A 57,671-nucleotide genomic window follows, 5' to 3' on the forward strand; every position below is an offset into this window, starting at 1 on the left:
TCTGCGGCACGTTCATACCGAATAATTGGGCGGCTTGCGATGGCGCGACATTGCAGATACAACAAAATACCACGCTGTATTCGGTCATCGGCACCCAGTATGGCGGCAATGGCAGCACCACGTTCATGTTGCCAAATTTAAAAGGCATGGCGCCGCTACACCAGGGTACGGGTCCCGGACTGACGGCCAGAGCGCTGGCGGCAACGGCAGGCGTTGCCAGCGTCACGCTGACCGAGAGTACGATGCCCGCCCACACACATGGCGCGATGGCGCTGGACGCGGCTGGCGACGTGACGAACCCCAGCAATGCGGTATGGGCACAAAACGTCAGCGGCGGCCGCAATCCCGTGCCGCAGCCGCAATATGTCGCGGCCGTCAATACGGTCATGAATGCGGCCCTGCTGGCGCCTGCCGGAGGGGGCGCGCCGCACAACAATATGCAACCCTACTTGCCGCTGCAATTCATGATTTGCCTGTACGGCGAATACCCGAGCAGACCCTGAGCGGCCAGAGCCTGTTTCTGCGGGCGCATGGCGGCGGATGGCGGCTCCGGCCTCATCCGCCGTCTTTCATTCCCATCGACTTACAAGCCGCTTTCGCGTATCAGCACGCCGGCGACCTTGCGCGCGGCGCGCCACAGCATGCTGCTGCGCTCGCCGTCGATATGCGCGACCATGGGCGCCATACTGTCCACGCCGGCGCCGTCCAGTTGCAGCGTGACGCGATACAGGGCTTCATTGGCCAGCGACTCGCCATGCGGACCGCCGCGCGCGGCGATCGGTCCGCCATGCAGGGACGATAGCATTGCCTCCGGCAAGAGCCGGCTGGCGGTGCTGTCGATGCGCGTCACGGTGGCCGCCCGCGCCGCGGCGTCGGCGCGGCGCGGTATCAGCCGCGCGCGCGCGCCCAGCTTGACCCTGCCGATATCCGATTCATGCACGAAGACCTGCGCCTGCCCCGCCCCGTTTCCCACCACGCGGCCCAGGACATGGCTGGTGCCGACCCATGCTCCCGGGAACAAGCCCGGATCGAGGTCGCGCACCACGCCCGCATGCGGCGCCGCCACGGTCAGCCGCCCCAGTTCGGCGCGTTGCAGCGCATATTCGGCCCTGGCCGCCGCCAGTTCCTGGTCCAGCACGCGGGCGCGCTCATTCAAGCCGGCGTTGTCGATGGCGCCATTGATCTGGCGCTCCAGCCCGGCGATCCGGCTTTGCAACTGCTGCAACTGGCTTGTCACCGCTGGCGCGGCCAGCAGGAACAGGGCGTCGCCACCGCGTACCGCCTGCCCCTCCTTCACCAGCACCTTTTCCAGGCGTGCCGGCATCGGCGCAAAGAGCTGGCTGTGCAGGTCCGCCTGCCAGTAACCATCGGCGACCACATCCGCGCGCCACGGCACCACCAGGATGACCAGCAGGACCAGCAAGGCCAGGCCGCTGCGCGCCGCATTGCGCGACCAGCGCGCGCGCAAATCGCGCCAGGCGCGCAGCTCATTCCAGATGGGACGCAAGACAAACCAGCTTATTTCCACGGCAAACAAAATCACCCCCAGGGCCTTGAAGAAGAAAAAATACACGGCGGCCGCGATGCCGGTGAACATGATGAGCCGATACAGCCAGGTGGCGTAGGCGTACAAGGCGAGCCAGCGGGCCCGCGCCCGCAGTTGCGGCTCGGGAAACGGCGCGGCGATGCCCAGCACCACTTTGCGCAGTTGCCATCGCGCAATCGCAAAACTGCGTTCGGACAAGTTCGGCACATCGAGCAAATCCATCAGCAGGTAATAACCGTCGAAGCGCATGAAGGGATTCAGGTTGATCGCCAGCGTGCTGACCCAGGTGACGGCGGCCAGGATATACAAGGCGCTCTTGAAACCGCCGTCCGGCGCCAGGCTCCACAGCAGTGCCGCCAGGCCCGCCAGCAATAGTTCGGCCACCACGCCGGCGCCACCGATGGCCAGGCGGGCGCGGCGCGAGGTCAGTTTCCACGCCTCCGAGGTATCGGTGTACAGCAGGGGCCACATCATCATCAGCGCCACACCCATGGCCGGCACGCGCACGCCGTAATGCTTGCAGGTGTAGGCGTGCGCCAGTTCATGCAAGATCTTGGCCAGCGCCAGCGCCAGGCCGTAGTACAGCGCGCCCTGCCACGAGAAAAAATACAGGAAGGTACTGGAAAAGGCGGGCCACTGATCCAGCACGCGCCATACGCCCACCAGTGACAGCAGGGTGCAGGCGATGAAAAAGCCGGGCCGGAACAGCGGCTCCACATAGGCCAGGGTGCGGTTCAGGAAGGCATCGGGGCGCACCAGGGGAATGCGGAAAAACAGGTAATGGTGCAACAGCCATTGCAGCAGCGTGGGCTTGCGTCCCGCCGCCACCTTCTGCAGATGCGCGCGCAGCCCTGCCGTATCGGCGCGCAACAATTCGTTGGCCTGCAGGAATTGCTGCACGCCCAGCACATCCTCGGGCTGCGGCGCCAGCGCCGTGTCGCGCGCGACGGCGTCGCACAGCGCGCCTGCCGGCATGCCGCCGCGCCAGCGCGACAGCAACTCAAATTCCAGCCAGCCGATGCGGAAAAAACGGTTGCGCACGGCATCGTGCACATGCCAGTGCGGCGTGCCGTCGATGCCGGGCGGCGCCGGCTGCAGAGACAGGTCTTCACGCAAGGCCGCCAGGCGTTCGTCGGCCGGATCGGCCAGATCAGGCACTTGCCCGGCCAGCACGCCAGCGCCTCCATCGTGCACATTCATGCCTGCCACCGCAGGTGCGCACTCAATGCGTCTTCCGAATCCACGCAAAAACCCAGCGCCAGATACAGGCGCCGGGCAGCGGGATTGCTTTGATGTACAGTCAAGCGCATCTCTTGCCCCGCCACGGCGGCGCGTCCTTGCAAACGGCGCAGTATTTCTCCTGCACAACCCTGCCGGCGCGCCTGCGGCAGCACGCTGATATCCACGATGCGCAAGATGGCCGCTGTGCTATCGATCACCACGCGGCCCAACGCTTCATTCTGATGTTCAATGATTAAATACTCCGCAGCGGGATAGGTCGTTGTATACCCGGCCACCTGGGCATGATATTGCATTGATATTAATAACTTAATAATTGTTGAATCAGATACCAACATATTCAAATCATCGCGCGTCGACGCATATAATTGCTCGGCAAATGCCTGGTCAGCCGGCGTCGCCGGACGCAATAGCAACTCGGACGGCACCATGCTTACGCGGCCCGCCATGCCCGATAACACGCCGCAATACGGCCGCAAACGGTGAAAATAGTGCCGGCATCCCGCTCATCATTCATCAAACCCACCTTTTTGGTTGCTCGTCAATGCAATAACATTGATGACAATTTATCTGCGCATGACATAGTACGGTATGCATGCCTATCTCGAAATATTTATTTTATATTTCTAGTGTCATATTTAATCGTGCGTAAAAAAAACGACGCCAAGTTGACAAATATTGCCACTAAGCAGTTACAATAAATAAAGAAATAATCATATTTTTTTAATAAAACCGTGATTATTGGTGATAATCAGTGATTATTAGTGATAGTTAATATAAATAAATGTAATTGCCGCCTTCTCCCTGGCGCCAATCTGGTACTTTTAAACATTTTATCCCCTGCTGTCGCGACGTGATGCGAACCGTCCGGGCAGCGCAAAGGAAGCTGCGATGAAACGATACGACGCCCCAAGTGCCCTCTCTTCCGTGACCGCCGCAGCGCCGCCCGCCAGGGCCGCGCAAGGACCGCGCCTGCGCCCGGCACGCAGCATGCTGGCACTGGAAACACGTATCGTCTTTGATGGCGCGGTAGCCGCCACGCTGACCGACCCGCATGACGGCAGCGCCGGCGCACTGCACCTGCCGGCCATGGCCGGCAGGGCCATCGATGCGGGACGCGCTTCCGCCGAAGCCGCCCGCAGCGCGGCGCTGGCGCCGGAACGGGCACCAGCCGAGACCGCAGCCAAGGCGGCCGGCCCCGGCACCATCGTCTTTGTCGATGCCTCGGTGAGCAATCCGCAAGCGCTGCTGGCCGGCCTGAAACCGGGCGTCGAAGTCGTCATGCTCGACAAAAACCGCGACGGCGTGCAACAGATCGCCGACGCCCTCAAGGGGCGCCACGGCCTGGAGAGCATCCAGATCATTTCCGAAGGCAGTACCGGGCGCGTGATTCTCGGCTCCTCCGTCCTGTCGGATAATAATATCGACAACTACCAAAACGCACTGGCCACCTGGGGCAGCGCCTTGCGCAGCGGCGGCGACATCCTGTTGTTTGGATGTAACGTAGCCAACAATCCCACGGGCGATCACTTTATCAACCGCTTGGCCACATTGACCGGGGCCGATGTGGCCGCGTCGACCGATTCCACCGGCGCTGCCGCGCTGGGCGGCAACTGGGTGTTGGAAAAACACACGGGCCAGATCGAGGCCGACAAGGCGATCAGCGAGCGCGCACTGGCCGACTACGCCGGCTTGCTGCTGACTGGCAATGGCACCGCCGACGGCACCTATGATTTCGGCGGCACCTATGGCGCTGCCAGCGGCGGTTTCCGCCAGCTCGCCGATAAATTAAAAGTCAGCGACTTCCTGGCCCAGGACGGCACCGTCCTGTATGCCAGCAATCCTGCCTCGGCGACCGATGGCGGCAGCGTCACCGCCGTGTTCAAGGCGGAAGGCAGCACTGTCGCCAAGACTTTCACGTTCAAAGATTTTGGCTTCAGCGTCACCTCGCGCGGCGCCGGCCTCAACACCCGCACCGTCGACCAGCTGGTAGTGGTGCTGGCCGACGCCTCCGGCAACACCATCGCCACCTTGCAAATGGCCGGCCCCACGTTGACCCTGTCGACCACGGTTCAATCGCTGAGCTCGCTGATCAACAGCAGCACGCCCTATAATTACGCCAACGTGGCCTCGGTCAGCATCACCATCAGCCTGTGGAAGACCACCGATCATGGTGGCGACGGCGGTGCGGCCAGCGAAATCAATTTCGAATCCATGACGATGAGCAACATCAGCGCCGCCGTCGTCAACACGGCGCCCGTCTTTGTGCCAGGCTCCACTACCTTGTCGGTGACGCAGAACGCAGGCGCCACCGACATCAAGGGGTTGCTGCACATTAACGATGTCGACGTGGGCCAGACGGAAACCTGGACCCAGTCCCAGGCACCGCTGCACGGCACGCTCTCTTTCAGCGGCGCCAGCGGCAGCTCGGGCAGCGCCGACATCACGCCCGGCGGGACCATCACCTACACGCCGACGGCGGGCTACGCCGGCACCGATACCTTCACCATCCGCGTCAGCGACGGCGTCAGCACCGTGGACCGCATCATCACCGTCAACGTCACGCCCGCCGCGCCGGGCGCGCCCGACCTGGCGGCCGGCAGTGACAGCGGCAGCAGCAATACCGACAACAAGACCAACGCCGGCAGCCTCACTTTCAGCGGCAGCAGTGCCGCCGGCGACAGCGCCAGCACGGTGCGCGTCTTCATCGACGCCAACAACAACGGGCTGTACGATGCAGGCACCGAGGCCACCGCCACCGCCACCGTCAACAACGGCAGCTGGAGCGTCAGCGGCTTGAGCACCAGCGGCCTGGCCGATGGCGCCTACAATGTGTACGCCATCACCACCTCGGCCAGCGGTGCGCTCAGCAGCAGCAAAAGCGCCGCACTGAACGTGACCATCGACAAGACGCCGCCGGGCATGCCCAGCAACGTTATCGTGCTGGGCGCCGCTTCCGACAGCGGCAGCTCGAATGCGGACGGGCGCACCAGCGTCACCAATCCGACGGTGCGTATCAGCCTGGCAGGCACCAACGCCGCAGCCGGCGACACGGCGGAACTGCTGCTGGGCGGCGCCTCGCTGGGTACACCTGTTCGCCTGGTGCTGAACGGCACCAATATCAGCGACGGTTATGTCGATATGAGCGTCAGCAGCGGCGACCTGGGCGCCGACGGCAGCAAGGTCTTGACGGCGAAGATCACCGACCTGGCCGGCAATATCGGCACGGCCGGCGGTTCACTGACGATCACGCTCGACACCAACGCGCCGGGCACGCCCAGCAACGCTATCGTGCTGAGCGCCGCCTCCGACAGCGGCAACTCGAATTCCGACGGGCGCACCAGCGTCACCAATCCGACGGTGCGCATCAGCCTGGCAGGCACCAATGCGGTGTCCGGCGACACGGCGGAACTGCTGCTGGGCGGCAACTCCTTCGGCACGCCACTGAGCGCCACCCTGAGCAACACCGATATCGCCAACGGCTTTATCGACCTGACCGTGGTCAGCGGCAGCCTGGGCGCCGACGGCGACAAGGTCTTGACGGCGAAGATCACCGACGTGGCCGGCAATATCGGCACAGCCGGCGGTTCACTGACGATCACGCTCGACACCACCGCGCCGGGCATGCCGAGCAATCCTATCGTGCTGAGCGCCGCCTCCGACAGCGGCAGCTCGAATTCGGACGGGCGCACCAGCGTCACCAATCCGACGGTGCGCATCAGCCTGACAGGCACCAATGCGGTGTCCGGCGACACGCTTGAGCTACTGCTGGGCAACAACTCCTTCGGCCTGCCACTGCGCGCCACCCTGAGCAACACCGATATCAGCAACGGCTTTATCGACCTGACCGTGGTCGGCGGCAGCCTGGGCGCCGACGGCAGCAAGGTCTTGACGGCGAAGATCACCGACGTGGCCGGCAATATCGGCACGGCCGGCAATATCGGCACGGCCGGCGGTTCACTGACGATCACGCTCGACACGGCCATCGCCACGCCATCGACACCGGTACTCAACAGCGCCAGCGACAGCGGCAACTCGAACAGCGACCGCATTACCAATGTCGCCACGCCAACCATCAGCGGCACGGCAGAAAGCGGCAGCAGCGTCACGCTGTACGACAGCGACGGCGTCACCGTGCTGGGCACGACCGTGGCCACGGGCGGCGCATGGAGCATCACCAGCAGCGCGCTGAGCAACGGAGTACACAACCTGAAAGCCCAGGCCGTCGATGCCGCTGGCAATGCCAGCATCCTCTCGGGCGCCCTCTCCATCATCATCGACACCTCCGCGCCGGCCACGCCCGCCACGCCCACACTCGATCCTGCCAGCGACAGCGGCGCATCGAATGCGGATGGCATCACCAGTGTCACCACGCCAACCATCAACGGCACGGCAGAAAACGGCAGCACCGTCACCCTGTACGACGACGATGGCGTCACCGTGCTGGGAACGACCGTGGCCACCGGCGGCACATGGCGCATCACCAGCAGCGCGCTGGCCGACGGCGTGCACAGGCTGACCGTCAAAGCCACCGACACGGCCGGCAACATCAGCGCCGCCTCCGGCCAACTCTCCGTCACGATCGCCACCGTGGGCGTGGCGCCTGCCGCGCTCGCGCTCGATACCGCCAGCGACAGCGGCATATCGAATGCGGACCGCATCACCAACGTCAGCACGCCAACCATCAGCGGCACCGCCCAAGCCGGCGCCATTGTGACGCTGTACGACACCGATGGCACCACCGTGCTGGGCACGACAGTGGCCACGGGCGGCGTGTGGAGCATCACCAGCAGCGCGCTGGGCCAGGGCCTGCATCAGCTGAGCGCCAGGGCGTTTGACGTCGTCGGCAATACCAGCCCCGCCTCGACGACCCTGAACGTCACCATCGATACCAGCGCCCCGGCCGCGCCGGCCGCGCTCACGCTGGACACCACCACAGATAGCGGCGCGTCGAATTCGGATGGCGTCACCAAGTTTGGCAATCTGATCATCAACGGCAGCGGCGAAAACGGCAGCATCGTCACCCTGTACGACAGCGATGGCGTCACCGCGCTCGGTTCTAGCGTAGTTTCCGGCGGCCGCTGGCACATCACCACCTCGTCGCTGGCCGATGGTGGGCACACCCTGCGCGCCATCGCCACCGACGTGGCCGGCAATGCCAGCGCCGCCTCCGCCACGCTGAACGTCACGGTCGATACCAGTATCGCGGCGCCAGGCACGCCCACGCTCGATGCCGCCAGCGACAGCGGCGCATCGAATGCGGATCGCATCACCGGCGTCACCACGCCAACCATCAACGGCACGGCCGAAGCAGGCAGCAGCGTCACCCTGTACGACAGCGACGGCGTCACCGTGCTGGGCACGACCGTGGCCACGGGCGGCGTGTGGAGCATCACCAGCAGCGCGCTGGCCGACGGCGTGCATAGGCTGACCGTCAAGGCCACCGACACGGCCGGCAACGTCAGCGCCGCCTCGGGCCAACTGGTCATCACCATCGATGCCACGGCGCCGGCCGCGCCCGCCACGCCGACCCTGGACGCGGCCAGCGACAGCGGCGCATCGAATGCGGATGGCATCACCCGCGTCACCACGCCAACCATCAGCGGCACGGCAGAAAACGGCAGCAGCGTCACCCTGTACGACGACGATGGCGTCACCGTGCTGGGCACGACCGTGGCCACGGGCGGCGCATGGCGCATCACCAGCAGCGCGCTGGCCGACGGCGTGCACAGGCTGACCGTCAAAGCCACCGACACGGCCGGCAACATCAGCGCCGCCTCCGGCCAACTGGTCGTCACCATCGACACCTCCGCGCCGGCCGCGCCCGCCACGCCCACACTCGATCCCGCCAGCGACAGCGGCGCATCGAATGCGGATGGCATCACCCGCGTCACCACGCCAACCATCAGCGGCACGGCAGAAAACGGCAGCACCATTACCCTGTACGACGACGACGGCGTCACCGTGCTGGGCACGGCAGTGGCCACGGGCGGTGTCTGGAGCATCACCAGCAGCGCGCTGACCGACGGCGTGCACAGGCTGACCGTCAAGGCCACCGACACGGCCGGCAACGTCAGCGCCGCCTCCGGCCAACTGGTCATCACCATCGATGCCACGGCGCCGGCCGCGCCCGCCACGCCGACCCTGGACGCGGCCAGCGACAGCGGCGCGTCGAATGCGGATGGCATCACCCGCGTCGCCACGCCAACCATCAGCGGCACGGCCGAAGCAGGCAGCACCATTACCCTGTACGACGACGATGGCGTCACCGTGCTGGGAACGACCGTGGCCACGGGCGGCACATGGCGCATCACCAGCAGCGCGCTGGCCGACGGCGTGCACAGGCTGACCGTCAAAGCCACCGACACGGCCGGCAACATCAGCGCCGCCTCCGGCCAACTCGCCGTCACCATCGACACCTCCGCGCCGGCCGCGCCCGCCACGCCCACACTCGATCCCGCCAGCGACAGCGGCGCATCGAATACGGATGGCATCACCCGCGTCACCACGCCAACCATCAGCGGCACGGCCGAAGACGGCAGCACCATTACCCTGTACGACGACGATGGCGTCACCGTGCTGGGCACGGCAGTGGCCACGGGAGGAGTGTGGAGCATCACCAGCAGCGCGCTGGCCGACGGCGTGCACAGGCTGACCGTCAAGGCCACCGACACGGCCGGCAACGTCAGCGCCGCCTCCGGCCAACTGGTCGTCACCATCGACACCTCCGCGCCGGCCGCGCCCGCCACGCCCACCCTGGACGCGGCCAGCGACAGCGGCGCGTCGAATGCGGATGGCATCACCCGCGTCACCACGCCAACCATCAACGGCACGGCCGAAGCAGGCAGCACCATTACCCTGTACGACACCGACGGCGTCACCGTGCTGGGCACGACCGTGGCCACGGGCGGCACATGGCGCATCACCAGCAGCGCGCTGGCCGACGGCGTGCACAGGCTGACCGTCAAAGCCACCGACACGGCCGGCAACGTCAGCGCCGCCTCGGGCGAACTGGCGGTCACAATCACCACCGTGAGCGTGGCGCCTGGCGCGCTCGCGCTGGCGAGCGCCAGCGACAGCGGCATATCGAATGCGGACCGCATCACCAACGTCAGCACGCCAACCATCAGCGGCACCGCCGTGTCCGGCTCCATTGTGACGCTGTACGACACCGATGGCACCACCGTGCTGGGCACGACAGTGGCCACGGGCGGCGTGTGGAGCATCACCAGCACTGTTCTGGGCCAGGGCCTGCATCAGCTGAGCGCCAGGGCGTTTGACGTCGTCGGCAATACCAGCCCCGCCTCGATGACCCTGAACGTCACCATCGATACCAGCGCCCCGGCCGCGCCGGCCGCGCTCACGCTGGACACCACCACCGATAGCGGCGCGTCGAATTCGGATGGCGTCACCAAGTTTGGCAACCTGCTCATCAACGGCAGCGGCGAAAACGGCAGCATCGTCACCCTGTACGACAGCGACGGCGTCACCGTGCTCGGCTCTACCGTGGTTTCCGGCGGCCGCTGGCACATCACCACCTCGTCGCTGGCCGATGGCGGGCACACCCTGCGCGCCATCGCCACCGACGTGGCCGGCAATGCCAGCGCCGCCTCCGCCACGCTGAACGTCACGGTCGATACCAGTGTCGCCGCGCCCGCCACGCCGACCCTGGACGCGGCCAGCGACAGCGGCGCATCGAATGCGGACGGCATCACCGGCGTCACCACACCCGTCATCAGCGGCACGGCCGAAGCAGGCAGCAGCGTCACCCTGTACGATACGGACGGCGTCACCGTGCTGGGCAGCACCATCGCCACGGGCGGCGTGTGGAGCATCACCAGCAGCACGCTGGGTGATGGCATCCACACTCTGACCGCCAAAGCGACCGATACGGCCGGCAACACCAGCGCCGCGTCCAGCCTGCTGTCCATCAGCATCGACACAAGCGCCCCGGCCGCGCCACCGGCGCCCGTACTGGCCGCCGCCAGCGACAGCGGCGCCTCGGACAGCGATGGCGTCACGAATGTCACCCGTCCGACCATCACCGGTCGTGCCGAAAGCGGCAGCACCATCACCCTATACGATACGGACGGCGTCACCGTGCTGGGCAGCACCATCGCCACGGGCGGCGTGTGGAGCATCAGCAGCAGCACGCTGGGTGATGGCATCCACACTCTGACCGCCAAGGCGACCGATACGGCCGGCAACACCAGCGCCGCGTCCAGCCTGCTGTCCATCAGCATCGACACCAGCGCCCCGGCCGCGCCACCGGCACCCGTGCTGGCCGCCGCCAGCGACAGCGGCGCCTCGGACAGCGACGGCATCACGAATGTCACCCGTCCGACCATCACCGGCCGCGCCGAGGCCGGCAGCACCATCACCCTATACGATACGGATGGCGTCACCGTGCTGGGCACGACAGTCGCCACGGGCGGCGTGTGGAGCATCAGCAGCAGCACGCTGGGTGATGGCATCCACACTCTGACCGCCAAAGCGACCGATACGGCCGGCAACACCAGCGCCGCGTCCAGCCTGCTGTCCATCAGCATCGACACAAGCGCCCCGGCCGCGCCACCGGCGCCCGTGCTGGCCGCCGCCAGCGACAGCGGCGCCTCGAACAGCGACGGCATCACGAATGTCACCCGTCCGACCATCACCGGCCGCGCCGAGGCCGGCAGCACCATCACCCTGTACGATACGGATGGCGTCACCGTGCTGGGCACGACAGTCGCCACGGGCGGCGTGTGGAGCATCAGCAGCAGCACGCTGGGTGATGGTATCCACACTCTGACCGCCAAGGCGACCGATACGGCCGGCAACACCAGCGCCGCTTCCAGTCTGCTGTCCATCAGCATCGACACCAGCGCCCCGGCCGCGCCACCGGCCCCGGTGCTGGCAGCCGCCAGCGACAGCGGCGCCTCGGACAGCGACGGCGTCACGAATGTCACCCGTCCGACCATCACCGGCCGCGCCGAGGCCGGCAGCACCATCACCCTGTACGATACGGATGGCGTCACCGTGCTGGGCACGACAGTCGCCACGGGCGGCGTGTGGAGCATCACCAGCACGACGTTGGGCACGGGCGGCCACAGCCTGACTGCCAGGGCGGTGGATGCGGCAGGCAATGCCGGCGCCGTTTCCAGTGCGCTGGCCATCACCATCGACAACGCCAGCGGCGCGGTGCCGACGACGCCGGTACTGAGCAGCGCCAGCGACAGCGGTGCCTCGAACAGCGACGGCGTCACGCATGTCAACCGTCCTACCATCACCGGCCGCGCCGAGGCCGGCAGCACCGTCACCCTGTACGATACGGACGGCGTCACTGTGCTGGGCAGCACCATCGCCACGGGCGGCGTGTGGAGCATCACCAGCAGCACGCTGGGCGACGGCAGCCACACCCTGACAGCCAGGGCCGTGGACAACGCGGGCAACGCCAGTGCGACATCGGGCGCGCTGAACCTCGTCATCGACGCCAATGCGCCCGCCGCCGCCGACACGCCGCAACTGGCCAGCGGCGGTGCCTCGACCACCAGCACCACGCCTGTCCTCGGCGGCAATGCCGAAGCGAACAGCATCGTCACCGTGCGCAGCGACGGGGTGGTGATCGGCACGGTACGCGCCGACGCCGACGGCCGCTGGAGCCTGAGCACCGCGCTGGCCCTGGGCGCACACCAGATCACGGCCAGCGCCACGGATGCCGCCGGCAACACCGGCATTGCTTCGCGCGCCCTGACCTTGAACGTGCTGGCGCCGCCGCTGCCCGAGACGAGCCGTCCGCCCCTGCCCATCCCCTCCGTGCCGGAGGCCGCACCGCCTGTCGTGACGGTCGCCGCGCCGCCCATCAGGGATGCCGCGCTCGGCCAGCTCAGCATGTCGCCGCTGGCCGCCGTGGTCGATGCCGCCAGTGGCCAGCAAGATGAACACTTCCGCGCCGCACCGGCGCCCGACGTCGCCTACACGCCGCTGCCTCCCGTGCGCGCCGCGCTGATACTGAACCGGGAAATCGCCGATGTCTCGATGAATATGCGACAAGGCTTGAGCCTGTCGATTCCGCGCGACACCTTCGTCAGCGCGGACGGCAGCACGCCGATCCTGACGGCCCGCCTCGTCGACGGCAGCCCCCTGCCGGCCTGGATACGCTTCGACCCGCTCAGCGGCACCTTCAGCGGCACGCCGCCGTCGGGCCAGAGCATAACGCTGGAAATCGAGGTCGTGGCCAAGGATGCCAAGGGCAACGAAGTCAAGTCCATCTTCAAGCTGCGCGGCGGTGCGCCAGCCGCCACGCCGCCACAGGCCGGCCTGTCGGGCAAAAATCTGCTGCTGGCGCTCGGACTGTCCCGGCATGCCGACGGCGCGGCGGCGATGGACGACACGAGCGCCCTGCCCGATGCGGTCCTGGCGGCCCTGCGCGATGCGGGACAGGATGCAGCGCAGGATGCCATGCCGGAAGCGCCACAGGAGGCGCCGCCCGCAGGCGCCATGAGCGGGCAGCTGGCGCGCGAAGCACAACGTTTTTCCCGCGATGCCGGCGCTACCTTGCGCCATCTGGCGCAACTATAGGTAATCGACACAACACATGACAAGACTTCATAACCCAGGAGCACCATCGATGACTTTTCTTACCAGTGTCACCCGCACCGTCCCCCCGGCAACCCTGCGCCGCCTGCCCTTGGCCATCCTGCTGGGCGCCATGCTGAGCGCCTGCAGCGTTCTGCCCGAGCCGATCGATGCGGAAACCCGCAACGTCCGCGCGCGCAACGATGTGGAGACCCTGTTCAAGGATGTCGAACCGGTCAGCGGCGAGGTCACGCTGCACGAAGCGTTCGCCCGCGCGCTCAAGTACAACTACGATTACCGGCTGCGCTCGATGGAGCAAAGCATGGCGTCGAGCCAGCTCGACCTGGCAAAATATGACATGCTGCCACGCCTGACCGTGGCGGCCGGCTACAGTTCGCGCAGCAACGATGCCGGTTCGCGCTCGGTCGACCTGGCCACGGGCGTGGAAAGCAATCTGTTCTCGGGCGCCCAGGAACGCACGCGCAACACCCAGAACGCGGTGCTGGCCTGGAACGTGCTCGATTTTGGCGTCAGCTATGTGCGTGCCCAGCAGCAAGCCGTGCAAGTGATGATTGCCGAAGAACGCAAACGCAAGGTGGTGCAGAATATTTCGCAAGACGTGCGCCAGGCATTCTGGCGCGCCTATGTCGCCCAGCAAACGCTGCCGCGCATGGACGAATTGCTGAACCGCGTCAAGGAAGCCCTGCTGCGCAGCGAGCGCATGGAAACGGAACGCATGCTGGCGCCGCTGCAAGCGCTGGCCTACCAGCGCGCCATGCTCGACCTGCACCAGCAAATCGTGGCGCGGCGCCAGGAATTGATACTGGCCAAGTCCGAATTGAACGCGCTGATCAACCTGCGTCCAGGTACCGTGGTAACCTTGTCCGCCGGCCAGGAAGAGCAGGAAACGAGCAAACTGCAGCCGTTCGACGACTTGAACGCGCTCGACCTGGCGGCGCTGAACAACCGGCCGGAATTGCGCGAGGAAGATTACCGCAAGAAGATCTCCGTGCTGGAGGGACGCAAGGCCCTGCTGGCCTTCCTGCCCGGCATCGAGCTGAACCTGTCGAGCAACCGCGACAGCAATAAGTTCTTGCTCAATAACACCTGGGGCGAGGCTGGCAGCACCGTCTCGCTGAATCTGATGCGCGCCTTCGCCTACCCGGCCACCAAGCGCGCCCAGGAAAGCCAGGCCCAGCTGGACGACACGCGCCGCATCGCGCTGACGATGGCCGTGCTGACCCAGGTGCGCATCGCCACCCAGCGCTTCCAGGAAGCACGCGCCGACTACTTCGTCAGCAGCCAGGCGGCCAAGGTCGACGCCCGCATCGAACAGCACACCTTGTCCGCCACCAAGGCCAGCGCCGAATCGGAAATGGAATTGCTGCGCACGGAAGTACGGGCCGCGTTGTCGGAAATGCAGCGCTATGTCGCCCTGGCCAACTTGCAGAGCGCCTATGCCCGCGTGGCCAATTCGGTGGGCGCCGACTTGCTGCCCGAGCAGCCGCAGAGCAGCAGCGTCAGCGCCTTCACGGCACAACTGGCCAAGGCCGACCAGGACTGGCGCAAGACCAGTTTTCATACGACAGACAGCGCGCTGCCTGCGCCGCAAGTAACTTTTGGCAACATCGCCACCCCGGCCGGCAGCGGCCTGGACCTGGCAGCGCTGCTGCGCGCGCGCCTGCCGGAACACGGCGCGGCGGTGACGGGCGTGGCCGGCGAGCACACGCCCGTGATCAGCGCCACGGCCAGCGTGGGCCAGCCCAGCGCCGGCATGCGCTCGGTCGAAGTGACGTGGCTGGTCAAACGCGGCGACGTGACCCTGGCCAGCATCCCCTACCGCTCGGCCATTCCCGACAGCGTGGCCTCGGCCTGGCCCGTGTTCGGCCAGGCGGCGGCGGAATCGGCGGCCGCCAAGATCAGCAGCCTGCTGCGCAGCGACGCCGCCAGCCGCCGCCAGGTGAGCAATTGATGCGCCTACCGTACCATTGCACCCTGGGTGGCGCCGCCGCAGTGCTCGCTATCCTGCTGTCGGCCGGCGCCCAGGCGGCACCGGTGGCGGCGGCCAAGCCGGCCCCGGCCGACACGCACAAGACGATACGGGTACTCGTCGCGGCCGACCAGGAAAGCGTGCTGGCGTCGCAGATGGCGGGCCGCATCGATCAGGTCTCCGTCAAGCTGGGCAGCACCATCAAGGCCGGCCAGGTCTTGCTGCGCTTTAATTGCGATGAGCAGGATGCCCACCTGAAAATGGCCAACGCCGACTTTTACGGCGCCCAGCAAACCTATGAATCGAAGGTCAAGCTGCAATCGATGCAATCGGTGGCCGAAATCGACGTGCAGCAGGCGGGTGCGGCGGCGCAAAAATCCAGGGCGCAAATCCAGCTATACCAGGCGCAACTGCGGCAATGCACTATTGTCGCGCCGTTCGCCGGCCGGGTCACCCGCTTGCTGGCCAAGCAGTACGCCAGCGTCAACATCGGCCAGCCGCTGATCGAAATCGTCAATGACCGCAAGCTCAAGGTGCAGCTGAACGTGCCTTCGCTATGGCTGTCCTGGCTCAAGCCGGGCCAGCCGTTCACGCTGCAGATCGATGAAACGGGCAAGGCCTATGAGGCGAAGGTACAGCGCATCAACGGCCGGGTCGACGCCGTCAGCCAGTCGATCGAAATCGAAGGCGAAGTGCTGGGCAATCCCGATAATTTACTGCCAGGCATGAGCGGCGTGGCCAGCTTCGCACCGCCCAAGCGCTGAGCACCAGCCCCATCCACGCCTCACCAGGAAGTCCCTTGTCAGAATCATCGATCAATTTGCACAGCATCGGCACCCTGCTCCAGATCGAGCAGGACGTGCGCCAGGCCGGCAGCGAAAACGCCGTCGAATTCATCGCCGTCAACGACACTTGGCGCATCCTGCCCTACCGCCAGGCCGTGCTATGGCGCCTCGACGCTGCCGGCCTGGCGTCGCTCAAGCTGGTATCCGGCCTGGCCGAGCTGCCGGCCGACTCGCCCTATCGGCAATGGATGAACGCGGCCCTGCGGCACGTGGCGCCCAGCCTCACGCCGGGCAAGGCGCGGCAACTGGCGCGCGACGCGCTGCCGGAAGCCCTGCAGGACGGCTGGGATGAATGGGCGGCGCACAGCGTCTTGCTGGTCGCCCTGCCCACACCCGTTGGCGGCTGCGTCGGCGGCTTGTGGCTGTCGCTCGAGAGCGCGGCGGGCGAAGCCGAAACGGCGCTGGTCGAGCGCCTCGCCGGCGCTTATGGACACGCCTTGTGGGCCTGGCGCGCGCGGCCGTCAGGCTGGCGCCACAGCGTGGCGCGACTGCAAGCCAGACCCAGGCGCCTGTGGCTGGCCGCCGCGCTGGTGGCGCTCATTCCCATGCGCCTGACGGTGCTGGCGCCGGCCGAAATCATCGGCAAGGACGCCAAGCTGATCGCCGCGCCGCAAGACGGCGTGGTGGCGCGCTTCTTCGTCAAGCCGAACCAGATGGTGGCGGCGGGCGCGCCCTTGTTTGCACTGGAAGACACGGGCGCGCGCAACCGCAACGAAGTGGCGGCCAAGTCGCGTGCGGTGGCGGCGGCCGAATACCTGCGCGCCACGCAAAAATCGTTCAGCGACGGCGCCAGCAAGGCCGACCTGTCCTCACTGAACGCGCGCCTGGAAGAAAAATCGGCCGAAGCGCAATACGTGCAGGACATGCTGGACCGCATCCAGGTGCGCGCGCCCGCAGCCGGCATCGCCGTGTTTTCGGACCAGAACGACTGGCTGGGCAAACCCGTGCAGACGGGCGAACGCATCATCTTGCTGGCCGATCCGGCCAAGGTGCAGATCGCCATCCGCCTGCCCGTCGACGATGCGCTCAGCCTGGAACCGGGCGCGGACGTGAAGCTATACCTGAACGTGGCGCCGCTGGGCACCGTCGCTGGCGTGCTGACCCAGTCCAGCTACGAGCCGACGCTGAGCAGCGAGGGCGTGGTCGCCTATCATTTGAAGGCCGACCTGGCGCCCGGCGAGCCGCTGCAGCGCATCGGCTTGAAAGGCACGGCCAAACTGTACGGCGGCTGGGCGCCGCTGATCTACCACGTGCTGCGCAAACCGCTGGCCGTGGCCCGCCGCACGCTGGGCGTTTGATCGCAGACGCAGACCAGGCCGCCCGCGCCATGGTATACTTTTGCGCGATGATGCGACTCCTCAAGACCTGGCTGATCCTGATGTTGATGACGCTGCTGCCGCTGCAAGCGGTCGCTGCGGGCATGCGCCTGTCTTGCGCCAGCGGCCTGCAAGGAACGCGGCACAGCCGGTCGACGGACGCCGGCGCGCCAGCTTGCCACCAGGCTCAGGCAACCCCTAAAATGGACGGCACGGATAGCACAGACAGTGCGCCCGGCGAACGGCATGCCGTTTGCGGCGCCTGTTCCGCCTCGTGCATGGGCGCATGCATGCCCCCACCCAGCGCGCCCGCCCTTGCGGCCCGCGACGGGGCGCAAAGCGTGACGCTGACCGATACCCCGCCGCTGGCGGGTTTCGTGCCCGACGGCCCGCGCCGGCCGCCCCGGCGCGCCTGATTTGCCGCGACGCCGGAGACCGGCTCCAGACCTGGGCCGCCCCTGGCGCATCGCGCCCACGGCCATCCTCCATTGATTCCATTGATTCAGTACTTGAAAGATAACATCATGATCCGACATATCCTCATGCGCGGCGCCTGCGCCGCCATGCTGGGCTTGCCCACGTTCGCCATCGCGGCCCTGCCCGTCATCGACGTCTACAAAAGCGCCTCGTGCGGCTGCTGCACCGCATGGGTCAAGCACCTGGAAGCGAACGGTTTTACCGTGCGCGCCAAGAACGTCGAGATGCCGGCGCAATATCGCCAGCGCGCCGGCATACCCGACCAGTTCGGCTCCTGCCACACGGGCATCGTCAACGGCTACGCCATCGAAGGCCACGTGCCCGCCAGCGACATCAAGCGCCTGCTGCGTGAGAAACCCCAGGCGAAAGGCCTGGCCGTGCCGGCCATGCCGATGGGCTCGCCAGGCATGGAAGGACCGCGCAACGATCCCTACGACGTGTTCCTGGTGAAAGCCAATGGCACGACGGTCTACCAGCACTACAAATAAAGGCGGGGACAATAAAAAACGCCGCCGGGATCACTCCCGGCGGCGTTTTTTTGTCAGGCAGTAAAGAACTTACTGCCTCTCAAGACTGCATCAGATGCTGTCGAGCACCGCATTCAGGCTGGCGCTCGGACGCATGACCGCTTCCGTCTTCGCCGGATCGGGCAGGTAGTAGCCGCCGATATCCGTTTCCTTGCCTTGTACTGCTTTCAGCTCGGCAACGATCTTTTCTTCGTTGTCGGCCAGGGCTTTGGCCACTGGCGCGAAGTGCGCCGCCAGTTCCGCATCGTCCTTCTGCGTAGCCAGGGCTTGCGCCCAGTACATGGCCAGGTAGAAATGGCTGCCGCGGTTGTCGAGCTCGCCAGTACGTGGCGATGGCGACTTGTTGTTGTCCAGCAGCTTGCCGGTGGCTTCATCCAGGGTTTTCGCGAGGATTTTGGCCTTCGCATTGCCCGTCTTGATGCCCATGTCTTCCAGCGACACGGCCAGGGCCAGGAATTCACCCAGCGAATCCCAGCGCAAATGGTTTTCTTCCACCAGTTGCTTGACGTGTTTCGGTGCCGAACCGCCGGCGCCCGTTTCGTACATGCCGCCACCGGCCATCAGCGGCACGATCGACAGCATCTTGGCGGACGTGCCCAGTTCCAGGATCGGGAACAAATCGGTCAGGTAGTCGCGCAGGATGTTGCCGGTCACCGAGATGGTGTCCAGGCCGCGGAAGGCGCGCTCCAGCGTGTAGCGCATGGCGCGCGTTTGCGACATGATCTGGATTTCCAGGCCGCTCGTGTCGTGCTCCTTCAGGTAAACCTGTACCTTCTTGATGACTTCGTTCTCGTGCGGACGGTAGGAATCGAGCCAGAACACGGCAGGCATGCCCGAGTTGCGCGCGCGGGTGACGGCCAGCTTGACCCAGTCGCGGATCGGCGCGTCCTTGACCTGGCACATGCGCCAGATATCGCCCTGTTCGACCGTTTGCGTCAGCAGCACTTCGCCCGTTTCCAGGTCGGTGATGTTGGCGGTGCCGCCTTCTGGCACTTCAAAGGTCTTGTCGTGCGAACCGTATTCTTCCGCTTGCTGCGCCATCAGGCCCACGTTCGGCACGGTGCCCATGGTCTTCGGATCGAAGTTGCCATGCCATTTGCAAAAACCGATCATTTCCTGGTAGATGCGCGCGAAAGTCGATTCCGGCATGACTGCCTTGACGTCTTTCGGACGGCCATCGGCGCCCCACATCTTGCCGCCGATACGGATCATGGCGGGCATGGACGCGTCGACGATGATGTCGTTCGGCGAATGGAAGTTGGTGATGCCCTTGGCCGAATCGACCATGGCCAGTTCCGGACGATTCGCGTGACAGGCGTGCAAATCTTTCAGCACTTCATCTTTTTGCGACGCTGGCAGGGTCTCGATCTTGTCGTACAGGTTGCTCATGCCGTTGTTGACATTCACGCCCAGCTTGTCGAACAGTTCAGCGTGCTTGGCGAACGCGTCCTTGTAGAAAATGCGCACGCAGTGGCCGAAGACGATCGGGTGCGAGACCTTCATCATGGTCGCCTTGACGTGCAGCGAGAACATCACGCCCGTTTTGAAGGCGTCGTCGATTTCCTTCTCGTAGAACTCCAGCAGCGCTTTCTTGCTCATGAACATGCTGTCGATGATTTCGCCCGCTTTCAGCGCAACCTTCGGTTTCAGCACGATGGTCTTGCCCGAGGCGGTGACCAGTTCCATCTTGACATCGCGCGCCTTTTCCAGTGTCAGCGATTTTTCGCCATGGTAGAAGTCGCCATGATGCATGTGCGAGACATGGGTTTGCGACGCCTGGCTCCACTCGCCCATCGAATGCGGGTGCTTGCGTGCATACTCTTTGACAGCCTTCGGTGCGCGGCGGTCGGAATTGCCTTCACGCAGGACCGGATTGACCGAGCTGCCGATGCACTTGCCGTAACGGGCCTTCAAGGCTTTTTCTTCTTCCGTCTTCGCGTCTTCCGGATAGTCCGGCAGCTTGTAGCCACGGCCTTGCAATTCGCGCACGCAAGCGATCAATTGACCCTGGGAAGCGCTGACGTTCGGCAATTTGATGATGTTGGTGTCTGGATTCTGGGTCAATTTGCCCAGTTCAGCCAGGGTATTCGGGACTTTTTGCGCGTCCGTCAGGAATTCGGGAAATTCGGCCAGTACACGCGACGCCACCGAAATATCCGTGGCGACGATATCCACGCCAGCCGGCGCGGTGAATTTTTTGATAATTGGCAGCAGGGAATACGTCGCGAGCAGCGGCGCCTCGTCAGTCAGCGTGTAGATGATTTTGGATTTTTGTGTTGCCATGTTCATTCCCTTGTATGCGGTGATGCCTGGTGGTTAACTTTCTTCATTCCAAACACAGGACGGTTAGCCTTGCTTTGGACGGCTAGTGTGCCGGCGGTGACGCCGTGCTTGCCCACCACGTATTTTAGACTGTCCTGCCGCTGTTTGTGTATCCGATGGCGACGAATCTTATATAAGACAGCAAATATCTGATGGCGCCGGGCCCGAACGGCCATTTTCCGCCTTGAAATGGGTGCAGGACCGCGGCACGGCATGTATGTCGCCTTGATGAAGCATTCAATATTGACAATATCCAAGTGGGAGCGACGTCACGCCCGCCCGTTCTTGACGATGCCGCGCACTGCTGATCAAAAAACCCGGAACCCGGCGCAGCGCCGTGCGGCGGTCGCGAGCCCACCAGCCAGGCTGCCGGCAGCGAAGCGGCCATGGCGGGCCACTGCAATAGTTCGCGGATGTCGGACATGGCGCCTCCTGTTTGCCAGCAACGTAGCAGTATTGTCTGTCGTTTTATTGGCGCACGCGTGCCTGCCAGGGGTGGCACCACTTCCCCGCAATTGAGGATTCTTACCCAAGCGTTTCAATCAGCTTGTCAAAGCTCAAGCGGTGGTGTTGATTATCGTGCCAACGGTACCCGAGGCAGCCGCGACCTTGGTGCCATCGTGATCACCATCGCTATTCATACCTCCAGCCTTGACCTGCTGTGTAACGACAGCCACCGGCGGGGTGTACGCAGACGCTGTCGAGCTAGCAATTGCCGATGTCATGTTGCTCTCCAAAAATTATTCCAGGGGTACATCAGCATTTACGACAAGTTTTCAAGAAACCTGGCAGTGAAGGTCAAGTCGCGCCCCTGCCGACAAACGCTGCCAGTCCACCCCGGCGACCAGCCAGCGCCATTGCTCGGCGCTGATCTGCCAGCTCGCCGCGTCGGCCTGCGGCCAGATGAACTGACCACGATGCAGGCGGCGCAGGCAAACGTTCTTGGCCAAGTGGAACGGGCAAGCCATCCGGCGGAGGGCGCAGCAATGCCCCCGCCCCCGCTGGCAACAAATAGGTCTGGCGCTGGTTTAACTTAACAATTCCGTCGAGAGGAACCTCCCGCAAGCTAAGCTTGTGGACTCTCTAGACGTGAAAACGGCCGCAGGAAGCGGCCGTATCGTTTGAGGCTGGACAATGGACGAAAACCCATTTCCCCATATTTTCCCCAAGTTCCTATTCAGACAAGATATGAAATCTTAAATCATTGAATACAAACGAAAAATTTGGTGGGAAGTGCAAGTTTCGAACTTGCGACCCCTGCAGTGTGAATGCAGTGCTCTACCCCTGAGCTAACCTCCCGAAGCGAGGCGAATTATCGCATAGGTGTTGCGGCATCTGCAAGGGCTGGCGACAGGAAATTTAGCATGCCACGCTTTTTTCTCAGGCGGCCGCTGGTGGCGCCAGGACGGCGGTCCAGATGCACTGGCCTTTTGCGGCCTTGTCGAGGCCGGCGATGGTGGCTTCGTGGGCGGCAAGCTCGTCGGCCGTGGCGCTCTGAAAGATGACTTCGGCCAGGGGCACGATTTCCAGGGCACCGCCATCGGCAGCCACTTCCACTTCTTCTTCCATGCTCAGGCTGTTCTGGCCCCGTGTCATGGCCAGGTAGACGTCGGCCAGCAATTCCGAATCGAGCAGCGCGCCGTGCAGCTTGCGGTGGGCGTTCGAGACGCCGTAGCGGTCACACAGGGCGTCGAGCGAGTTGCGTTTGCCCGGATGCATTTCCTTCGCCTGCACCAGGGTGTCGATCACGCCATGCACTTGCTCATGCACGGGCGGCAGGTTCAGGCGCTTGAATTCAGCGTTGAGGAAGCCGATATCGAACGGGGCGTTGTGGATGATCAATTCGGCGCCGGCGATGTAGGCGCGGAATTCGTCGGCAATTTCCGCGAATTTCGGCTTGTCGCTGAGGAATTCCGTCGTCAAGCCGTGGACGGCCAGCGCGCCCTCTTCCGAATCGCGCTCGGGATTGATGTAATGGTGGAAATTATTCCCCGTCAACATGCGGTTGCTCAATTCGACCGCCCCGATCTCCAGGATACGGTCGCCCGTGCGCGGGTTCAGGCCGGTGGTTTCAGTATCGAGAACAATTTGACGCATGGCGGATTCATTCGTAAAAGCAAAAAGCGAAGGGCACAGTATAGCAAACCTGTGTGCTGCAATCGCACCCAGACATGTTCGAACGCCCAACAAAACCGTAGCGAGCGGCAGTGATTTGTGGCCGAGAAGCGCAACCGTACTCTAGTACGGTGAGCATCACAGGCCGCAAAGCGCGACGCGCAGTAGGTTTGGTTGGGCTTTCTTAGGCGCGCACGGTTTCCACGCCCAGGTTGGCCAGCTCATCGGCCCGCTCGTTGCCCGGATGGCCATTGTGGCCGCGCACCCAGCGCCATTCCACTTCATGGACGGCCTGGGCCGTATCGAGCGCCTGCCACAGGTCGACGTTTTTCACGGGTGCCTTGGCCGCCGTTTTCCAGCCGCGTGCCTTCCAGCCGTGGATCCATTCGCTGATGCCCTTTTGCACGTACTGGCTATCGGTATACAACACCACCTGGCACGGGCGTTTGAGCGCCGTCAAGGCTTCGATCACGGCCTTCAATTCCATGCGGTTATTCGTCGTATTGAGTTCCCCGCCGTAAATTTCTTTCTTGGCGCCATCGGACACCATCAGTGCGCCCCAGCCGCCAGTGCCGGGATTGCCCTTGCATGCGCCATCGGCGTAAATCTCAACCTTATCCATCTTGCTGTTCCCGCCTTTTATTCGTGACCGGTGCGCCTGCGGGCGCCGTCGCCGGTTTCTTGGTCCACGCCGGACCGATCAAACGCATCCCTTTGACACGCTTGATCGCCTGCACTATATACACTGCGCCCAGATATGGCCACCAGCGCGCACCGGCCTTGTCCATGAAAGCGTTGCGGCGCAGCCATTTTTCTGTCTTGCAGGCAGGTGCGTAGCAGCCGAAGTGGCTTTGACTGACGCCCATGTTCAGCAATTTTAACCAGTCTTTCATGCGCGGCATAGAGATCAGCTCACCCGCCTGCGGCAGGTAATGGCGTCCCGTGACTCTTCCGATGCCCTGGCGCATGCCCCACAGGCTGGCCGGATTGAAGCCGCAGACGATCACGCGCCCCTCGGGGATCAGCACGCGCTCGACTTCGCGCAAGACCTGGTGCGGCTCGGCGGCAAATTCGAGTACGTGCGGCAATACCACCAGATCCAGGCTCTGCGAATCGAATGGCAGTTCGTCGAAAGCCGACACCAGGGTCAAACGGCTCTCTTGCGGCGGGCGCGACGGCAGGCGCGCATCGAGCAGCCATTTGCTGGGCATGCGGCTGGCCGCCAGCGCGTCAAGTTGGGGCAAGCCGATCTGCACGGCGTTAAATCCGAAGATGTCGACGGTCAAACTGTCAAGGCATTGCTGCTCCCAGGCGCGCACATACAGACCGGCCGGCGTCTGCAGCCAGCCGTCAAGCGCTATAATGGATTTTTCGGATGCCACACTGTCCATTCAGTTTTCTCTTTTGCTCATGACACATTCCCCTGAACACGCTTTATCGGTACTTGCCGTGCCCGCCTTTGCCGACAACTACCTATGGCTGATCCATGATGGCCGCCACGCCGCCGTGGTCGACCCCGGCGATGCCGTGCCCATCCTCGATGCGCTACAAGCCCATCAGTTGACCTTGTGCGCCATTTTACTCACGCACCACCACGCCGACCACACGGGTGGCGTACCTGAATTGTTGCAGCATTTCGCCGTGCCCGTCTTCGGCCCGCGCAATGAGGCTATCACAACCATCACGCAACCGCTTGCCGAAGGCGATGTCGCCTATGTGCCAGAGCTGGGTTTGCAGATGACAGTCATCGACGTGCCCGGCCATACCAAGGGGCATATCGCCTACGTGCGCCAGCGCTCGGAGCAAGGCGATGCACCATGGCTGTTTTCCGGAGATACCCTGTTTGCCGGCGGCTGCGGCCGCCTGTTTGAAGGCACCCCGGGCCAGATGGCCGACTCGCTGGGCAAGCTGGCCGCCCTGCCCGACGATACCGAGGTATTTTGCGCGCATGAGTACACCTTGTCCAATCTGCGCTTCGCCAACGCTGTCGAACCGGGCAACCTTGCCCTGCAGGAACGCATCGCCATCGACACGGAAAAGCGCCAGCAGGGTTTATCCACCGTGCCGTCGACCATAGCCATGGAAAAGGCCACGAATCCCTTCCTGCGCTACCGCGAACCAGCCATCCTGAACAGCCTGAAGGTGGAAGGCAAGCTGGCCAGCGACGCTTCGCCCGTGGAAGCATTTGCCGCACTACGTATGTGGAAAAACAACTTTTAAGCTTCTGTTTCTAAAAAGAAAAATCCCGGCTATACCATCAGGTATCGCCGGGATTTTTTATCAATCTATTTGATCAGGATCAGATTTCTTCGTACAGCGGCAAGGTCAGGAACTCGGCAAACGATTCCGACGTCGACATTTCCTCGAAAATCTGGCCCGCGCGCACATAGGTCGGACCGTTGCCGCCTGGCGCATCGCGCTGCACCTTGGCCAGTTCTTCCGGAATCATGGCGCGTACCATGTCGGCCGTGACCTTGCGGCCGTCTTCCAGCACGCCCTTGCTGGAACGAATCCATTGCCACACTTGCGAGCGGCTGATCTCGGCCGTGGCCGCATCTTCCATCAGGTTATGGATAGGCACGCAACCGTTGCCAGCCAGCCAACTGCCCAGGTAATGGATGCCCACATTGATGTTGTAACGCAAGCCCGCTTCCGTGATCGGCGCTTCCGGCTGGAAGTTCAGCAGATCCGACGCTTTCACATCGATGTCGGGACGCTGTTTCTCGATCTGGTTCGGTTTGTCGCCCAGCACTTTGGTGAACTCGCCCATGGCCAGCTCGACCAGGCCCGGATGGGCAACCCAGCCGCCGTCGTAGCCGTCGGTGGCATCGCGCGCCTTGTCGTTGCGCACGCCGCCCATGGCGATGTCGTTCTTTTCGGGATCGTTCTTGATCGGGATCAAGGCTGCCATGCCGCCGATGGCGGGTGCGCCCCGCTTGTGGCAGGTTTTCAGCAGCAGCAAGGCGTAGGCGCGCATGAATGGCGCCGTCATGGTGACCTTGGCGCGGTCGGCCAGGCAGAAATCCTTGTCCAGCTTGAATTTCTTGATGCACGAGAAGATGTAATCCCAGCGGCCCGCGTTCAAGCCCGAGCTGTGTTCTTTCAGTTCGTACAGGATTTCATCCATTTCAAACGCAGCCAGGATGGTTTCGATCAGCACGGTGGCCTTGATCGTGCCTTGTGGCAAGCCCAGTTCGTTTTGCGTCATGACGAAGATATCGTTCCACAGGCGCGCTTCCAGGTGCGATTCCATCTTCGGCAGGTAGAAATACGGGCCGGCGCCCCGTGCCAGCTGTTCCTTGGCGTTATGGAACATGAACAGGGCGAAATCAAAAATGCCGCCGGAAATGCGCTTGCCGTCGACCAGCACGTGCTTTTCATCAAGGTGCCAGCCACGCGGACGCACGACGAGGGTGGCGATCTTGTCGTTCAGCTTGTACGACTTGCCATTTTGCTCCAGCGAAATCGTCTTGCGCACGGCGTCGAACATATTGATCTGGCCCGTCAGCTGGTTATCCCAGTTCGGCGTGTTCGAATCTTCGAAGTCCGTCATGTAGCTGTCCGCGCCGGAATTGAAGGCGTTGATGACCATCTTGCGCTCGACGGGACCGGTGATTTCCACGCGGCGGCATTCCAGCGCCTTCGGAATCGGCGCGATCTTCCAGTCGCCGTCGCGGATATGCGCGGTTTCTGGCAGGAAATCAGGACGCTCGCCCGCGTCGAGGCGCTTGGCGCGTTCCACGCGCACGGCCAGCAACTCCTGGCGGCGCGGCTCGAATTCACGCGTCAGCTTGGCCACCAGCGCCAGCGCTGCCGGCGTCAAAATCTGTTCGTAGCCGGGCTGGATTTCACCCGTGATTTGCATGCCTTCGGGAAGTGCGATCGTGTTCTGCGTCATGAAGTTCTCCGGTTTTTAATAAATATAAGCAAAGGTAATCTGGTGATCCAAGTATAAGCTGAATGACTGCGCGAACAAGCGGGACAAAGGCGTAAAAACACTCTGCCGGGCGGCGCGTTTGTTCTATAGTATTGCACTATAAGGCATGGAAACGAGATTAAAAATCACTTCATCTATGCGTTTTTATCACAAGTGACGAGATAGCGAGCACAGCATATGGGCCAGTTCAGACAAATATCGACCTTCGTGGAAGTGGTCGCCAAGGGCAGCCTGTCGGCGGCCGCGCGCGCGGAAGGCATCGCCCCGGCCATGATAGGCCGGCGCCTCGATGCGCTGGAGCAGCGCCTGGGCGTCAAATTGCTGCAGCGCACGACGCGCAAGCTGGCCTTGACGAATGAAGGCGCCGCCTTCCTGGAAGATTGCCAGCGCATCCTGGGAGAATTGGAAGAGGCGGAAGCGGCCGTGGCCGAGCGCAGCGTGAAGGCCAGCGGCCATTTGCTCATTTCCGCACCGGCCGGCTTCGGGCGCCAGCACGTGGCGCCATTGATTCCCTCGTTTGTCGCCGAGCACCGCGACGTGACGGTGTCGCTGAACCTGAACGACCGCCTCGTCGACCTGATCGGCGAAGGCATCGACGTGGCCATCCGCATCGCCAGCCTGTCCGATTCCTCTCTGGTGAGTACGAAACTGGCCAACAACCAGCGCGTGCTGGTCGGTTCGCCCGCCTATCTGAAACGGGCGGGCACGCCGCGCATCCCGGCCGACCTGGCGAAACATAATTGCCTGGCGATCAGCAGCGAAGGCAGCCAGCGGGGCTGGACCTTCCGCGAAAACGGCAAGAATGTCATTTTGAAGGTGGCCGGCAATATGGTGTGCAACGATGGCGAAGTGCTGCACGACTGGGCGCTGGCCGGCAAGGGGCTGGCGTGGCGCTCGATGTGGGAGGTGGGTGCGGAAATCGCCTCGGGCCAGCTGGTGACGGTGCTGGACCAGTTTGCCGCGCCGGGCAATGATATTTATGCCGTGTTTGCCCAGCGCCGCCATTTGCCACTGCGCATACGGGCGTTTGTGGATTTTTTGCGGCACTCATATGCCCAGCCCGACTACTGGCGTGAACGGGCCATCTAGATAGCGCCCAAGCCTAGACGTGGGTGCGCAGATCGGCGGTCGGATTAGCGTAGCGTAATCCGACACCAGCCCATACACCTTCCCAACACCACCATTGTCGGCTTACGCGCAAGCGCTAAGCCGACCTAAGCGGCGATGCAAAGCATGGCAAAAGAGCCACTTAATTCACGTAAAACCCATGCCTCACGGAAATTCAGGCGAAAAAAAATCCTCGGAGACCGAGGATTTCTTTATTTCGTTTGATCCAGCGTATTAGATTGGCTGAATGTTCGAAGCTTGCTTGCCTTTAGGGCCAGCGGTCACTTCAAAAGAAACGCGTTGGTTCTCTTGCAGGGACTTGAAGCCGTTCGACTGGATAGCCGAGAAGTGAGCGAACAGATCTTCGCCGCCTTCGTCAGGAGTAATAAAGCCGAAGCCCTTCGAATCATTGAACCATTTTACGATGCCAGTTGCCATTACAATTTCCTATTTCAGTTAAGTTGGGCTTGCGCCCGTTATATCGTTTGAAGCAAGAAAGAAATGACAGACAAACTGCACTACTACCTCGAATCCAACGATGCCCAATTATACCAACAAAACTGAGAAAAACCATTCTTTCGCAAAATAAACTTGCGAACACTACTTTAATAGCCAAATCCCCGTCTTGCGGCGCCCTGTACCAGCGGCATGGAGACACTATATCCTAATCTGCGACGCCGATGCTTTGCGTTGCATCAAATGAATCATTGCAACCACATCTCTAGGGCGCTGTCATTTACACGCTGAAATGGGTGGCGCCCGCATCGCGCGCGGCCCAGTGCAGCAGCACCTCCACTTGCGCCCGCATGGCGGGCCATTCCGCCACTGCCTGCGCAGGCGTGTTGAGCATGGCGCGCACCTGCTGTTCGATGCGCCGGCATTCCTGGCCCAGCGCAGCGAAACCGAAGGTGGCAGCCGAGCCGGCGACCGCGTGCAGCGCGCGGTGCAGTTCCGTCAACGGCTCCAGGCGGGGGCCTTCGCTGTCGCAGCGGCCGCTGGCCTGCGTGATCGCCTGCATCAGGGCCGGCACGCCAGCCGCATATTTTTCGTTCAGGGCGCGCAAACGCGCGCGAAAATCCGGGTCGATCAAGGTTGCCATCGTAATACTCGCGGATTGGCTTACTTGGTGCCGAAGATGCGGTCGCCGGCGTCGCCCAGGCCCGGCACGATGTAAGCGTGGTCATCCAAGTGCGAATCGAGCGAGGCGCAGTACATCTTGACCTTTGGATGCGCGTTCTGGAACACGGTCACGCCTTCCGGCGCGGCGACCAGCGCCAGGAAGATGATCTGCTCGTCCGTTACGCCCCGTTTCTTCAGCACGTCGACGGCGTACACGGCCGAATTGCCGGTCGCTACCATCGGGTCGCACAAGATGAAGGTGCGCTCGCTCAAGTCCGGCAGGCGCACCAGGTATTCCACCGGCATGTGAGTGGTGGGATCGCGGTACACGCCGATGTGGCCCACGCGGGCCGATGGCACCAGGTTCAGCAAGCCATCGCTCATGCCGATGCCGGCGCGCAGGATGGGCACGATGGCCAGTTTCTTGCCAGCAATGACGGGCGCGTCGATAGTCACCAGCGGGGTCTTGATTTCGCGCGTGGTCAGCGGCAGGTCGCGCGTGATTTCATAGCCCATCAACAAGGTGATTTCCTTGAGCAATTCACGGAAGGTGCGTGTCGACGTGTCGTGCTCACGCATGTGGCTCAGTTTGTGCTGGATCAAAGGGTGATCGGTAATGAACAAATTCGGGAAGCGTGGATCTTGTTTCATATTGTTGTTCTTTCTCTGCTCTCTGGCGCGGCGGCAAGCATGGCCGCAAGCGCGCTGTGTGTCGATAAAATGAAGGATTGCCGCATTATCCCAGCCCACAGCCCGCCTGTGGCTGGAATTTTCGAAATAATCGGATTTGTCGGGGTCAATACTCGCGCAGTGCGCGCGCCAGGATGGCCGCGCAATCGGTGCCCGCCGGCAAGCGGCCATACGCGCCGCCCGGCGCTTGCACCAGCCGCGACTGCAGGAAGGCCTGCGCAACAAAGGGCGGCGCATGGCGCAGCAGCAAGGCGGCCTGCACGGCCAGCACGATGCGTTCAGATAATTGCCTGGCGCCAAATTCATCCGTTTGCGGCCCGTCCAGGTCGACCAGCAGGCGCGTGCGGTACCCGGCAAAGGCGGCATCGGCATCGCCGGCCAGCGCCAGCTCGGCCGCCAGGGCGTCGCGCGCGGCCGGCGACTTGCCGAAGGCGCGCAAGACGTCGAGGCACATGACGTTGCCCGAACCTTCCCAGATCGAGTTGACAGGCAGCTCGCGATATAAACGCGCCAGCGGCGCCTCTTCCACATAGCCGGTACCGCCCAGCACTTCCATGGCTTCCGCGCCGAAGCCGGGACCGCGCTTGCAAATCCAGTACTTGCCGGCCGGCGTGAGCACGCGCGCCAGCATCGCTTGCCCTGCATCATCCTTTTCATCGAAACAACGGGCCAGGCGCAGGGCAAAGGCCGTGGCGGCTTCCGATTCGAGCGCCAGGTCGGCCAGCACGTTTTGCATCAATGGCTGCCGGGACAGCGGCTTGCCGAACACGAGCCGCTGGCGCGCATGGTGCAGCGCCTGCGTCAGGGCGGCGCGCATGATGCCGGTGCTGCCCAGCACGCAATCGAGGCGCGTGTGGCTGGCCATTTCCAGAATGGTGGGAATGCCCCGTCCCGGCTGCCCCACGAGCCAGCCGTAGGCATTGGTAAATTCCACTTCCGACGAGGCATTCGAGCGGTTGCCCAGCTTATCCTTCAGGCGCTGCACGCGGATGGCATTGCGGCTGCCGTCGGGCAGATAGCGCGGCAAAAAGAAACAGGACAATCCCCCCTCTTCCGCCTGCGCCAGGATCAGATGGGCGTCGCACTGCGGCGCTGAAAAAAACCATTTGTGGCCGACGATGCGCCAGGCGCCGCCAGCCTCGTCGCCGAACAAGGCCCGCGCCTCGTCCCGCGGCACGGGCACGGCGCGCGTAGTGTTGCTGCGCACGTCCGAGCCGCCCTGCTTTTCCGTCATGCCCATGCCGACCAGGGCACCGCGCTTCTGTTCCACGGGCAAGGAGCGGGGATCGTAGTCGCGCGAGAGGATTTTCGGTAGCCAGCGCGCAGCGATGTGCGGCAGATCAAGCGCCTGGCGCAAGGCCGGCACCGAGGCATACGTCATCGTAACGGGACACTGCGTGCCGTTTTCTACCTGCCCCACTAATAGATAGGCGGCCGCGCGCGCCACCTGGGCGCCAGGACCGGGCGACACCCACGGCGCAGCGTGCACGCCGGCGCCCACGAGGATGGCCATCAGCTCATGCCAGGCCGGATGGAACAGCACTTCGTCGATGCGGCGCCCGGCCCGGTCAAACTGCTGCAGCTCGGGCGTGTGGATATTGGCCAGGCGCGCCAGCGCATACGTCTCGGCGCGGCCCAGCCTTTCACCCAGCGCGTCGAGCGCCTGCTGCGCCGCGCCGCCACCCTCGCGCAGCAGCGCTTCGATCAGCGCCGGGTCACAGGCGAACAGATTGACGTTTTCAAACGGCGTGGCCTGGTTGAAAACTTCATGCGTGTCAAAAGCATTCATGGGAGTCTCCCGCGATTTGTTATCATGGCACCCTTGCTGTCGCTGGCGCAGCGTCAACACCGTCTGCCAGCCAGACTAGCGTAAAGCGCATGGCGGGGCAAGCGCGCCAGTGGAAGCCTGTACAGATAAATGTTTCCATATGAAACAAAAATGCCGGTGCGTGTCGCGCAGCATGTTTTTTTCATGGAAGGCAGGAATATTTACAAAACCTGAAGCAATGTTGCTCTATTTCATGTAATCGAATGCTTTTCAATGATACATTTCGTGTGGATCGCATTCCGATAGTTGCCCTCCGGCCCGCTATGGCGCGCGTCACGCACGATGCACTCTTTCCGTTGGCGCCCTGCCCTGCAGCGTGCGCCGGCACTGATCACAAAAAGGTAAAAGCCCGCACGATGTTTTCCAGTACCCCATCCGCCGCCCACCGCGAGGCACGCCACGAGTTGGACAACCTCATGGAAGAGGCAGGCGACGTCGTGTTCCGGCTCGATACGGACGGCCTGATCCTGTTCGCCAGCAAGCGCGCAGCCACCCTGTTCGGCGCGCCCTCGGGCCTGTCCGGCCACTTGCTGCTGCCACTGGCCGCCGAAGCATCGCGCGCGGCGCTGCAGGCAGCGCTGGAAGATTCCCTGGAAGAACCGGGCCGCCTGGAAGTGCGCCTGCAAACGCCGGACCAGGAACTCTGGTTCGAGCTGCGCCTGTCTTCCTATATGAACGCAGCCGGCGTGACCGAATTGCTGGTGGTCGGGCGCGACACCTCGGCCCAGCACAACAAGGAAGAACGCTTGCGCCACATGGCCACGCACGACGCGCTGACCGGGCTGCCGAACCGCCTGTTGCTGTCGGACCGCATCCGCATGGTGATCGCCCAGGCGTCCCGTTCGGGCCAAGGGTTTTCGGTCGCCACCATCGGCCTCGATGGCTTTAAAAAGGTCAACGATGGCCTGGGCCACCCCGTCGGCGACGCCGTGCTGCGCCTGGCCGCCGCGCGCCTGCGCAAGACCCTGCGCGACAGCGACACCCTGGCGCGCGTGGGCGGCGATGAATTCGTCGCCGTGCTGCCGGGCAGCGCCACCGATGCGCAAATCAAGCTGGTGACGGGCCGCCTGCTGGCCACCCTGCAGGCACCGTTCGAAGTCGATGGCCATACGATTTACGTGGGGGCGTCCGTCGGCGTATCGATCTATCCGCTGCACGCGGAAGATGAAGTGCGCCTGGTGGCGCTGGCCGATGCGGCCATGTCGCGCGCCAAGGAAACGGGCAAGGCCCGCTGCCTGGTCTACAGCCCGCGTCTGAATGGCCCGTCGGAACACGATATTTCGCTGGAAGCGGCCATGTTTCACGCCGTGCGCGAAGGCGAATTTCTGCTCTTTTACCAGCCCATCGTCGACGCGCACACGCGGCAGATCCAGGGTTTCGAAACCCTGATGCGCTGGAAGCATCCGACCCTGGGCCTGGTGCCGCCCGTGCGCTTCATCCCGATTGCCGAAGCCAATGGCCTGATCAATCTGCTGGGCGCCTGGGCGCTGAAGGCGGCCTGCGTGCAGCTCAAGCAGTTCCAGGAAGTGGCCAAGCGGCCGCTGTACATCTCCGTCAACATCAGCCCGCGCCAGTTCCGCAACGACAAATTCCTCGACGTGCTCGATGACGCCATCGCCTTTTCGGGACTCTCGGGCGAACACCTGGTGCTGGAAATTACGGAAGGCACCCTGATGATCGACCCCGTGCATGCAGAAACCATCCTCGTCAAGATGACGGAGCGCCGCGCGCGCATCGCCATCGACGACTTCGGCACCGGCTATTCCTCGCTCGCGTATCTGAAGCGCTTCCCCATTTCCGTACTGAAGATCGACCGTACCTTCATCAAGGACTTGCCCGAATCGAGCAAGGACGCGGCCATCTGCAATACCATTCTCGACCTGGCCAAGCATTTGAATTTGTCCGTGGTGGCCGAAGGCGTGGAAACGGAGGAGCAGATGCACTTCATGGAGTCGCGCGGCTGCCAGTATGTGCAAGGCTATTTGACGGGCAAACCGATGCCGGCCCATGCCGCGCTATCGGCCTTGAGCGAAAAAACCTATGCGGCGCTGGTGCCCACGCCGTCTGCCAATGAACAGCGCGGAGGGGTGCAATGAATCCAGGTCATTTCACGGTGCCGACACAGCTCGGCAAAAACACCCTGGATCTGCTGTGGGCGCGCACGCGCCAGCAGGGCGACATGCCCGGCTTCGCGAAAGCCATCAGCGCCATCCTGGGCGCCATGCGCGGCGAGGATGACCACGAATTCGACATCACGCAAACGGTGCTGTCCGACCCTGTCCTCACGCACAAGGTACTGCGCCTGGCCAACAGCGGCATGTACTCGGCCTTCGGCCAGCGGGTCAACACGGTCTCGAAGGCCGTGCTGGTGCTGGGCATCGACGCCATCGGCCACCTGGCGCTGGGACTCAAACTGATCGAGGAGCTGTCGCAAGCCTCGCCCGACTCCGTCAGTGCCCACGTGGAAATGGAAAAGGCCGTGCTGGCCGGGATGGTGGCGCAGCAAGTGGCCACCAGCGCCGGCAGCCTGCAGGCGGAGCAAGCCGTCGTCTGCTCCATGCTGCACACCCTGGGCCGCATGATGGTGACGTTCTACATGACGGACTTCTGGGCGCGCATGCAGGCGCATGCGGGTCCTGGCAACGAGGCGGCAGCCGCAGGCGAAATCCTCGGCCTGTCGCTGCCGGAAGTGGGCTATGCCACTGCCGCCCACTGGGGCTTGCCGCAGCACCTGATCAACGGCATGCGTCCGATGGAGCCGTCGCCCGACAACGCGCCCGTCAGCGGCGCCGACTGGATGGCAGGCCTGTCGACCATGGCGGCGCGCTGCGCCGACTCGCTGTGGCATGACGATGCGGCCGGCGCGGCGCAGGTGCACGCGCTGATCGACGACTATGCGGGCACCCTGGGCATCGCTGCCACGGACCTGGTGGTAGCGGTGGACAAGGCGAAGATGATGGCGGCGGCCGACCTGTCGATCGCACCCCTGTCGAAACCGGCCGAACGGCGCGCACGCCAGCTGGCCTCGACGCGCATGCGCGCCGAGGGCAACCGCGTTCTGATCGGCGGCCTGGCCGACCTGCGCGGCGCCATCGGCAGCGCCAGCCCGGGACAGATGGTCTCGATGGCGCTCGAAACACTGCACCAGGGCTTTGATTTTTCGCGCTCGGTGGCATTCGTGCGTAACCACCGGGATCATTTGTACTCGGCGCGCATCAGCATGGGCGAAGGCATGGCAGACCTGCAGGACCTGATGGTATTTGGCGACGCGTATGAGCCGAACGTCTTCCACGCCGCCCTCAATAGCGACCGCGTGATCTTCATCGACAATGCGCGCGACCCGAAATTTGCCGCCAAGCTGCCGCAATGGTGGAAAGCCACCCTGTCGGAGGCGCGCAGCTTCGTCGTGCTGCCCCTGTCGGCCAACGGCCACCCCACGGGCTTCCTGTACGGCGACTGGGACGACAGCTTCCCGCCGATTCAATTGAATCAGACGGAATTCAACCTGATCAACGATATCCGGGCGTTACTGGTGCAGTCGGTGGAGATGCGCCATCAACTGGAATTGGTGGCGAATAAAGTTGCATGAGAACACCTGACCAAACCTACTGCGCGTCGGTATAGGCGGCCTGCGATGCTCACCGTACTAGAGTACGGTTGCGCTTCTTAGCCACCTCTCCCTTCCGCTCGCTACGGTTTGGTCAGGTGTCGCAAGCGTCGTTGTTAAACGAGAAAACGACCTTCATGGATCGTAGGTCGGATTAGGGCCGCAGGCCCGTAATCCGACAACATTTCAATTTACTTCAACTTCGGCGTACTCACGCTGACGTCGCCGCATTGCGCGCGGTGCATCAGGGCGTGATCGATCAATACCAGCGCCAGCATCGCTTCGGCGATCGGCGTGGCACGGATGCCCACGCAGGGGTCGTGGCGGCCGAAGGTTTCCACCATCACGGGATTGCCTTCTTTATCGATCGAGCGGCGCGGCGTGCGGATCGACGACGTTGGCTTGATGGCGATCGAGACTTTGACATCCTGGCCGGTCGAGATACCACCGAGTACGCCACCGGCGTTATTGCCGATAAAGCCTTCCGGCGTCAGTTCGTCGCCGTGCTCGGAGCCCTTTTGCGCCACCGAATCGAAACCGGCGCCGATTTCCACGCCCTTGACGGCATTGATGCCCATCATGGCATAGGCGATGTCGGCGTCGAGCTTGTCGTAGATGGGCTGGCCCAGTCCCACCGGCACGTTTTGCGCGATCACGTCGATGCGCGCGCCGATGGAATCGCCATCGCGGCGCAATTGATCCATCGCCTCTTCCATGCGCGCGATCAGGTCCGCGTCGCAGCTGGCGGCAAAAAACGGGTTCGCATGCACGTGTTCCCAGGACTGGAACGGCACGGGAATGTCGCCCAGCTGGCTCATGCAGCCCTTGAAGGTGGTGCCGTACTGCTGCAGCAACCATTTCTTGGCAATCGCCGCCGCACCCACGACAGGCGCCGTCAGGCGCGCCGAAGAACGCCCGCCGCCGCGCGGATCGCGCACGCCGTATTTATGCCAGTAGGTGTAGTCGGCATGGCCGGGGCGGAAGCTTTCCGCGATATTGCCGTAATCCTTGCTGCGCTGGTCTTCATTGCGGATCAGCAGCGCGATGGGCGTGCCCGTCGTCACGCCCTGGTACACGCCGGAAAGAATTTCCACCGTATCCGACTCCTGGCGCTGCGTCACGTGGCGCGAGGTGCCCGGCTTGCGGCGGTCCAGCTCGGGCTGGATATCGGCTTCCGACAGGATCAATCCTGGCGGACAGCCATCGATCACGCAGCCGATGGCCGGGCCATGCGATTCGCCGAAAGTGGTAACAGTAAACAGTTTGCCAAAAGAATTGCCGGACATAGTAGGAAGTGTGAAAGACTGGAAAACTCAATTCTACCAGCCTGCGGGGCAGGCCATGCCGCTAATGCCGCAGCAAGGCCCGATATTCCCGCCCGTCATCACCATTTTTAAATCCCGTGTTTTTTTTCATACAAAAACATCGAATATGAGTTGCAATCATGCAATACAATAAATATTGCTCTACGGAATAGGCTTAAAAAAACATTTTGCTTATTAAATAGCTATATACTTGGATCAAAGTGCGCCACACAAAGCAGGTTCAAGGCTGCGCCGAGAGCACGTCACAAATGCCCAGGGCTAGGCGTCGTTGCCGAAGACAGTACGCAAGTACAAGTACGGTAAGGGCAACGCAACAACGCCATGGGCTTTTGCGACGCGCTCGTATAAACATCGAGTCATCCTGGAGAAGCTATACATGCCCGCACCGATCATCCCCCTTGACAGCAACAAGGACGATCACGACGACCTGGTATTCCTCGATGAGCAACCAGTGCCACCGCTGGCCATCGCACCGCGCAGCGTCTGGCGGGTAATGATCATTGACGACGATGAAGACGTCCACTCCACCACCACTTTCGCCCTGGGCAACCTGGAAATGCAGCACCGCCCGCTGGAATTCGTGCATGCGTATTCGGCCGGCCAGGCGCGCGAACTGCTCAAGCATGAAGACGACATCGCCGTCATCCTGCTCGACGTGGTGATGGAACAGGATGACGCGGGCCTGCACCTGGTGCGCTACATCCGCGAAACACTGAAAATGACGGATGTGCGCATCATCCTGCGCACGGGCCAGCCCGGCTATGCGCCGGAAATCGACGCCATCCGCGACTACGATATCAACGACTACAAGACCAAGTCCGAGCTGACGCGCATCAAGCTGTTTACCACGGTGACGGCGGCCATCCGCTCGTACGAGCAGATACGTTCGATCAGCAACAGCCGGCGCGGCCTGGACCAGATCGTCCACGCCAGCACGCAACTGATGGCGCTGCACGGCGTGCAAAACTTCTCGGCCGGCGTGCTGGCGCAGATCGCCGACCTGCTGGGCATCCGCGCCGATGGCCTGCTGTGCGTGCAAGAGATGCTGGACAATGGCGGCAAGGAGCTGCTCGTCTCGGCCTGCACGGGCAGCTTTTCCGGCTTGCCGCACAGCGCCCTGTGCGGCCTGCAAAACCCCCGCGTGATGGCAGCCATCGAGCACACGCTGGCGCAGCGGCGCAATGTGTATGCGCACGACTACGCCACCCTGTACTTCGCGGGCAAGGCCAGTCGCGATGCGGCCGCCTACCTGGTCCTGCCGCGGCCCCTCTCGGCCATCGATGAAAGCCTGCTGGAAGTGTTTTGCAGCAACGTCGCCGTGGGCCTGGACAATGTCGAACTGGTATCGCACCTGCACAACGCCGCCTTCTACGACCAGTTGTCGAAGCTGCCGAACCGCACGCGCCTGGTGGAAATCCTCGACGCCGCCCTGGCCGGCCCCGCACGCGACGACGCCACCCTGGCGCTGGTCGACCTCGACCACTTTGCCGAAACCAACGACGCGCTGGGGCACCAGTTCGGCGACAGCCTGCTGATCGCCGTGGCGGGCCGATTGCAAACCCAGCTGGGTCCCCAGCTGACGGTGGCGCGCCTGGGCGGCGACATCTTTTGCGTGCTGGGCGACTCGTCGCAAGTCAACCCGGCCAAGATCCTGGCCCTGTTCCAGGCGCCGTTCTGCATCGACGGGCAAGATGTGCAGCTGTCGGCCACCCTGGGCCTGGTACGGCTGGGCGAACATGCTGGTACGGGTGCCGATGCGCTGAAGGATGCCGATATCGCCCTGAAACGGGCAAAAAGCCAGCAGCGCGCCGGGCACTTCTATTTTTCGCGCAGCATGGGCATCGAAATCCGCGAAAGAGTCCGCATGATGCACGCGCTGCGCACGGCCTTCAGCCAGGACCAGCTGTTTGTCGTGTATCAGCCGCAGATCGACCTGACCACGCGCCGCCCCGTGGGCGCCGAAGCGCTGCTGCGCTGGCAGACGCCGGACGGCAAGTTCATCTCGCCCGACCGTTTCATCCCGATCGCCGAATATTCGGGCATCATCATCGATCTGGGCGAATGGGTGCTGCGCACGGCGTGCCGCGAACTGGTGTTGCTGCGCGAACAGGGGCACCGCAACTTCGTCATGTCCGTCAACGTGTCGCAAGTGCAGTTCCGCCATCCACTCTTCCTGGAGATGCTGCGCGTAGCGCTGGAAGAAACGCAGGCGCCACCCGAGTTCATCGAGCTGGAAATCACGGAATCGATGGCCATGGAAGAGCCGGACCTGCTGATCAAGATGCTGTGGCAGATCAAGCAGACGGGCGTCAGCATCGCCATCGACGACTTCGGCACGGGTTTTTCGTCGCTGTCGTACCTGCAGCGGCTGCAAGTCGACCGCCTGAAAATCGACCGCGCGTTTGTGACGGAAATCACGGGTTCCGCGCGCGGCAGCAGCATCGCCGAAATGGTCATTCAGTTGGGCCGCAACCTGGGTCTGGCCGTGATCGCCGAAGGCGTGGAAGACGAGCGGCAAGCACAAATCTTGCAGGCGCTGGGCTGCCCCATGGCGCAGGGCTTCCTGTTCGCCCGCCCGATGACGGCCACGGCGCTGAGCACCTGGCTGAACAACGAGGCACTACAGGGCGCGGCGTAGACGCCTGCCCTGCATTGACCATGCAAAACGCCGGCAGTGCCGGCGTTTTCTTTACTGCATGAACTAAGCTTAGTCGGTGGTTTCGGCCGGCCAATCGCGAATATACGCTTTCAGCATCTGGTTTTCAAAGCTTTGCGCCTCAAGCACGGCGCGTGCCACGTCGTAGAAGGAGATGACGCCCAACAAGGTCTTGGCGTTCATGACGGGCAGGTAGCGCGCGTGCTTTTCCAGCATGATGCGGCGCACTTCGTTCACTTCCGTGTCGGGCGTGACGGTGATCGGATGGTCATCCATGTGCTTGCGCACCGTGCCGCCGCCGATCTGGCCCGCGTTCTCGTGCAGCGCGTTGAGCACTTCGCGGAAGGTCAGCATGCCGACCAGGTCGCCAAATTCCATGACCACCAGCGAACCGATGTCTTTTTCAGCCATGGTATTGGCCGCGTCAAGCAGGGGCTGGTCAGGCGTGACCGTGTAGAGGATGTTGCCCTTGACTTGGAGAATTTCAGATACTTTCATATTGGCCGTCCTGTCCGCGTGATTGGTATTTTAGTTATTCTAGCCCTTACTGCGACTGTAGCCTATGCCTGCGGAAAAATCCAGCCTTGCGCGCAATCAAATCGAGGGGGATTGCGCGCAACTTTCCATTACGCTCTACGGCGAAACCAGCCGGCGATAGAAAGACGCTGGCGCGCCGTCGGCAGCACCTCGTGCAGCATCTCGCCCGACAGGAACATGGCCATGCGCCCTGCTTCGGGCGCGATATCCACGCTGGGGCCGCCATCGGGGTGCAAACGCAGCGCGCCGCCATGTTCGGGCAGCCAGTCGTCGTTCAGGTACAGCACGACGGACACGGTGCGCTTGTCATCGTCGCGGAAACGGTCCAGATGGGCCCGGTAAAAGGCGCCCGGTGCATACAGGGCGAAATGGCTTTCGTACTCTTCCAGCCCCAGGAACAGCTCGCGATTGAGGGTCTGGCGCAACGCTTCCATATGCTTCAGATAGCGATCGCAGGCGCTTGAGCGGCCCGCTTCCAGCCATGCGATATGGTCGCCGCGGATAGCCGGCTGCAGCAGCGGCGCATGGCCGCTGCCCACGCCGGCGCCCTTCATCTTGCCGCTGAGCATGGATTGCACGCATTCGGCGGCCAGCTGGCGGCTGAGTTCAGGGGAAATGAATTGCTCTTGCATGAGCCAGCCTGCGCGGCACAGGCCGTCAACGATAGACGGTCCGGGCGCGGCAAGGGCGCCGTCGAACGATATTGCGGGCATAGAATTTTTCCTGGTGGACATGCATGTGAGTGCGCCTGAAGCCCAGGATTTCGTTCGTTTGCAGCTGCTTCCTGGCGGTGCGGCGCACGCGCGAAGGTCGAACAGCCCGAATATCACTGACCCGGCATCCTACCACCGCCACGTGGAACCGGTCACTTTTTTCGACTTCAAGTGACACGCGCGGCGCGGCAGCACGGCGCCATGCGCCATGCACAGGAGCCCTTTTACTCAACCGCAAATCAGGTTACGATCTTGCCACTATAAAACTTGGCGGAGACACCATGAGCGGCCCGAAATACCCCGGTTTCGATACTTTATCCCTGCATGCGGGCGCGGCGCCCGACCCGGCCACGGGCGCGCGCGCCACGCCCATCCATTTCACGTCCTCGTTTGCCTTCAAGAGTTCGGAGCATGCGGCCTCGCTGTTCAACATGGAGCGGGCCGGCCACGTGTACTCGCGCATTTCGAATCCCACCAACGCCGTGCTGGAAGAGCGCATCGCCGCGCTCGAAGGTGGCGTGGCCGGCATCGCCACGGCCAGCGGCCAGGCCGCCATGCACCTTGGTTTATGTACCATCGCCGGCGCCGGCTCGCACATCGTTGCCTCGCGCGCCCTGTACGGCGGCTCGCACAACCTGCTGGCCTATACATTAAAACGCTTCGGTATCGAGACGACGTTTGTCGACCCGCGCGACGTGGACGCCTGGCGCGCCGCCATCCGTCCGAATACGAAAGTACTGTTCGGCGAAACGCTGGGCAATCCCGGCCTCGACGTGCTCGACATCCCCCAGATTGCCGCGCTGGCGCACGAACACCAGCTGCCGCTGATGCTCGACTCGACCTTTACCACGCCGTATTTGCTGCGCCCCTTCGAGCATGGCGCCGACCTGGTATTCCACTCGGCCACCAAGTTCTTATGCGGGCACGGCACGGCCATCGGCGGCTTGCTGGTCGATGGCGGCACCTTCGACTGGCAAGCCGCCTACGACAAGACGGGCCGTTTCGCCGAACTGTGCGAACCGTATGACGGCTTTCACGGCATGGTCTTCGCCGAGGAATCGACGGTGGCGCCGTTCGCCCTGCGCGCACGGCGCGAAGGCTTGCGCGATTTCGGCGCCGTCATGAGCCCGCACAATGCCTTCGCCATCCTGCAGGGCATCGAAACCCTGGGATTGCGCATGGACCGCCACGTGGCCAATACGCGCAAGGTGATCGACTTCCTGCTGGCCAATCCGGCCGTGGATGCCGTGTCCTACCCCGAACTGCCGTCGCACCCCGACTACGCACTGGCAAAAACCCTGCTGCCGAAAGGCGCGGGCGGCGTCTTCACCTTCCGCCTGCGCGGCGACCGCGCGGCCGGCCAGCGCTTTGTCGACAGCCTGAAAATCTTCTCGCACCTGGCAAACGTGGGCGACGCCAAGTCGCTCGTCATTCACCCCGCCTCCACCACGCATTTCCGCGTGCCGGACGATCAGCTGGCGCAGTCCGGCATCACGCAAGGCACCATGCGTTTGTCGGTGGGCCTGGAAGACGCGGACGACTTGATCGAAGACCTGGCCCGTAGCCTGAAACTCTCGCAGAAAGGCGCCTGAGATGCTGCTCACCATCGAGAACACCGCGGCCTACTGCTATACGGGTGGCAAAGCATTCAACCCGAGCCAGCCCACGGCCGTCTTCATCCACGGCGCGCAGAACGACCATTCCGTGTGGGCCCTGCAAACGCGCTATTTCGCCCACCACGGCTGGAACGTGCTGGCCGTCGACTTGCCGGGCCACGGGCGCAGCCTGGGTACGGCAAAGGATAATGTCGCAGAGCTGGCGCGCTGGATACTCGCCGTGCTGGACGCCGCTGGCGCGGCCAGGGCCATGCTGATCGGCCACAGCATGGGCTCATTGATCGCGCTGGAAGCGGCGTACCTGGCGCCGGAGCGTGTCAGCCACCTGGCCATGCTCGGTTCCACCTACCCGATGAAGGTCTCGCCGGCGCTGCTGGAAACGGCGCTCCAGGACGAACAGGCGGCCATCGACATGGTCAATATCTGGTCGCACTCGTCGATCGCGCAAAAGCCCTCGTTTCCCGGCCCCGGCTTCTATGCCATGGGCGGCGCGCGGCGCCTGAAACAGCGCATCGCCGCCCTCAATCCCGCTCACGTGTTTCACACGGATTTTTTCGCCTGCAACGCCTACGCGAACGGCGAAATCGCCGCCGCTTCGGTACACTGCCCCACTGTATTCATTTTCGGCGCGCGCGACATGATGACGCCGCCCAAGTCGACCAGGCTGCTGACAGCGGCCATCGCGCATGGCACCGTGGTGCAGGTCGACAGCGGACATGAATTGATGGCCGAGCAACCGGACGCCGTGCTCGACGCGCTGTTTGCGTTTGCGCAAACAGCAGCGGCATAAGCACCCGCCACACGGACTTTTTTAGGATAGACGGATGATGTTGTTGAATACCCTGTTTGAAGAATTGACTGGCCGCGGCAGCGGCACGGAAGCGCAGCGGCACGAACGTTACAAATGGCTGGAACAGCTGCGCTTCACTAACCCGCTGGCGGACGAAGGCGGCCCCATGGCCGGCATTCCGTACTACCAATGGTGCCGGCTGCCGCAGGCGCTGGTCGTGGCGGGCCAGCACACGGATCTGCTGGTCGGCACCACGAGCTCCCAGTACCTGGTCTTCGAGGGCCGCCACGCGGCAGCCTTCGCGGCCGAACTGGATCTGCAATACGACGCCAACAACCGCATCGACCGCCCGGGTGGCCTCGACGAACTGCTCGACGCCTATGAAGAGCAGGACGACGGCAGCTGGACCGCCCTGCCAAATGAAGCGCCAGCGCCACCGCTGGCCGGCTGGGACGACGTGTATTTTCGCGTGCGCGACCTGAGCGACGGCAGAACCATCCAGAGCGTGACCACCATCGCCTACGAAAGCAGCCGCTTCCCTGGTTACACCCTGCTGGGCACGACCATGGTGGGCGTCGGCGCCATCGTCCACGACGACGAAACGGCGCAGTATCTGCAGCAAATCTTCGCCGACTGGGCCATCCAGCGCGAATGCGCCGCCACCTGCCCGGTTTCGTCCACGTCCTGGCCCCACGCGCCGCGCCAGACGCCGCCCGAGATGTTCGGCACTGCATTCGACTTTAGCCGCAATCTGACTTACCTCGACGCCCTGCTGGCCGCCTACGGACGCGCACAGGTGCAGGCGGAAATCGATGGCGGCGATTGCGCCTACTGGGCGTGCGCGGCCGCCAGCACGGCGTACCAGGTATTCTCGCTGCGCTACACGGCAGGCTTGCCCTTGCCTGACGTGGAAACGGCGCTGGAAGCGGCCATCGCCGCCTGCGAAACGGCGCGCGCGGCCCTGGCCGCAGCCTACGATGACGATGCCTTGCCCGCCTTTGATTTCGAACAGTTGACGGACTATGCGCGCACGCTGCAGTTGCTGGGCGCCGCCCTGCTGTTCGGCCGCCACGACCTGGCTGCCCGCCTGGCCGCCCTGCAGACGGCCTTCGATGGCGAAGACGGCGTGGTTGAGGCACTGCTGTCGACCATCGATCCCCAGCGTTCCGCCGTCGAGGTATGGTATTTCGCCGAGCCCTACTCGGCCCTGTTCGAGTGCCTGGACGCGGACGATGCCGCGCAGCAGCTGGAACACCTGCGGCACTACCTGGCCAGCTGGCATGGCGCGTTGGTGCGCGAAGACTGGTTCAACGGTCATTTGCGCGCGCAGGGCCTGGGCGGCTACTACGGCCTGTGGGCCTTCGAAGCGGCCGCCGCGGCCAAACACCTGGGCCTGGAGCGCAGCGCGCTGGCCCACTGGGTCATGCCGCCAGCGCCGTAAATCCCCCGTTCACTTTCAGACAAATATCAATGATCAATACCGCAGCCCTGTTCAGCACCGCCTTCCTGCCCGGCCAGGCCGGCTTCGACACCGAGACGATTACCGGCCTGGCCGAATGGCGGCTGGACATGCCCATGCTGTTCAAGCTGCTCATCGGCGCCGGCACGCAAGCCGCCGCCTGGCCCATCTACGGCGATGGCGAAGACTGCCCCTGCGTGCTGGCCGCGCCAATGGTCCAGGCGCAAGCCAGCTGGCAAGCCTTGTCCGCCTTGATGGACAAGCCGCGCGACGCGGCCGCCATCGTCGCGCGCGCCGGCATCAGCACCCTGCTGGCGGGCGGCCAGGCGTGGCTGATCCTCGATTGCGTACAGCTGGTCCACCACGATATCGACACGCCGGAATACGCCGCCGCACTCGACGCCCTGCGCGCCGAGGCGCAAGCCTTGCACCTTGCCCTGCTGCGTGGCGACAAGGAAGCCCTGGCGCCCCTGCTGGCCGCCGGTGCCGCATCGCCTGCCACCGGCTACTGGTCCGCCACGGCCGACGCGCAGCTGGCCGATGTCGAGGAACTCGATGCGGAAGATGTACCGTTCCTGCAGGGCCTCGAAGTACGCGCATGGGTAGAAAAATCCTTGTGCTATGAAGTGAGCAAGGCCGGGCAGCCCGATATCCTGGGCCTGGTCACGCCGTATGGGCGCTGGATCGTGCCGCTGTCGCTGAACGTGGCGGAACTGGGGGCGCGCCACGCGGATGACGGCTGGATCACGTTTGCCACGATGGCCCACCCCGACGCACACGGCGTGCTCGATTTGAACGGCACCGTGGTGCTGCCGCCCGCCCCCGGCGCCCTGTATGTGATCAATACCCATCTGGTGCAGCAAATCGCGCCCGATGGCGCCAGCCGCTTGCTGCGTCTGCCCGATGGCGCCCTGCTGATGGATAAGGTAGACAACATCTGCCAGCGAGAGGACGGCTATATCGACATCGAGCGTCAGACGGACGGTGCCGACGAGCGCAATGTCTGCGGCGTGCTCGACGCCACGGGCAAAGTGCTACTGCCGCCCGCCTACAGCTCCACGCAGGATTTCGGCACGAAGAAAAAGATCGCCATCGTCAGCCAGGACAGCCTCTTCGGCCTGGCCAATATCCACGGTGACTTGCTGGCGCCGTGCCGATACAGGTACATCGATTGCGCCCACACCTCGGCGCCGCCAAAAGTGCGCAAGAACCTGATCTACGCCATCGATAGAGATGGCCTGGCGTGCATGCTGAAACTCGACGGCAAGCCGGCCTTCACGCCCTTGTACCCGCCCGCGCATCACTTGCATGGCGTAACGGTGCAAAGCGACTATCTGCATGTCGTCAAGGATGGAATGGCCTGGAGCATGGATTTCACGGGCAAGCTGCTGGAACAACTCGATACCCTGGAAAACTTCAAGGCCGACATCACGGCCCAGTTGAGCGAGGCCATGGGCCTGGGCAAGAAGAAGGCCGAGAAAAAGCCCACCAAGCGCCGCAGCTACACCCCCGCGCAGATCCTGGCCAAGGCCAACCGCGAGCAATTGCGCGCCATGGCTGCCCTGCTCTTGCAAGGCGATGCAGAACTGGCCGCGCGTTGCGTGGACATCACGCTGGAAGAGCTGGCGGAAGACGACCCGGAAGAAGAATACGAAGGCGACACGCCCGAGGCGGCGTGCTTCTTCCTGCTCTGGTCGACGGCCGCCGATGCGCTCGGCCGCGGCACCACGCTGGACTGGAAATCAGTCGATGAAGTGCCGCGCATCGCCCAGCATATCGGCTTGCCCGCGCTGCAGGACTTCCGCTGGGCGGACCAGCAAGACGGCGACGCGATGGCCGAGGGCCTGGCCGCCATCGCCACCCATCTGGCGCCGCATCAGCTGCGCCTGGTGAACCTGCACGGTGGCGAGGATACGTATTATCTGGGCGTGGTGCGCGCGTCCGATGCGGCGGCGTTCAGCGCCGTGGCGCTGCAGGCGGCCTTGCTGCCCGTCGTTTACTCCTAGCCTAGCTGCATTTGACGGCGCCGAAATGCTGCGCCAGGGTCAGGCCCAGTCCCTGCTCCACGGCGTTTTCCACCTGCGCCGCCAGCGCGGCTGCATCGATGGCTGCCTGGATGTCGCGCTCATTGGTGGAACCGGCCGGATAGCCGGAGTTCACGCGCATGCCGCCGAAGACGAACAGCCGATAGACATCGGCCAGGCTGATGCGGTTGACATTGCCCAGCAAGACCCAGTGGTCGGAGCTGTCGGCCACGCGCTTGCCCCACTGCACCCGCACCGCGCCATCCACGTTGACTCGTCCCACCCAGCCCTGCTGCACCATCTTGTCGAGCAGGGTTTCCATCTCTTCGAAGCCCAGGCGCGTACTGCGGCGTATCTCGGCCGCGCCCACCAGGGCCGAATCGGCGCAGTGACAGGCCTGGTGCAGCACCTTCAGGATGGCGACGGCGTCGACAAATTCGCTGCCCGGCGCCGCCTCGTACCACCAGCGCTCGTATTTCACGACGGGCAAGGCGGCCACCAGCAAAGCGCCCACCAGGGTGATCATCCAGCTCAGGTATATCCACACGAGGAACAGCGGCAAGGCGGCCAGCGCGCCGTAGATACGCGAATACGTGGGGAACTCCTGAATGAATTCACCGAAGCCCCGCTTGGCCACCTCGAACGCCAGCGCCGCCAGCAAGCCGCCCCAGGCCGCGTCGCGCCAGTCCACGTCGCGGTTCGGCACGGCGATGTACAGCAAGGTAAACGCCAGCATGGTCAGGCCGATCGACACCAGCGTGTAAAACACGGCGCCGATGAAAGGCACGGCGCCCACCACGCCGCTGGTGGCCATGAAGAGGCGCGACGTCACCGTCAGCGAGACACCCACCAGCAGCGGCCCCAGGGTGACGATGGCCCAGTAGACGAGCAGGCGCTTGGTCCAGCGGCGCTCCTGGCGCACGCGCCAGATGCGGTTGAAGACGCGCTCGATCAAGCCCATCATGCCCACCGAAGTGACGATCAGGGCACCCGCGCCGATGGCCGACAGGCGCGTGGCTTTCGAGGCAAACGTGGTCAGATAATCGAGGATGGTGTTCGATATCCCCTTGGGCATCACGCTTTGCACGAAATAGTCTTCCAGCGCGTGGCGGAAGGTATTAAACAGGGGGAAAGTGGTGAAGATGGCCAGGGCCAGCGTGAGCAGCGGCACCAGCGCAAACACGGTGGCAAAGGTCAGGCTGCCGGCCACTTGCGGCAGGCTTTCCTCGCGCACGCGGCGGCGCGCGAACTGCAGCAGGTCGCGCGTTTCGGACCACGTCAGGCCGCGCACGACGGCCAGCCCCATGCTCAGGGCGCGCCACAGGTATTGAAAGATGGGGAGTATATATTTTGAAAACATGTGCAAAATCAGAACGGCGCCATGACAGCAGTCGTATCAGGCTGTAAAGCGCCCTATAATACCAATGATGAAGCCAACCAATCTGATTATTCTCGTATTGTTTTATTCACGCCATGGCGCCACGCGCCAGCTGGCCGAGCTGATAGCCCAGGGAGTGGAAAGCGTGCCTGGCTGCGACGCGCGCCTGCGCACCGTGCCCGCCGTCTCGACGGTGACGGAAGCGATGGCGCCGGAAGTGCCGCCTGATGGCGCTCCTTATGTGGAACTGGAAGACTTGCAGGACTGCGCAGGCCTGGCCCTGGGGTCGCCCACGCGCTTCGGCAACATGGCCGCCGCCATGAAGTACTTCTGGGATGGCACGGCCAGCGACTGGCTGGCTGGCAGCCTGTCCGGCAAGCCCGCCTGCGTGTTCACGTCCACGGGCAGCCTGCACGGCGGCCAGGAATCGACCCTGCTGTCGATGATGATCCCCCTTTTCCACCACGGCATGCTGGTCATGGGCCTGCCCTACACGCACCCCGAACTGATGACGACGTCCACCGGCGGCTCGCCGTATGGCGCCACGCACTGGTCGGGCATCGCTGGCGACAAGGCGCTCAGCGACGATGAAAAACGCCTGGCCATCGCCCTGGGCCGGCGCCTGGCGGAAAACGCCGCGAAACTGGCAGGCGCATGATGCACGGCGCACTGCACAAGTATTTTCACTGGGGCGCCATCGCCAGCCTCGTCACCCTGATCGTCTGGTGCCTGCTGTGGGAAACCGTCGTCGCGCCGCTGCAGCCGGGCGGCTCCTGGGTCGTGCTGAAGGCAGCGCCCCTGTTCATTCCCCTGTACGGCGTCATCAAGCGCGACGTCTACACCCTGCAATGGTCATCGATGGTGATCCTGCTGTATTTTACAGAGGGCGTGGTGCGCGGCTACAGCGACACGAATCCCGTCTCCGCCATGATGGCCTGGGGCGAGGCGACCATCGTCTGCATCTATTTTGCCTGCGCGGTGCTGTATCTGCGTCCTTACAAAAAGGCCGCCAAGCGCATGGCCAAAGAGCTGCTGGAAAAAGTGAATAAAGTGAGCATCAAGAAATGATCGAACAGACTATGCCTGACCAAGCCGACTTCCTCGCCGCCTGCCGCGACCTGCTGGGCGACACCTATGTCCTCACCCTGGACGCCGACATGGCGCCCTTCCTCACCGACTGGCGCGACAGGTTCACCGGCAAGGCCCTGGCCGTGCTGCGCCCCGCCACGGTGGAACAAGTGGCAGGCGTGCTGCGCGCCTGCGCGCAATGGCAAGTCCCCGTCGTGCCGCAAGGCGGCAATACGGGCCTGGTATTGGGCAGCATCCCCGACGCCGCCGGCACGGCCATCGTGCTGTCGCTGGCGCGCCTGAACAGCATCCGCGCACTCGACCCCGTCAACCGCACCATCACGGTGGACGCCGGCTGCATTTTGCAAACTATCCAGGAAGCGGCAGCCGCCGCCGGCTGCCTGTTCCCCCTGTCGCTGGCGGCCGAGGGCAGTTGCACCATCGGGGGGAATTTGGCCACGAACGCGGGCGGCACGGCCGTGCTGCGCTACGGCAATACGCGCGAGCTGTGCCTGGGCCTGGAAGTGGTCACGCCGCAGGGCGAGATCTGGAGCGGCTTGCGCGGCCTGCGCAAGGACAATACCGGCTACGATTTGCGCGACCTGTACATCGGTGCCGAAGGCACCCTGGGAGTCATTACCGGCGCGGTGATGAAACTGTACCCGCAGCCGAAAGCCTGCATCACGGCGCTGGCCGCCATGCCCTCTCCCGCCCACGCCCTGCGTTTATTAAGCCTGATGCAAGACCATTGCGGCGCCAGCCTGACGGGTTTTGAACTGATGTCGCAGTATTGCTTGCAACTGGTGGCGCAGCAGTTTCCCCAGCTGCCACGGCCATTTGCGGAAGCCCATGGCCAGTACGTGTTGCTGGAGCTGTCCAGCAGCCAGTCCGAGGCGCATGCCGTCGAATTGCTGGAAGCGAGCATCGGCGCGGCGCTGGAAGACGAGTTGATTGAAGACGCCGTCGTCGCCAGTTCCGTGGCGCAGTCCGAAGGCCTGTGGCAGCTGCGCGAGCACATTCCGCTGGCGCAGGCGCAGGCGGGCAAGAACATCAAGCACGATATCTCGCTGCCGATTTCCCGCATCGCCGATTTCATCGCCGTCACGGACGTGGCCCTGGAAACGGCCTTCCCCGGCTGCCAGCTGGTGTGCTTCGGCCACCTGGGCGACGGCAACCTGCATTACAACGTGGCGCCGCCAGCCGGCATGACGGATCGCGACTTCCTGGCCAACCAGGACGCCATCAACCGCATCGTGCACGACCAGGTGCACGCTTTTGGTGGTTCCATCTCGGCCGAACACGGCATCGGCGCGCTGAAGAAGGACGACCTGGCGCACTACAAGTCGCCGCTGGAACTGCAGCTGATGCGCGCCGTGAAGCAGGCGCTAGACCCGCAGAACATCATGAATCCGGGGAAGATCCTGTGAGAACACCATTCTTCCTGTTCGCCATCTGCGCAGGCCTGGCCAGCCAGGCTGGCGCGCAGGACGTCTACAAATGCGTGCAGGATGGCCAGACCAGCTACAGCGCTGCGCCCTGCACGGGCGGCCAGTTGCAGATCCTGGAAATCCCGTCGCCCCCGCCTGCCGTCGACAAGGGCGCGGCGACGCGCCAGGAGCGGGTGGCCAGCCAGCTGGAGGCGGCACGCAAGAAGCAGGAAAATCTGGCAGACCAGGCGCGCGAACGGGCCGCCAGGCAGAAGGAAACGCATGACAAGCAGTGCGCCAAGCTGCGCCTGGAGCAGAAATGGGCGGCGCAGGACGCCGTCGGCGTTGGCGACAAGAACCGCGACGCGGCGCAACTGAAAGCGCGGCGCGCCGGCGAACGCCTGGCCGTCGAATGTCTGCATTGAGTGCGCCGCTGGCCAGCCCGGCGACGACGCGCCTGCTGTCGCGCTGGCTGCTGCTGGGCGAATGGCGCGCGCATCCCGTGCGCGCCCTCGTCGCCATACTCGCCATCGCCATCGGCGTGTCCTTGGGCTTTGCCATCCATTTGATCAACGCGGCCGCCTTCAACGAATTCTCCACGGCCGTCAAAAGCCTGTCCGGCCAGGCCGACGTGCAGGTGGCCGGGCGCGAAGCGCTGTTCGACGAAAGCATCTACCCATGGCTGGCGCAGCGCGACGGCGTGGCCGTGGCCTCGCCCGTGCTGGAACTGCAAGCCGGCGTAGCAGGCAAGAAAGACGGCGGCCCGCTGCACATCCTGGCGTTCGACGTCTTCCGCGCCGGCTTCATCTCGCCCGACCTGATCGGCGCGCCCGCCGAAGGCCAGCCTTTCGACACCCTGGCCGACGACGCCATCTTTTTATCGCCGGCAGCCTTGCGCTGGCTCGGTGTGGCGCAGGGCGACACGATTGCCCTGCAATCGGGCACGGGCCAGGTGCCGCTGCGCGTGGCCGGTTCGCTGCAGCGCGCGCGCGCCGGCCAGCGCATCGCCGTGATGGATATCGGCGCGGCGCAGTGGCGCTTCAACAAGCTGGGCAAGCTGTCGCGCATCGATCTGAAACTGCGCCAGGGCGTCAACCGCGACGCCTTCCAGGCGGATCTCGCACGTGCACTGGAAACGCAATACCCGGGGCGTTTCCAGGTGGGCCAGCCGAATGATGAAAACCAGAATAGCCGCAACAATAACCTCAGCCGCGCCTACCGGGTCAATCTGACGGTGCTGGCCCTGGTGGCCCTGTTTACGGGCGCCTTTTTGGTGTTTTCCACGCAGGCGCTGTCCGTCATCCGCCGCCGCGGCCAGTTCGCGCTGCTGCGCGTGCTGGGCATGGAGCGGGGACAATTGCTGCGCCAGGTGCTGCTCGAAGGCGCCAGCCTGGGCATCGTCGGCGCTGGCCTGGGCATCGCCGGCGGTTATGCCATGGCGGCCGTCGCCCTGCGCTTCTTCGGCGGCGACCTGGGCGCCGGCTATTTCGCGGGCGTGCAGCCGCAGGTGCAATTCACGCCCGTCGCCGCCTTCGTGTATTTTGCCCTTGGCCTCGGCGTCGCCTTGCTGGGCTGCGCGGCGCCCGCGCTGGAAGCGGCGCGCGCGGCCCCCGCCATCGCCCTGAAATCAGGCAGCGAAGAAGTCGTGACGACGCACCTGGCAAAAACCTGGCCCGCGCTGGCTTGTTTGCTGCTGGCCGGCGCCCTGACGTTCTTGCCACCCGTGTTCGAGCTGCCGCTGTTCGGCTATCTATCCATCGCGCTGCTGCTGATCGGCGCCATCGCCCTGATGCCGCAACTGGCGGCCGTGGTCTTCCGCGTCCTGCAGCGCGCCTGGCTGCGCACGGACGCGAGCAGCCACGCCCCCGTGCGCAGCCTGACCCTGGCCCGCCTGGCGAACGCCTCCGGCCAGGCCGGCATCGCCCTGGGCGGCGTGTTATCGAGTTTTAGCCTGATGGTGGCGATGGCCATCATGGTGTCGAGTTTCCGCGTCTCCGTCGATGACTGGCTGCTGCAGATCTTGCCGGCCGACGTGTATACGCGCACGACCGCCAGCGGCGGCACGGCGGGCCTGAACCCGCGCGAACAGGCCGCCATTAGCGCCCTGCCCGGCGTGGCCAGGGTGGATTTCCAGCGCCTGCGCTCGCTGTCGCTGGCGCCCGACCGCCCCAACGTGATGCTGCTGGCGCGCCCCGTCAACCTGGCCGATCCGGGCAAAAGCATGGTGCTGGTGGGCGACACCCTGCCCGTGCCTGCGGGTAGCCGGCCCGTCTGGCTGTCCGAGGCGGCGGCTGACCTGTACAACGTCAAGCCGGGCCAGCAGATGGCCCTGCCGCTGGCGGGCGGCTTGCACCAGTTCTTCATCGCCGGCATCTGGCGCGACTATGCGCGCTCGTCCGGCGCCATCCAGATGCCTTTGGCCGACTACCGCGCGCTGACGGGCGACCATGACGTGAGCGATGCAGCCCTGTGGCTGGCCAAGGACGCCACGGGCGAGCAGCTGCAGCAGCGCCTGAAGGCCCTGCCGTTTGGCGCCAGCTTGGAAGTGTCGAACCCCTCGGCCATCCGTGCCCTGAGCCTGCAAATTTTCGACCGCAGCTTTGCCGTCACGTATCTGCTGGAAGCGATCGCCATCGTCATCGGCCTGTTCGGCGTGGCCGCCACGTTTTCCGCGCAGACCCTGGCGCGCGCGCGTGAATTCGGCATGCTGCGCCACGTGGGCGTGACGCGCGGGCAGATTTTAGCCATCCTGGCGCTGGAAGGCGGTGCGCTGACGGCGCTGGGCATCGCCACCGGTTTTGTTCTGGGCCTGTTGATCAGCTTTGTACTGGTCTTCATCGTCAATCCGCAATCGTTCCACTGGACCATGCAACTGCACCTGCCATGGCCCTTGATCGCCAGCGTGGCCGCCGCCCTGCTGACGGCTGCCGCCCTGACTGCCCTCATCGCGGGCCGGCAAGCCCTGTCCGCTGGCCCCATCCGCGCCGTCAGGGAGGACTGGTAATGCGCCGTATAACTTATCTACTGTTGTTCTGCAGCGCCGCAGCCATCGCCGCGCCGCCCGCCTTCGCCCCCGTCACGCCGCTGCCGGCCGGCCAGACGCTGCGCCTGCCGCACGATTTCGGCGCCCATCCCGCGTATAAAACGGAATGGTGGTACGCCACGGGCTGGGTCAAAACCGCCGGCGGCGAGCAACTGGGCTACCAGGTGACCTTCTTTCGCAGCGCCACGGCGTCCGACGCGGACAACCCCAGCGCCTTCGCGCCGAAACAGCTGATCATCGGCCATGCGGCCCTGTCCGACCCGAAGGTGGGCAAGCTGCTGCATGACGAAAAAAGCGCGCGCGAGGGTTTCGGCCTGGCCTACGCCAAGGTGGGAAACACGGATGTGAAACTGGACGACTGGCGCATGCAGCGGCAAGCCGATGGCAGCTACCAGGTCAGCCTGGCCGCGCGCGACTTTAGCTTGCAGCTGACCCTGGCCCCCACGCAGCCCGTGCTGCTGCAGGGTGACGGCGGCTACTCGCGCAAGGGCGCGCGACCCGCGCAAAGCAGCTACTATTACAGCGAGCCGCAGCTTGCGACCCGTGGCACGATCGCCCGTGCGGGAGGCAAGCCGGAAGCCGTGACGGGCACCACCTGGCTCGATCACGAGTGGTCGAGCCAGGTGCTCGATGCGGACGCCAGCGGCTGGAACTGGATAGGCGCCAACCTCGCTGACGGCGGCGCCCTGATGGCCTTCCAGATCCGCAGCAAGACAGGTGCTAAACTATGGGCGCACGCGACATGGCGCGATGCGTCCGGCAAGATGACGCAGTACGCTCCCGGCGAGGTCGATTTCACGCCCACGCAGCTGTGGCGCTCGCCCCGCACGCAGGCCGAATACCCGGTCGCCACCGAGATCCGCACTGGCCCCACGCGCTGGCAGATCAAGCCGCTGCAAGCGGACCAGGAACTCGATTCGCGCCGCTCGACGGGCGCCGTGTACTGGGAAGGCGCCGTGACGGTGGAGCGCGATGGCCAGCCGGTGGGCCGCGCCTACCTGGAAATGACGGGCTACGTGCAGCCGATGAAGTTATAAACAGTACCGCAAGCAAAAAGTAAATCAAAGCGAAAAACAATGACAACCAGCACAGAAACAGGCAGCACGAGTACCACCGCAACCACACCGTCCACCGACACCGGCACCAGCCGCGAACTGAAGAAAGGCAGCCTGGCCGCCTTCAAGGGCTTGATGCCCTTTTTGACGCCGTACCGCAAGCAGTTCTTCCTGGCCGGTATCGCACTGGTGGTGGCCGCCGCCTCGACCCTGGCCATCCCCGCCGCGTTCAAGCAGATGATCGACCTCGGTTTCGGCGGCGCGGCAGGATCGAGCAGCATCCAGCATGTCGACCTGGTCTTCCTCGCCCTGTTCGGCGTGGCGTCCATCCTGGCGCTGGCCACGGCGGCGCGCTTTTATACGGTGTCGTGGCTGGGCGAGCGCGTCACGGCCGACATCCGCAGCGCCGTGTACCGCCACGTCGTCACGCAAAGCCCCGCATTCTTTGAAACCACGCAGACGGGCGAAGTCCTGTCGCGCATCACCACCGACACGACTTTGATACAGGCCGTGGTCGGCACCAGCATCTCAATGGCCCTGCGCAATGTGCTGCTGTTCCTGGGCGGCCTGGTGATGCTGTTCGTCACCAGCGCCAAGCTGGCCGGCATCATCATCGGCTTGCTGATCCTCGTCGTCGTGCCCATCATCGTGTTTGGCCGCCGTGTGCGCAAGCTGTCGCGCGATTCGCAGGACCGCATCGCCGACGCTTCGGCCATGGCCGGCGAAATCCTCAATGCCATGCCCACCGTGCAGGCGTTCACGCACGAGAAAATCGAATCGAAACGCTTTGGCGACTCCGTCGAAGGCGCCTTCATGACGGCCATGCGCCGCATCCGCGCCCGCGCCCTGCTGACCATGATCGCGATTTTGCTGGTCTTCGGCACCATCGTCTTCGTGCTGTGGCTGGGCGCGCGCGCCGTGCTGGAAGGATCGATGACGGGCGGAGATCTGGGCCAGTTCATCCTGTACGCGTCCATCGTGGCCGGCGCCATCGGCGCCCTGTCCGAAGTGATGGGCGAAGCGCAGCGCGCCGCCGGCGCCACCGAGCGCCTGCTGGAACTGATGGCCGTCAAATCGGAAATCGAGTCGCCAATCAAGCCCCTGCCGCTGCCCGCGCGCGCCGCGAACGGCGCTTCGCTGTCGCTGGACGATGTCATGTTCTCGTATCCGTCGCGCCCGGACACCCACGCGCTGGACCACGTCAGCCTCGATATCCGCGCCGGCGAAACGGTAGCCGTCGTCGGTCCTTCCGGCGCCGGCAAAACCACCCTGTTCCAGCTGTTCCTGCGTTTTTATGACCCGCAAAGCGGCAGCATCCGCCTCGATGGCGTGGATATCAAGCAGCTCGACCTGCACACCCTGCGCGACGCCATCGGCATCGTGCCGCAAGATACCGTGATCTTTTCAAACGACGCCATGGAAAACATCCGCTATGGCCGTGCCGGCGCCAGCGACGAGGAAGTCATCGCGGCCGCAAAAATGGCGGCGGCCCACGAATTCATCGAGCGCCTGCCGAACGGCTATAAATCCTTCCTCGGCGAACGGGGCGTGCGCCTGTCCGGCGGCCAGCGCCAGCGCATCGCCATCGCCCGCGCCCTGCTGAAAAACCCGCCCCTGCTGCTGCTCGACGAAGCGACCAGCGCGCTGGACGCGGAATCGGAACGCCTGGTACAAAAGGCCCTGGAAGCTGCCATGGTGGGCCGCACCACCGTCATCATCGCGCACCGCCTGGCCACCGTGCAGCGGGCCGACCGCATCATCGTCATGGAAGACGGCAAGATCGTCGAAACTGGCACGCATGCGTCGTTGGTTGCGTTCGGGGGCATTTACGCCAATTTGGCGGCGCTGCAATTCCATCACGTACAGCTCAATCCAGCAGAATAATCATGAACGCACTTTTCCACGCCAACCTGGGCATCACCGATTTCTGGACCTTTTTACTGGGGACCATCTTCATCGTCATCCTGCCCGGCCCCAATTCCATGTACGTGCTGTCGGTGGCCGCGCAGCGCGGCGTGCGGCCCGCCTATCAGGGCGCCTTCGGCATCTTTGCCGGCGACCTGATTTTAATGGTGCTGTCGGCCTGCGGCGTGGCCTCGCTGCTGAAAGCCAGCCCGGCCCTGTTTTATGTCGTGAAATACATCGGCGCGGCCTACCTGGGCTGGATCGGCCTGCAGATGCTGATAGGCTGCTGGCGCAAGCTGCGCGCGCCAAGCTCCGTCGACGGTGTAGCGGCAACCGAACAGGCTCCCGTCAAGGAAAGCGACCCGTTCCGCAAGGCGCTGATCATCAGCCTGATGAACCCGAAAGCGATCCTGTTCTTCATTTCGTTTTTCATCCAGTTCGTCGACCCGGCCTTTTCAAAGCCCGTACTGTCCTTCATCGGCCTGGGCCTGATCTGCCAGGTGATCAGCTTCAGCTACCTGACGGCCATCATCTTTGTCGGTGCGCGCCTGGCCGAGACCTTCCGCCGCCGTCGCCGCCTGTCGGCCGGCATGGGCGGCGGCGTGGGTGCCATGTTCATCGGCTTCGGCGCGAAACTGGCCACCGCCACACTCTAAGGAAGAAGCGCCTTGACTGAAGCCGAACTGCGCCAGCACTGCCATACCATCCTGCCGGGCCACCGCCAGCCCACGCCAGCGGCCACCTTCGCCGCCATGGCCGCCTGGTGCGAGGCCAACGACATCGCGCACGATACCTATGGCGAAGGCGCGCTGATCGAGCAATTCGAGAACAAGGTCGCCAGCCTGCTCGGCTTCGAAGCGGCCGTGTTCTGCATCACGGGCACCATGACGCAGGTCACCGCCCTGCGCCTGGCCTGCCAGGATCGCGGTTCGCGCCTGGTGGCGCTGCATCCCACGTCGCACATCCTGCGCCACGAGCGGGGCAACCATGCATTGCTGGAGCACTTCACGGGTTTGATGATCGGCGACCCGTACCGTCCGTGGACGGTGGACGATTTGCGCGCCGTGCCCGATGCGCTGGGCGCCGCCCAGGTCGAACTGCCGATGCGCGAAATCGGCGGCCAGTGCCCGTCCTGGGTTGAGTTAAACGAGATCAAACGGCACTGCCGCGACCACAACATTCACCTGCACATGGATGGCGCGCGCCTGTGGGAAGCGCAAGCCGGTTTTGACGAGCCGCTGCCCGCCATCTGCGGCGGCTTCGATTCCGTCTACGTGTCGCTGTACAAGGGCATCGGCGGTCTCGGTGGCGCCATGCTGGCCGGCAGCCGCGGCTTTGTCGAACGGGCGCGCGCGTGGTTCCACCGCCAAGGCGGCAACATCGTGCACCGCACGCCCTACGTGGTGGCCGCCGCCATGCAGTTCGACGCGCGCCTCGCCGCCATGCCCCGCTA

41 protein-coding genes and 1 tRNA gene (2 of these 42 cut by a window edge) are annotated in these 57,671 nt (G+C 63.9%); 25 read left to right on the forward strand and 17 right to left on the reverse strand.

Features of this window, described 5'->3' with window-relative positions:
* A protein-coding gene (locus tag CNX70_RS17325; RefSeq protein ID WP_096235731.1) for a phage tail protein crosses the window boundary here: on the forward strand, positions 1-503 show its 3' portion. 34 nt of this gene lie to the left of the window's left edge; only the last 503 of its 537 coding nucleotides appear in the window; its start codon lies off the left edge, out of view; it ends in the stop codon at positions 501-503.
* Between the two features lie 80 nt (positions 504-583).
* Here CNX70_RS17325 and CNX70_RS17330 read toward each other — a convergent pair whose 3' ends face one another.
* Both CNX70_RS17330 and CNX70_RS17335 read right to left on the reverse strand, forming a co-directional pair.
* Positions 584-2,746, reverse strand: a complete 2,163-nt coding sequence (locus tag CNX70_RS17330) for an HlyD family efflux transporter periplasmic adaptor subunit (protein ID WP_096235732.1) — start codon at positions 2,744-2,746, stop codon at positions 584-586.
* A complete protein-coding gene (locus CNX70_RS17335) occupies positions 2,743-3,216 on the reverse strand; it encodes a GNAT family N-acetyltransferase (protein ID WP_157751088.1) in 474 nt (157 codons plus the stop codon). The genes CNX70_RS17330 and CNX70_RS17335 overlap by 4 nt, the downstream gene beginning before the upstream one ends.
* A gap of 460 nt (positions 3,217-3,676) precedes the next feature.
* On the opposite strand from CNX70_RS17335, the gene CNX70_RS28260 reads away from it, so the two are divergent.
* The 6 genes from CNX70_RS28260 to CNX70_RS17375 all read left to right on the forward strand — a co-directional run bounded on the left by CNX70_RS28260 (position 3,677) and on the right by CNX70_RS17375 (position 18,458).
* A complete protein-coding gene (locus tag CNX70_RS28260) occupies positions 3,677-13,345 on the forward strand; it encodes an Ig-like domain-containing protein (RefSeq protein WP_157751090.1) in 9,669 nt (3,222 codons plus the stop codon).
* A gap of 49 nt (positions 13,346-13,394) precedes the next feature.
* The gene (locus tag CNX70_RS17355; protein WP_167389676.1) at positions 13,395-15,314 is read left to right on the forward strand and encodes a TolC family protein; all 1,920 of its coding nucleotides are present in this window, start codon (positions 13,395-13,397) and stop codon (positions 15,312-15,314) included.
* Positions 15,314-16,096: an efflux RND transporter periplasmic adaptor subunit gene (locus tag CNX70_RS17360; RefSeq protein ID WP_096235735.1), complete on the forward strand. Its 783-nt coding sequence runs from the start codon at positions 15,314-15,316 to the stop codon at positions 16,094-16,096. Before CNX70_RS17355 ends, CNX70_RS17360 begins: the two co-directional genes overlap by 1 nt.
* A gap of 35 nt (positions 16,097-16,131) precedes the next feature.
* Positions 16,132-17,475, forward strand: coding sequence for an efflux RND transporter periplasmic adaptor subunit (locus CNX70_RS17365; RefSeq protein ID WP_071076932.1), 1,344 nt, complete (start codon positions 16,132-16,134; stop codon positions 17,473-17,475).
* Between the two features lie 47 nt (positions 17,476-17,522).
* Entirely contained in the window at positions 17,523-17,909 is a 387-nt protein-coding gene (locus CNX70_RS17370) for a hypothetical protein (RefSeq protein WP_157751092.1), read from the forward strand.
* A 108-nt stretch (positions 17,910-18,017) separates the two neighbouring features.
* Positions 18,018-18,458 carry a DUF411 domain-containing protein gene (locus CNX70_RS17375; RefSeq protein WP_096235737.1) on the forward strand — a complete coding sequence of 147 codons (441 nt, stop codon included), beginning with the start codon at positions 18,018-18,020 and terminating at the stop codon, positions 18,456-18,458.
* A gap of 90 nt (positions 18,459-18,548) precedes the next feature.
* Here CNX70_RS17375 and CNX70_RS17380 read toward each other — a convergent pair whose 3' ends face one another.
* The 6 genes from CNX70_RS17380 to CNX70_RS17405 all read right to left on the reverse strand — a co-directional run bounded on the left by CNX70_RS17380 (position 18,549) and on the right by CNX70_RS17405 (position 24,325).
* Entirely contained in the window at positions 18,549-20,780 is a 2,232-nt protein-coding gene (locus CNX70_RS17380; RefSeq protein WP_096238520.1) for an NADP-dependent isocitrate dehydrogenase, read from the reverse strand.
* A gap of 815 nt (positions 20,781-21,595) precedes the next feature.
* A complete protein-coding gene (tnpB, locus tag CNX70_RS17385; protein WP_208624439.1) occupies positions 21,596-21,769 on the reverse strand; it encodes an IS66 family insertion sequence element accessory protein TnpB in 174 nt (57 codons plus the stop codon).
* A gap of 274 nt (positions 21,770-22,043) precedes the next feature.
* A tRNA-Val gene (locus CNX70_RS17390) sits at positions 22,044-22,118 on the reverse strand.
* An 81-nt stretch (positions 22,119-22,199) separates the two neighbouring features.
* Positions 22,200-22,916: a DNA polymerase III subunit epsilon gene (dnaQ, locus tag CNX70_RS17395; protein ID WP_096235739.1), complete on the reverse strand. Its 717-nt coding sequence runs from the start codon at positions 22,914-22,916 to the stop codon at positions 22,200-22,202.
* Between the two features lie 202 nt (positions 22,917-23,118).
* Entirely contained in the window at positions 23,119-23,556 is a 438-nt protein-coding gene (gene rnhA, locus CNX70_RS17400; protein WP_096235740.1) for a ribonuclease HI, read from the reverse strand.
* A complete protein-coding gene (locus tag CNX70_RS17405) occupies positions 23,549-24,325 on the reverse strand; it encodes a class I SAM-dependent methyltransferase (RefSeq protein WP_096235741.1) in 777 nt (258 codons plus the stop codon). The genes rnhA and CNX70_RS17405 overlap by 8 nt, the downstream gene beginning before the upstream one ends.
* Before the next feature lie 19 nt (positions 24,326-24,344).
* Between CNX70_RS17405 and gloB the strand changes: the two genes are divergently transcribed.
* Positions 24,345-25,154 (forward strand): hydroxyacylglutathione hydrolase, encoded by an 810-nt coding sequence (gloB, locus tag CNX70_RS17410; protein ID WP_096235742.1) that lies wholly within the window; start codon positions 24,345-24,347, stop codon positions 25,152-25,154.
* A 79-nt stretch (positions 25,155-25,233) separates the two neighbouring features.
* Here gloB and aceB read toward each other — a convergent pair whose 3' ends face one another.
* Positions 25,234-26,832 (reverse strand): malate synthase A, encoded by a 1,599-nt coding sequence (gene aceB, locus CNX70_RS17415; protein ID WP_096235743.1) that lies wholly within the window; start codon positions 26,830-26,832, stop codon positions 25,234-25,236.
* Positions 26,833-27,048: 216 nt separating this feature from the next.
* On the opposite strand from aceB, the gene CNX70_RS17420 reads away from it, so the two are divergent.
* The gene (locus tag CNX70_RS17420) at positions 27,049-27,960 is read left to right on the forward strand and encodes a LysR family transcriptional regulator (RefSeq protein ID WP_096235744.1); all 912 of its coding nucleotides are present in this window, start codon (positions 27,049-27,051) and stop codon (positions 27,958-27,960) included.
* 252 nt (positions 27,961-28,212) lie between these two features.
* Here CNX70_RS17420 and CNX70_RS17425 read toward each other — a convergent pair whose 3' ends face one another.
* The 4 genes from CNX70_RS17425 to CNX70_RS17440 form a co-directional block, all read right to left on the reverse strand.
* Positions 28,213-28,416, reverse strand: a complete 204-nt coding sequence (locus CNX70_RS17425) for a cold-shock protein (RefSeq protein WP_010398811.1) — start codon at positions 28,414-28,416, stop codon at positions 28,213-28,215.
* A 298-nt stretch (positions 28,417-28,714) separates the two neighbouring features.
* Positions 28,715-29,077 (reverse strand): Hpt domain-containing protein, encoded by a 363-nt coding sequence (locus CNX70_RS17430; protein ID WP_096235745.1) that lies wholly within the window; start codon positions 29,075-29,077, stop codon positions 28,715-28,717.
* A 20-nt stretch (positions 29,078-29,097) separates the two neighbouring features.
* On the reverse strand, positions 29,098-29,748 hold the full coding sequence (gene upp / locus CNX70_RS17435; protein ID WP_096235746.1) for a uracil phosphoribosyltransferase: 651 nt from the start codon (positions 29,746-29,748) through the stop codon (positions 29,098-29,100).
* Positions 29,749-29,893: 145 nt separating this feature from the next.
* Positions 29,894-31,576, reverse strand: coding sequence for an isovaleryl-CoA dehydrogenase (locus CNX70_RS17440; protein ID WP_096235747.1), 1,683 nt, complete (start codon positions 31,574-31,576; stop codon positions 29,894-29,896).
* A 395-nt stretch (positions 31,577-31,971) separates the two neighbouring features.
* On the opposite strand from CNX70_RS17440, the gene CNX70_RS17445 reads away from it, so the two are divergent.
* Both CNX70_RS17445 and CNX70_RS17450 read left to right on the forward strand, forming a co-directional pair.
* The gene (locus tag CNX70_RS17445) at positions 31,972-33,711 is read left to right on the forward strand and encodes a putative bifunctional diguanylate cyclase/phosphodiesterase (protein WP_096238521.1); all 1,740 of its coding nucleotides are present in this window, start codon (positions 31,972-31,974) and stop codon (positions 33,709-33,711) included.
* Positions 33,708-35,204 carry an HDOD domain-containing protein gene (locus tag CNX70_RS17450; protein ID WP_096235748.1) on the forward strand — a complete coding sequence of 499 codons (1,497 nt, stop codon included), beginning with the start codon at positions 33,708-33,710 and terminating at the stop codon, positions 35,202-35,204. Before CNX70_RS17445 ends, CNX70_RS17450 begins: the two co-directional genes overlap by 4 nt.
* Before the next feature lie 209 nt (positions 35,205-35,413).
* Here the strand turns inward: CNX70_RS17450 and aroC are convergent, their stop codons facing one another.
* A complete protein-coding gene (aroC, locus tag CNX70_RS17455; protein WP_096235749.1) occupies positions 35,414-36,508 on the reverse strand; it encodes a chorismate synthase in 1,095 nt (364 codons plus the stop codon).
* A gap of 415 nt (positions 36,509-36,923) precedes the next feature.
* Between aroC and CNX70_RS17460 the strand changes: the two genes are divergently transcribed.
* Complete coding sequence (locus CNX70_RS17460) at positions 36,924-39,185, forward strand: putative bifunctional diguanylate cyclase/phosphodiesterase (RefSeq protein ID WP_096235750.1); 2,262 nt, start codon at positions 36,924-36,926, stop codon at positions 39,183-39,185.
* A gap of 69 nt (positions 39,186-39,254) precedes the next feature.
* On the opposite strand, the gene CNX70_RS17465 is transcribed toward CNX70_RS17460, so the two are convergent.
* Both CNX70_RS17465 and CNX70_RS17470 read right to left on the reverse strand, forming a co-directional pair.
* Complete coding sequence (locus tag CNX70_RS17465) at positions 39,255-39,701, reverse strand: CBS domain-containing protein (protein WP_010398828.1); 447 nt, start codon at positions 39,699-39,701, stop codon at positions 39,255-39,257.
* A gap of 128 nt (positions 39,702-39,829) precedes the next feature.
* A complete protein-coding gene (locus CNX70_RS17470) occupies positions 39,830-40,453 on the reverse strand; it encodes a 2OG-Fe(II) oxygenase (RefSeq protein WP_096235751.1) in 624 nt (207 codons plus the stop codon).
* 281 nt (positions 40,454-40,734) lie between these two features.
* Between CNX70_RS17470 and CNX70_RS17475 the strand changes: the two genes are divergently transcribed.
* From CNX70_RS17475 to CNX70_RS17490, 4 genes are read left to right on the forward strand one after another with little or no spacing between them, the layout of a single operon-like run.
* Complete coding sequence (locus CNX70_RS17475) at positions 40,735-42,045, forward strand: O-acetylhomoserine aminocarboxypropyltransferase (protein ID WP_096235752.1); 1,311 nt, start codon at positions 40,735-40,737, stop codon at positions 42,043-42,045.
* 1 nt (position 42,046) lies between these two features.
* Complete coding sequence (locus tag CNX70_RS17480; protein WP_096235753.1) at positions 42,047-42,859, forward strand: alpha/beta fold hydrolase; 813 nt, start codon at positions 42,047-42,049, stop codon at positions 42,857-42,859.
* Positions 42,860-42,893: 34 nt separating this feature from the next.
* Positions 42,894-44,300 (forward strand): PoNe immunity protein domain-containing protein, encoded by a 1,407-nt coding sequence (locus CNX70_RS17485; protein ID WP_096235754.1) that lies wholly within the window; start codon positions 42,894-42,896, stop codon positions 44,298-44,300.
* A gap of 29 nt (positions 44,301-44,329) precedes the next feature.
* Positions 44,330-46,324 (forward strand): DUF6630 family protein, encoded by a 1,995-nt coding sequence (locus CNX70_RS17490; RefSeq protein WP_096235755.1) that lies wholly within the window; start codon positions 44,330-44,332, stop codon positions 46,322-46,324.
* A 1-nt stretch (position 46,325) separates the two neighbouring features.
* On the opposite strand, the gene CNX70_RS17495 is transcribed toward CNX70_RS17490, so the two are convergent.
* Positions 46,326-47,702, reverse strand: coding sequence for a YihY family inner membrane protein (locus CNX70_RS17495; protein WP_244198839.1), 1,377 nt, complete (start codon positions 47,700-47,702; stop codon positions 46,326-46,328).
* A 67-nt stretch (positions 47,703-47,769) separates the two neighbouring features.
* On the opposite strand from CNX70_RS17495, the gene wrbA reads away from it, so the two are divergent.
* The 9 genes in view from wrbA to CNX70_RS17540 are tightly spaced (at most 39 nt apart) and all read left to right on the forward strand, a layout consistent with a single transcriptional unit that may run on beyond the window.
* Positions 47,770-48,378, forward strand: a complete 609-nt coding sequence (gene wrbA, locus CNX70_RS17500) for an NAD(P)H:quinone oxidoreductase (RefSeq protein WP_096238523.1) — start codon at positions 47,770-47,772, stop codon at positions 48,376-48,378.
* Entirely contained in the window at positions 48,378-48,788 is a 411-nt protein-coding gene (locus CNX70_RS17505) for a DUF2069 domain-containing protein (RefSeq protein ID WP_425269256.1), read from the forward strand. The genes wrbA and CNX70_RS17505 overlap by 1 nt, the downstream gene beginning before the upstream one ends.
* An 11-nt stretch (positions 48,789-48,799) precedes the next feature.
* On the forward strand, positions 48,800-50,215 hold the full coding sequence (locus CNX70_RS17510) for an FAD-binding oxidoreductase (RefSeq protein ID WP_244198840.1): 1,416 nt from the start codon (positions 48,800-48,802) through the stop codon (positions 50,213-50,215).
* On the forward strand, positions 50,212-50,640 hold the full coding sequence (locus tag CNX70_RS17515) for a DUF4124 domain-containing protein (RefSeq protein ID WP_096235758.1): 429 nt from the start codon (positions 50,212-50,214) through the stop codon (positions 50,638-50,640). Before CNX70_RS17510 ends, CNX70_RS17515 begins: the two co-directional genes overlap by 4 nt.
* Positions 50,628-53,219 (forward strand): FtsX-like permease family protein, encoded by a 2,592-nt coding sequence (locus CNX70_RS17520; protein ID WP_096235759.1) that lies wholly within the window; start codon positions 50,628-50,630, stop codon positions 53,217-53,219. The genes CNX70_RS17515 and CNX70_RS17520 overlap by 13 nt, the downstream gene beginning before the upstream one ends.
* The gene (locus CNX70_RS17525) at positions 53,219-54,295 is read left to right on the forward strand and encodes a lipocalin-like domain-containing protein (protein WP_096235760.1); all 1,077 of its coding nucleotides are present in this window, start codon (positions 53,219-53,221) and stop codon (positions 54,293-54,295) included. Before CNX70_RS17520 ends, CNX70_RS17525 begins: the two co-directional genes overlap by 1 nt.
* A gap of 39 nt (positions 54,296-54,334) precedes the next feature.
* A complete protein-coding gene (locus CNX70_RS17530; protein ID WP_096235761.1) occupies positions 54,335-56,197 on the forward strand; it encodes an ABC transporter transmembrane domain-containing protein in 1,863 nt (620 codons plus the stop codon).
* 2 nt (positions 56,198-56,199) lie between these two features.
* The gene (leuE, locus tag CNX70_RS17535) at positions 56,200-56,874 is read left to right on the forward strand and encodes a leucine efflux protein LeuE (RefSeq protein ID WP_096235762.1); all 675 of its coding nucleotides are present in this window, start codon (positions 56,200-56,202) and stop codon (positions 56,872-56,874) included.
* A gap of 12 nt (positions 56,875-56,886) precedes the next feature.
* On the forward strand, positions 56,887-57,671 hold the 5' portion of the coding sequence (locus tag CNX70_RS17540) for a threonine aldolase family protein (protein ID WP_096235763.1). It continues 307 nt past the right edge of the window; only the first 785 of its 1,092 coding nucleotides appear in the window; its start codon is at positions 56,887-56,889; the stop codon falls past the right edge of the window.

The sequence above is a fragment of the Janthinobacterium svalbardense genome, from assembly GCF_002327145.1.
Classification (GTDB): domain Bacteria; phylum Pseudomonadota; class Gammaproteobacteria; order Burkholderiales; family Burkholderiaceae_D; genus Janthinobacterium; species Janthinobacterium tructae.

What these genes read in the sequence shown, in the direction of transcription:
- rnhA (WP_096235740.1), bottom strand. Translation starts at nt 23,556, where the DNA reads ATGGATAAGGTTGAGATTTACGCCGATGGCGCATGCAAGGGCAATCCC.
- CNX70_RS17460 (WP_096235750.1), top strand. Translation starts at nt 36,924, where the DNA reads ATGCCCGCACCGATCATCCCCCTTGACAGCAACAAGGACGATCACGAC.
- CNX70_RS17440 (WP_096235747.1), bottom strand. Translation starts at nt 31,576, where the DNA reads ATGAATGCTTTTGACACGCATGAAGTTTTCAACCAGGCCACGCCGTTT.
- CNX70_RS17450 (WP_096235748.1), top strand. Translation starts at nt 33,708, where the DNA reads ATGAATCCAGGTCATTTCACGGTGCCGACACAGCTCGGCAAAAACACC.
- CNX70_RS17525 (WP_096235760.1), top strand. Translation starts at nt 53,219, where the DNA reads ATGCGCCGTATAACTTATCTACTGTTGTTCTGCAGCGCCGCAGCCATC.
- CNX70_RS17480 (WP_096235753.1), top strand. Translation starts at nt 42,047, where the DNA reads ATGCTGCTCACCATCGAGAACACCGCGGCCTACTGCTATACGGGTGGC.
- CNX70_RS17380 (WP_096238520.1), bottom strand. Translation starts at nt 20,780, where the DNA reads ATGGCAACACAAAAATCCAAAATCATCTACACGCTGACTGACGAGGCG.
- CNX70_RS17520 (WP_096235759.1), top strand. Translation starts at nt 50,628, where the DNA reads ATGTCTGCATTGAGTGCGCCGCTGGCCAGCCCGGCGACGACGCGCCTG.
- wrbA (WP_096238523.1), top strand. Translation starts at nt 47,770, where the DNA reads ATGAAGCCAACCAATCTGATTATTCTCGTATTGTTTTATTCACGCCAT.
- leuE (WP_096235762.1), top strand. Translation starts at nt 56,200, where the DNA reads ATGAACGCACTTTTCCACGCCAACCTGGGCATCACCGATTTCTGGACC.
- CNX70_RS17405 (WP_096235741.1), bottom strand. Translation starts at nt 24,325, where the DNA reads ATGGACAGTGTGGCATCCGAAAAATCCATTATAGCGCTTGACGGCTGG.
- aceB (WP_096235743.1), bottom strand. Translation starts at nt 26,832, where the DNA reads ATGACGCAGAACACGATCGCACTTCCCGAAGGCATGCAAATCACGGGT.
- CNX70_RS17505 (WP_425269256.1), top strand. Translation starts at nt 48,378, where the DNA reads ATGCACGGCGCACTGCACAAGTATTTTCACTGGGGCGCCATCGCCAGC.
- CNX70_RS17335 (WP_157751088.1), bottom strand. Translation starts at nt 3,216, where the DNA reads ATGGTGCCGTCCGAGTTGCTATTGCGTCCGGCGACGCCGGCTGACCAG.
- upp (WP_096235746.1), bottom strand. Translation starts at nt 29,748, where the DNA reads ATGAAACAAGATCCACGCTTCCCGAATTTGTTCATTACCGATCACCCT.
- dnaQ (WP_096235739.1), bottom strand. Translation starts at nt 22,916, where the DNA reads ATGCGTCAAATTGTTCTCGATACTGAAACCACCGGCCTGAACCCGCGC.
- gloB (WP_096235742.1), top strand. Translation starts at nt 24,345, where the DNA reads ATGACACATTCCCCTGAACACGCTTTATCGGTACTTGCCGTGCCCGCC.
- CNX70_RS17355 (WP_167389676.1), top strand. Translation starts at nt 13,395, where the DNA reads ATGACTTTTCTTACCAGTGTCACCCGCACCGTCCCCCCGGCAACCCTG.
- CNX70_RS17495 (WP_244198839.1), bottom strand. Translation starts at nt 47,702, where the DNA reads ATGTTTTCAAAATATATACTCCCCATCTTTCAATACCTGTGGCGCGCC.
- CNX70_RS17360 (WP_096235735.1), top strand. Translation starts at nt 15,314, where the DNA reads ATGCGCCTACCGTACCATTGCACCCTGGGTGGCGCCGCCGCAGTGCTC.
- CNX70_RS17445 (WP_096238521.1), top strand. Translation starts at nt 31,972, where the DNA reads ATGTTTTCCAGTACCCCATCCGCCGCCCACCGCGAGGCACGCCACGAG.
- CNX70_RS17430 (WP_096235745.1), bottom strand. Translation starts at nt 29,077, where the DNA reads ATGGCAACCTTGATCGACCCGGATTTTCGCGCGCGTTTGCGCGCCCTG.
- CNX70_RS17465 (WP_010398828.1), bottom strand. Translation starts at nt 39,701, where the DNA reads ATGAAAGTATCTGAAATTCTCCAAGTCAAGGGCAACATCCTCTACACG.
- CNX70_RS17370 (WP_157751092.1), top strand. Translation starts at nt 17,523, where the DNA reads ATGATGCGACTCCTCAAGACCTGGCTGATCCTGATGTTGATGACGCTG.
- CNX70_RS28260 (WP_157751090.1), top strand. Translation starts at nt 3,677, where the DNA reads ATGAAACGATACGACGCCCCAAGTGCCCTCTCTTCCGTGACCGCCGCA.
- CNX70_RS17470 (WP_096235751.1), bottom strand. Translation starts at nt 40,453, where the DNA reads ATGCCCGCAATATCGTTCGACGGCGCCCTTGCCGCGCCCGGACCGTCT.
- CNX70_RS17330 (WP_096235732.1), bottom strand. Translation starts at nt 2,746, where the DNA reads ATGAATGTGCACGATGGAGGCGCTGGCGTGCTGGCCGGGCAAGTGCCT.
- CNX70_RS17420 (WP_096235744.1), top strand. Translation starts at nt 27,049, where the DNA reads ATGGGCCAGTTCAGACAAATATCGACCTTCGTGGAAGTGGTCGCCAAG.
- CNX70_RS17510 (WP_244198840.1), top strand. Translation starts at nt 48,800, where the DNA reads ATGCCTGACCAAGCCGACTTCCTCGCCGCCTGCCGCGACCTGCTGGGC.
- aroC (WP_096235749.1), bottom strand. Translation starts at nt 36,508, where the DNA reads ATGTCCGGCAATTCTTTTGGCAAACTGTTTACTGTTACCACTTTCGGC.
- CNX70_RS17425 (WP_010398811.1), bottom strand. Translation starts at nt 28,416, where the DNA reads ATGGCAACTGGCATCGTAAAATGGTTCAATGATTCGAAGGGCTTCGGC.
- CNX70_RS17375 (WP_096235737.1), top strand. Translation starts at nt 18,018, where the DNA reads ATGATCCGACATATCCTCATGCGCGGCGCCTGCGCCGCCATGCTGGGC.
- CNX70_RS17530 (WP_096235761.1), top strand. Translation starts at nt 54,335, where the DNA reads ATGACAACCAGCACAGAAACAGGCAGCACGAGTACCACCGCAACCACA.
- CNX70_RS17490 (WP_096235755.1), top strand. Translation starts at nt 44,330, where the DNA reads ATGATCAATACCGCAGCCCTGTTCAGCACCGCCTTCCTGCCCGGCCAG.
- CNX70_RS17475 (WP_096235752.1), top strand. Translation starts at nt 40,735, where the DNA reads ATGAGCGGCCCGAAATACCCCGGTTTCGATACTTTATCCCTGCATGCG.
- CNX70_RS17485 (WP_096235754.1), top strand. Translation starts at nt 42,894, where the DNA reads ATGATGTTGTTGAATACCCTGTTTGAAGAATTGACTGGCCGCGGCAGC.